At 42.1% G+C, this 57,671-nt stretch carries 56 protein-coding genes, 2 pseudogenes and 1 other annotated feature (2 of these 59 only partly in view); of the genes and pseudogenes, 40 read left to right on the top strand and 18 right to left on the bottom strand.

Annotation, left to right across the window (positions count from 1 at the left end; all coding sequences use genetic code 11):
* Positions 1-1,373 carry the 5' portion of an ABC transporter ATP-binding protein gene (locus H538_RS0110225; RefSeq protein ID WP_026677513.1) on the bottom strand. The gene continues 352 nt to the left of window position 1, outside the view, so the window shows 1,373 of its 1,725 coding nt (coding positions 1-1,373); it begins with the start codon at positions 1,371-1,373; its stop codon lies off the left edge, out of view.
* Between the two features lie 152 nt (positions 1,374-1,525).
* Entirely contained in the window at positions 1,526-2,494 is a 969-nt protein-coding gene (locus H538_RS0110220; protein ID WP_026677512.1) for a helix-turn-helix transcriptional regulator, read from the bottom strand.
* 112 nt (positions 2,495-2,606) lie between these two features.
* Here H538_RS0110220 and H538_RS23545 point away from each other — a divergent pair, with 112 nt between their 5' ends.
* Positions 2,607-3,473, top strand: a complete 867-nt coding sequence (locus H538_RS23545) for an SDR family NAD(P)-dependent oxidoreductase (RefSeq protein ID WP_051291418.1) — start codon at positions 2,607-2,609, stop codon at positions 3,471-3,473.
* Positions 3,474-3,537: 64 nt separating this feature from the next.
* Here the strand turns inward: H538_RS23545 and H538_RS0110210 are convergent, their stop codons facing one another.
* The gene (locus H538_RS0110210) at positions 3,538-4,404 is read right to left on the bottom strand and encodes a LysR family transcriptional regulator (RefSeq protein ID WP_026677511.1); all 867 of its coding nucleotides are present in this window, start codon (positions 4,402-4,404) and stop codon (positions 3,538-3,540) included.
* A gap of 121 nt (positions 4,405-4,525) precedes the next feature.
* On the opposite strand from H538_RS0110210, the gene H538_RS23540 reads away from it, so the two are divergent.
* Positions 4,526-5,257, top strand: coding sequence for a DMT family transporter (locus tag H538_RS23540; protein ID WP_051291417.1), 732 nt, complete (start codon positions 4,526-4,528; stop codon positions 5,255-5,257).
* Between the two features lie 448 nt (positions 5,258-5,705).
* Positions 5,706-6,464, top strand: coding sequence for a TrmB family transcriptional regulator (locus H538_RS0110200; RefSeq protein WP_026677510.1), 759 nt, complete (start codon positions 5,706-5,708; stop codon positions 6,462-6,464).
* 29 nt (positions 6,465-6,493) lie between these two features.
* Here the strand turns inward: H538_RS0110200 and deoD are convergent, their stop codons facing one another.
* Positions 6,494-7,201, bottom strand: coding sequence for a purine-nucleoside phosphorylase (gene deoD / locus H538_RS0110195; RefSeq protein WP_026677509.1), 708 nt, complete (start codon positions 7,199-7,201; stop codon positions 6,494-6,496).
* 67 nt (positions 7,202-7,268) lie between these two features.
* Positions 7,269-8,453: an MFS transporter gene (locus H538_RS0110190; RefSeq protein WP_026677508.1), complete on the bottom strand. Its 1,185-nt coding sequence runs from the start codon at positions 8,451-8,453 to the stop codon at positions 7,269-7,271.
* Between the two features lie 440 nt (positions 8,454-8,893).
* Between H538_RS0110190 and H538_RS0110180 the strand changes: the two genes are divergently transcribed.
* Together H538_RS0110180 and fosM are read left to right on the top strand one after the other, a co-directional pair.
* Positions 8,894-9,382 carry a DinB family protein gene (locus tag H538_RS0110180; RefSeq protein WP_026677507.1) on the top strand — a complete coding sequence of 163 codons (489 nt, stop codon included), beginning with the start codon at positions 8,894-8,896 and terminating at the stop codon, positions 9,380-9,382.
* A 246-nt stretch (positions 9,383-9,628) separates the two neighbouring features.
* Positions 9,629-10,063, top strand: a complete 435-nt coding sequence (fosM, locus tag H538_RS0110175; protein ID WP_407636384.1) for a FosM family fosfomycin resistance protein — start codon at positions 9,629-9,631, stop codon at positions 10,061-10,063.
* A gap of 13 nt (positions 10,064-10,076) precedes the next feature.
* Here fosM and H538_RS0110170 read toward each other — a convergent pair whose 3' ends face one another.
* Positions 10,077-10,931 carry a helix-turn-helix transcriptional regulator gene (locus tag H538_RS0110170; protein ID WP_026677505.1) on the bottom strand — a complete coding sequence of 285 codons (855 nt, stop codon included), beginning with the start codon at positions 10,929-10,931 and terminating at the stop codon, positions 10,077-10,079.
* A 124-nt stretch (positions 10,932-11,055) separates the two neighbouring features.
* Here H538_RS0110170 and fabF point away from each other — a divergent pair, with 124 nt between their 5' ends.
* Positions 11,056-12,303: a beta-ketoacyl-ACP synthase II gene (gene fabF, locus H538_RS0110165; RefSeq protein WP_026677504.1), complete on the top strand. Its 1,248-nt coding sequence runs from the start codon at positions 11,056-11,058 to the stop codon at positions 12,301-12,303.
* 84 nt (positions 12,304-12,387) lie between these two features.
* Here fabF and H538_RS0110160 read toward each other — a convergent pair whose 3' ends face one another.
* Entirely contained in the window at positions 12,388-13,881 is a 1,494-nt protein-coding gene (locus H538_RS0110160; RefSeq protein ID WP_026677503.1) for a peptide MFS transporter, read from the bottom strand.
* 116 nt (positions 13,882-13,997) lie between these two features.
* Between H538_RS0110160 and H538_RS0110155 the strand changes: the two genes are divergently transcribed.
* From H538_RS0110155 to H538_RS0110140, 4 genes are read left to right on the top strand one after another with little or no spacing between them, the layout of a single operon-like run.
* Positions 13,998-14,966 (top strand): helix-turn-helix transcriptional regulator, encoded by a 969-nt coding sequence (locus H538_RS0110155; protein WP_026677502.1) that lies wholly within the window; start codon positions 13,998-14,000, stop codon positions 14,964-14,966.
* A 60-nt stretch (positions 14,967-15,026) separates the two neighbouring features.
* Entirely contained in the window at positions 15,027-15,482 is a 456-nt protein-coding gene (locus H538_RS0110150; protein ID WP_026677501.1) for a DinB family protein, read from the top strand.
* Positions 15,483-15,490: 8 nt separating this feature from the next.
* Positions 15,491-15,874, top strand: a complete 384-nt coding sequence (locus tag H538_RS0110145) for a VOC family protein (protein WP_026677500.1) — start codon at positions 15,491-15,493, stop codon at positions 15,872-15,874.
* Positions 15,875-15,902: 28 nt separating this feature from the next.
* On the top strand, positions 15,903-16,418 hold the full coding sequence (locus H538_RS0110140) for a DinB family protein (protein ID WP_026677499.1): 516 nt from the start codon (positions 15,903-15,905) through the stop codon (positions 16,416-16,418).
* A 45-nt stretch (positions 16,419-16,463) separates the two neighbouring features.
* Here the strand turns inward: H538_RS0110140 and H538_RS0110135 are convergent, their stop codons facing one another.
* The gene (locus H538_RS0110135) at positions 16,464-17,597 is read right to left on the bottom strand and encodes a zinc-dependent alcohol dehydrogenase (RefSeq protein WP_026677498.1); all 1,134 of its coding nucleotides are present in this window, start codon (positions 17,595-17,597) and stop codon (positions 16,464-16,466) included.
* Between the two features lie 119 nt (positions 17,598-17,716).
* Between H538_RS0110135 and H538_RS0110130 the strand changes: the two genes are divergently transcribed.
* From H538_RS0110130 to H538_RS0110060, 15 genes and pseudogenes are all read left to right on the top strand, one after another.
* Positions 17,717-18,571 (top strand): MBL fold metallo-hydrolase, encoded by an 855-nt coding sequence (locus tag H538_RS0110130; protein WP_026677497.1) that lies wholly within the window; start codon positions 17,717-17,719, stop codon positions 18,569-18,571.
* A 126-nt stretch (positions 18,572-18,697) separates the two neighbouring features.
* Positions 18,698-19,177: a GNAT family N-acetyltransferase gene (locus H538_RS0110125; RefSeq protein WP_026677496.1), complete on the top strand. Its 480-nt coding sequence runs from the start codon at positions 18,698-18,700 to the stop codon at positions 19,175-19,177.
* Positions 19,178-19,329: 152 nt separating this feature from the next.
* A complete protein-coding gene (locus H538_RS0110120; RefSeq protein WP_026677495.1) occupies positions 19,330-19,905 on the top strand; it encodes a bifunctional transcriptional activator/DNA repair enzyme AdaA in 576 nt (191 codons plus the stop codon).
* Positions 19,892-20,809, top strand: a complete 918-nt coding sequence (locus tag H538_RS0110115; protein ID WP_026677494.1) for a DNA-3-methyladenine glycosylase family protein — start codon at positions 19,892-19,894, stop codon at positions 20,807-20,809. The genes H538_RS0110120 and H538_RS0110115 overlap by 14 nt, the downstream gene beginning before the upstream one ends.
* A complete protein-coding gene (locus tag H538_RS0110110) occupies positions 20,793-21,260 on the top strand; it encodes a methylated-DNA--[protein]-cysteine S-methyltransferase (RefSeq protein WP_026677493.1) in 468 nt (155 codons plus the stop codon). Before H538_RS0110115 ends, H538_RS0110110 begins: the two co-directional genes overlap by 17 nt.
* A 279-nt stretch (positions 21,261-21,539) precedes the next feature.
* Positions 21,540-22,267: pseudogene (locus tag H538_RS23535) on the top strand (MBL fold metallo-hydrolase).
* A 2-nt stretch (positions 22,268-22,269) separates the two neighbouring features.
* Positions 22,270-22,860 carry a TetR/AcrR family transcriptional regulator gene (locus H538_RS0110100; protein WP_026677492.1) on the top strand — a complete coding sequence of 197 codons (591 nt, stop codon included), beginning with the start codon at positions 22,270-22,272 and terminating at the stop codon, positions 22,858-22,860.
* Positions 22,861-23,158: 298 nt separating this feature from the next.
* The gene (locus H538_RS0110095) at positions 23,159-24,406 is read left to right on the top strand and encodes an MFS transporter (protein WP_026677491.1); all 1,248 of its coding nucleotides are present in this window, start codon (positions 23,159-23,161) and stop codon (positions 24,404-24,406) included.
* Positions 24,407-24,814: 408 nt separating this feature from the next.
* Positions 24,815-25,081, top strand: a complete 267-nt coding sequence (locus H538_RS0110090) for an alpha/beta hydrolase (RefSeq protein WP_026677490.1) — start codon at positions 24,815-24,817, stop codon at positions 25,079-25,081.
* A gap of 113 nt (positions 25,082-25,194) precedes the next feature.
* Positions 25,195-25,341, top strand: coding sequence for a lmo0937 family membrane protein (locus tag H538_RS26080; RefSeq protein ID WP_154657945.1), 147 nt, complete (start codon positions 25,195-25,197; stop codon positions 25,339-25,341).
* A gap of 156 nt (positions 25,342-25,497) precedes the next feature.
* Positions 25,498-26,808, top strand: a complete 1,311-nt coding sequence (locus tag H538_RS0110080) for a lysine N(6)-hydroxylase/L-ornithine N(5)-oxygenase family protein (RefSeq protein WP_026677489.1) — start codon at positions 25,498-25,500, stop codon at positions 26,806-26,808.
* 230 nt (positions 26,809-27,038) lie between these two features.
* Positions 27,039-27,917 (top strand): SDR family oxidoreductase, encoded by an 879-nt coding sequence (locus tag H538_RS0110075; protein ID WP_026677488.1) that lies wholly within the window; start codon positions 27,039-27,041, stop codon positions 27,915-27,917.
* Between the two features lie 620 nt (positions 27,918-28,537).
* A complete protein-coding gene (locus H538_RS27105) occupies positions 28,538-28,621 on the top strand; it encodes an aspartyl-phosphate phosphatase Spo0E family protein (protein WP_081412621.1) in 84 nt (27 codons plus the stop codon).
* Between the two features lie 199 nt (positions 28,622-28,820).
* Positions 28,821-31,571, top strand: coding sequence for a CHASE3 domain-containing protein (locus H538_RS0110065; protein WP_026677487.1), 2,751 nt, complete (start codon positions 28,821-28,823; stop codon positions 31,569-31,571).
* Positions 31,572-31,587: 16 nt separating this feature from the next.
* Positions 31,588-32,442 carry a CheR family methyltransferase gene (locus H538_RS0110060; RefSeq protein WP_026677486.1) on the top strand — a complete coding sequence of 285 codons (855 nt, stop codon included), beginning with the start codon at positions 31,588-31,590 and terminating at the stop codon, positions 32,440-32,442.
* 38 nt (positions 32,443-32,480) lie between these two features.
* Here H538_RS0110060 and H538_RS0110055 read toward each other — a convergent pair whose 3' ends face one another.
* Entirely contained in the window at positions 32,481-33,626 is a 1,146-nt protein-coding gene (locus H538_RS0110055) for a SpoIIE family protein phosphatase (RefSeq protein ID WP_026677485.1), read from the bottom strand.
* 183 nt (positions 33,627-33,809) lie between these two features.
* Positions 33,810-34,014: a binding site (T-box leader), on the top strand.
* A gap of 186 nt (positions 34,015-34,200) precedes the next feature.
* Here H538_RS0110055 and proS point away from each other — a divergent pair.
* Positions 34,201-35,637, top strand: a complete 1,437-nt coding sequence (gene proS, locus H538_RS0110040) for a proline--tRNA ligase (RefSeq protein ID WP_026677483.1) — start codon at positions 34,201-34,203, stop codon at positions 35,635-35,637.
* A 318-nt stretch (positions 35,638-35,955) separates the two neighbouring features.
* On the opposite strand, the gene H538_RS0110035 is transcribed toward proS, so the two are convergent.
* Together H538_RS0110035 and H538_RS0110030 are read right to left on the bottom strand one after the other, a co-directional pair.
* Positions 35,956-37,137: a styrene monooxygenase/indole monooxygenase family protein gene (locus tag H538_RS0110035; RefSeq protein WP_026677482.1), complete on the bottom strand. Its 1,182-nt coding sequence runs from the start codon at positions 37,135-37,137 to the stop codon at positions 35,956-35,958.
* A gap of 154 nt (positions 37,138-37,291) precedes the next feature.
* Positions 37,292-37,870: a GNAT family N-acetyltransferase gene (locus tag H538_RS0110030; protein WP_026677481.1), complete on the bottom strand. Its 579-nt coding sequence runs from the start codon at positions 37,868-37,870 to the stop codon at positions 37,292-37,294.
* A 327-nt stretch (positions 37,871-38,197) separates the two neighbouring features.
* Between H538_RS0110030 and folE the strand changes: the two genes are divergently transcribed.
* From folE to H538_RS23530, 4 genes are all read left to right on the top strand, one after another.
* Positions 38,198-38,830 carry a GTP cyclohydrolase I FolE gene (gene folE, locus H538_RS0110025; protein ID WP_026677480.1) on the top strand — a complete coding sequence of 211 codons (633 nt, stop codon included), beginning with the start codon at positions 38,198-38,200 and terminating at the stop codon, positions 38,828-38,830.
* A gap of 19 nt (positions 38,831-38,849) precedes the next feature.
* Positions 38,850-39,644 carry an SDR family oxidoreductase gene (locus H538_RS0110020; protein ID WP_169729202.1) on the top strand — a complete coding sequence of 265 codons (795 nt, stop codon included), beginning with the start codon at positions 38,850-38,852 and terminating at the stop codon, positions 39,642-39,644.
* Between the two features lie 19 nt (positions 39,645-39,663).
* Positions 39,664-39,891 carry a DUF3951 domain-containing protein gene (locus H538_RS0110015; protein ID WP_035350511.1) on the top strand — a complete coding sequence of 76 codons (228 nt, stop codon included), beginning with the start codon at positions 39,664-39,666 and terminating at the stop codon, positions 39,889-39,891.
* 470 nt (positions 39,892-40,361) lie between these two features.
* Entirely contained in the window at positions 40,362-40,787 is a 426-nt protein-coding gene (locus H538_RS23530; protein ID WP_245595218.1) for an avidin-fold protein, read from the top strand.
* Positions 40,788-40,812: 25 nt separating this feature from the next.
* On the opposite strand, the gene H538_RS23525 is transcribed toward H538_RS23530, so the two are convergent.
* A complete protein-coding gene (locus H538_RS23525) occupies positions 40,813-41,337 on the bottom strand; it encodes a DMT family transporter (protein WP_161627200.1) in 525 nt (174 codons plus the stop codon).
* Between H538_RS23525 and H538_RS26370 the strand changes: the two genes are divergently transcribed.
* From H538_RS26370 to H538_RS0109990, 4 genes are all read left to right on the top strand, one after another.
* Positions 41,324-41,461, top strand: coding sequence for a hypothetical protein (locus H538_RS26370; RefSeq protein WP_161627199.1), 138 nt, complete (start codon positions 41,324-41,326; stop codon positions 41,459-41,461). The genes H538_RS23525 and H538_RS26370 overlap by 14 nt on opposite strands.
* 75 nt (positions 41,462-41,536) lie before the next feature.
* Complete coding sequence (locus H538_RS0110000) at positions 41,537-42,805, top strand: MFS transporter (RefSeq protein ID WP_026677477.1); 1,269 nt, start codon at positions 41,537-41,539, stop codon at positions 42,803-42,805.
* Positions 42,806-42,918: 113 nt separating this feature from the next.
* Positions 42,919-43,044, top strand: a complete 126-nt coding sequence (locus H538_RS26945; RefSeq protein ID WP_281172182.1) for an RAxF-45 family protein — start codon at positions 42,919-42,921, stop codon at positions 43,042-43,044.
* 130 nt (positions 43,045-43,174) lie between these two features.
* Positions 43,175-44,485 (top strand): MDR family MFS transporter, encoded by a 1,311-nt coding sequence (locus tag H538_RS0109990; RefSeq protein WP_026677476.1) that lies wholly within the window; start codon positions 43,175-43,177, stop codon positions 44,483-44,485.
* A 53-nt stretch (positions 44,486-44,538) separates the two neighbouring features.
* On the opposite strand, the gene gnd is transcribed toward H538_RS0109990, so the two are convergent.
* The 4 genes from gnd to H538_RS0109970 are packed head-to-tail and all read right to left on the bottom strand — an operon-like array spanning position 44,539 to position 49,595.
* A complete protein-coding gene (gene gnd, locus H538_RS0109985) occupies positions 44,539-45,942 on the bottom strand; it encodes a decarboxylating NADP(+)-dependent phosphogluconate dehydrogenase (RefSeq protein WP_026677475.1) in 1,404 nt (467 codons plus the stop codon).
* A 15-nt stretch (positions 45,943-45,957) separates the two neighbouring features.
* Positions 45,958-47,304, bottom strand: a complete 1,347-nt coding sequence (locus tag H538_RS0109980; protein ID WP_026677474.1) for a GntP family permease — start codon at positions 47,302-47,304, stop codon at positions 45,958-45,960.
* A 25-nt stretch (positions 47,305-47,329) separates the two neighbouring features.
* Complete coding sequence (gene gntK / locus H538_RS0109975) at positions 47,330-48,871, bottom strand: gluconokinase (RefSeq protein ID WP_026677473.1); 1,542 nt, start codon at positions 48,869-48,871, stop codon at positions 47,330-47,332.
* Positions 48,864-49,595 (bottom strand): GntR family transcriptional regulator, encoded by a 732-nt coding sequence (locus tag H538_RS0109970; RefSeq protein WP_026677472.1) that lies wholly within the window; start codon positions 49,593-49,595, stop codon positions 48,864-48,866. Before H538_RS0109970 ends, gntK begins: the two co-directional genes overlap by 8 nt.
* A 201-nt stretch (positions 49,596-49,796) precedes the next feature.
* Between H538_RS0109970 and H538_RS0109965 the strand changes: the two genes are divergently transcribed.
* Both H538_RS0109965 and H538_RS23520 read left to right on the top strand, forming a co-directional pair.
* Positions 49,797-50,648 carry a decaprenyl-phosphate phosphoribosyltransferase gene (locus H538_RS0109965; protein ID WP_026677471.1) on the top strand — a complete coding sequence of 284 codons (852 nt, stop codon included), beginning with the start codon at positions 49,797-49,799 and terminating at the stop codon, positions 50,646-50,648.
* A 15-nt stretch (positions 50,649-50,663) separates the two neighbouring features.
* A pseudogene (locus tag H538_RS23520) lies at positions 50,664-51,577 on the top strand (helix-turn-helix transcriptional regulator).
* A 47-nt stretch (positions 51,578-51,624) separates the two neighbouring features.
* Here the strand turns inward: H538_RS23520 and H538_RS0109955 are convergent.
* A complete protein-coding gene (locus H538_RS0109955) occupies positions 51,625-52,362 on the bottom strand; it encodes a class I SAM-dependent methyltransferase (RefSeq protein WP_035350509.1) in 738 nt (245 codons plus the stop codon).
* Positions 52,363-52,529: 167 nt separating this feature from the next.
* On the opposite strand from H538_RS0109955, the gene H538_RS0109950 reads away from it, so the two are divergent.
* Entirely contained in the window at positions 52,530-54,062 is a 1,533-nt protein-coding gene (locus H538_RS0109950) for an MDR family MFS transporter (RefSeq protein WP_051291415.1), read from the top strand.
* Between the two features lie 4 nt (positions 54,063-54,066).
* Positions 54,067-54,630 carry a PadR family transcriptional regulator gene (locus H538_RS0109945; RefSeq protein ID WP_035350508.1) on the top strand — a complete coding sequence of 188 codons (564 nt, stop codon included), beginning with the start codon at positions 54,067-54,069 and terminating at the stop codon, positions 54,628-54,630.
* Positions 54,631-54,786: 156 nt separating this feature from the next.
* Here the strand turns inward: H538_RS0109945 and H538_RS0109940 are convergent, their stop codons facing one another.
* Positions 54,787-55,686, bottom strand: a complete 900-nt coding sequence (locus tag H538_RS0109940) for an alpha/beta fold hydrolase (RefSeq protein ID WP_154657943.1) — start codon at positions 55,684-55,686, stop codon at positions 54,787-54,789.
* A 310-nt stretch (positions 55,687-55,996) separates the two neighbouring features.
* Between H538_RS0109940 and H538_RS0109935 the strand changes: the two genes are divergently transcribed.
* Together H538_RS0109935 and H538_RS0109930 are read left to right on the top strand one after the other, a co-directional pair.
* Positions 55,997-56,821 carry a M55 family metallopeptidase gene (locus tag H538_RS0109935; RefSeq protein ID WP_026677466.1) on the top strand — a complete coding sequence of 275 codons (825 nt, stop codon included), beginning with the start codon at positions 55,997-55,999 and terminating at the stop codon, positions 56,819-56,821.
* A gap of 87 nt (positions 56,822-56,908) precedes the next feature.
* Positions 56,909-57,671, top strand: the 5' portion of a protein-coding gene (locus tag H538_RS0109930) for an ABC transporter permease (protein WP_026677465.1). The gene runs 170 nt beyond the window's last position; the window shows 763 of its 933 coding nt (coding positions 1-763); the start codon lies at positions 56,909-56,911; the stop codon falls past the right edge of the window.

Raw genomic sequence — 57,671 nt, 5'->3', positions numbered from 1 at the left:
CCGTCCGGCAAAGAGTGGATGAACGATTCGAGATGGGCCCGTTTAGCAGCAATTTTAATTTCTTCATCCGTTGCATCCAATTTTCCATACGCGATATTTTCGCGGATCGTTCCAGTAAATAAAAAGACGTCTTGTTGAACAATCCCAATTTGGCTGCGCAACGACTGTTTTGTCATATCGCGAATATCGATTCCGTCAATGGTAATGCTGCCCTCCTGGACATCATAAAAGCGCGGGATCAGGGAACAAATCGTTGTTTTCCCTGCACCAGACGGGCCAACGAAAGCTACGGTTTCTCCGGCTTTGATGGCCAGGTCAATTCCTGAAAGTACAGGCTGATTGGCTTCATAGCCGAAGTGGACATCTTGAAATTGAATATTTCCTTTTAAAGAGGGAACTTCAATCGCATCTTCACAGTCCTGTACATCTGGCTCCTGATCGATCAAGTCGGTGAAACGCTTAAAGCCCGCCATTCCTTTCGGGTACAATTCCATGAGTGCGCTAATTTTATCGACTGGCTTCATTAATACGTTGACATACAGAACGAAACTGACAAGTTCCCCGTAGCTTAATTGATTGTGGAAACTTAGCCATGCGCCAAACACCAGGACGATGAGAGTAATAAATCGGGTCATCATGTAAACGCTTGAGGTTGTGGAGGCCATTACTTTATAAGCGACTAGCTTCGCTTTTCTGAACTTTCCGTTGTCCTCGTCAAATCGTTTCATTTCATAAGCTTCATTCGTAAACGATTGAACGACGCGAACGCCGGATACACTGTCTTCCACCCGGGCGTTAATGTCTCCAATTTTTGTATACATGTTTTTCCACGCATTGTTCATTCGAATATTACAGAACGTTATGACCCAGACGAGGAACGGAACGACTAAAATCGTCACGAGCGCCAGCTTCACATTGATCGTCATCATAATCCAAAAGGCGCCGAAAAAGGTCATAATCGCAATGAAAAAGTCTTCAGGTCCATGGTGGGCAAGCTCACCGATATCAAATAAATCGTTGGTAATGCGGCTCATAATATGTCCCGTTTTCGTGTTATCGAAGAAGCGAAACGACTGTCTTTGGACATGGTGAAACAGCTCCTGGCGCATGTCGGTTTCAATATTGATTCCCAGCTTGTGTCCGAGGAAACTGACAATATATTGTAAAAATGTACTTAATAAATAAACGGCAAGCAGCAAAAAGCTGACCGTAAGTATCATCGACCAATTTCCGCCCGGCAATAGGCGGTCGATAAACCATTGCACGGCAACAGGGAAGGCCAATTCAAGGACAGCAACAATGACCGCACTTGTAAAATCAATGATAAATAATCGTTTATGAGGCCTGTAATAAGTGAAAAAACGGCGAATCATAGGCAAAACCCCTTCTTTTTAAAAACATACTAGGATTATACGGGAGGAAAGGAATTTTTAACAAGGGAGATGCTCGTATTTTCTGAAAAAGTGTTTTTAAAAATTGGGAGTCGGTTGATCGCTAAAGAACGAGATAGGATGGTAGGCAGAAATTATTCCCCGTCCCTATAAAACGCAAGAACTGCTCTGGCCATATTAAGAATTTTATTTTGCAATTCTTTTGGTTTAACTACTCTTATTTGATTTGCAAATCCCAGTATGTATCCTTTCGCCTCGTCTTCTGTATCGAACAAGAGCTTAACCGGGACCCAGCCTTCTTTTCTTTGATCGCCAATCGATGCGATTTGGACAAAACGATCGGTAAATTTAAGCCTTGAAACGATCGAAGGAGAAACTTCAGCCCATACTTCGAATCTCGGCAAACTCTCAATAAAAGCTTTCGTTGACGAAGCCCAATATCGGGCAAGATCAAAGTCTTTTGGCCTTTTAAATGTCTCCGCAGTAGGGACCGCGGATACAATGCGCGATGCCCGGTAATTCCTGATTTCTCCATTATCTTTGGAGGCGATGAAATACCAGCGGCTTCCTTTGGCGACAAGTCCGAGCGGCTCTACGACGCGGTCGATGATTTCTCCATCAGCCCGTTCATATGTAATTTTTAGTTTATTTTGTGTCCATATTGCATTTTTAAGAACATCAAATGAGTTGATTTTCTCTTTTCGGTTTCGCCATGTGCTCGTGTCAACATGAATGCGATTCCAGGCTTCTTTTGCATGTTCCTGGTACATTTCAGGGAGGGAAGCTATTAATTTGTTCCTGGCCTCTTCCGATGTACGCGCCAGGCCGAGATCCTCAAGTAACTGGGAAGAGGGAGGCACAAATAACGCACGGATCTCGGATTCTTTTAAACCGGTTAATGTTGTTCGGTAGTTTTCTAACAGAGACCAGCCGCCGTTTTTGCCCCGTTCTGCAACAACCGGGATGCCGGATCTGCTTAACGCTTCCATATCCCGATAAATCGTCCGTTCGGAAACCTCTAACTTCTCCGCCAATTCTTTCGCCGTTATTTGTCTATGCGCTTGTAACAATAGAAGAATAGATACTAATCGATCCCCTCTCATCAAATACCCTCCGTCATTAAATGATGCAATAAATTTATAAAAATATGACATAGGATGTCAAGAATACAATTGTATGATAAAGATATCTTAAATTTGGAAAGGGATGGGATGCATGAAACGATTAAAAGGGAAGGTCGCTCTCGTAACTGGAGGGAGCAGGGGGGCAGGCCGTGGCATTGCTGTTGAGTTAGGAAAAGCCGGTGCAACGGTTTATGTTACTGGAAGAAGTGTCGATGGAGGATCAACGAACAATTGGCCGGGAACCATCCATGAGACGGTTTCGCAAATTGAAGCTTCCGGCGGCAAAGGAATCGCTGTCCGTTGTGACCATACAAACGATTCAGATACAAAGTCGGTCATCGATCGCATTCGTAAAGAAGAAGGGAAATTAGATATACTTATCAATAATGTATGGGGCGGGAACGAGTTATCGATTGAAGAACGGCCGTTTTGGGAACTGCCTATCGAACATTGGGATACGATGTTTACTGCCGGCGTTCGTGCCCAGATCGCTACCAATCATTTTGCCATTCCATTATTGCGTGAAACTAAACATGGACTTATCCTACACACGACTTTTTGGGATGAATATAAGTATACTGGCAACTTTTATTATGATTTAGCAAAACATGCATTGACGAGAATGGCGTATGGATTGTCGATTGAGTTAAAGCGGGAGCATATTGCCGTAATCGCCCTTTCACCGGGCTTTATGAGAACGGAGCTTGTTTTGAAAGCATTTCAGACGGATGAAGATCATTGGCATGAAGTCAAGGAATTAACACAAACAGAAACCCCTCATTATATCGGCCGTGCAGTTGTAGCATTGGCAAGTGATCCACAAGTAATGAAGAGAAGCGGGCAAGTGCTAAGGGTTGGCGATTTAGCAAAGGAGTATCAGTTTACCGATATTGACGGCAAATATCACCCGGCTTTCACGATATCAAGACAGGAGGGGAACGAGAATAAGAGCCATTAATGCGATAGTACGTATAGCCGATTCCTTATTAAGGGAATCGGCTTAAATGATGTTGAATATTTTATTACTTAATTCTAGTCTCGTTTTTTAAACAATCAATAAATTTTTGAAAAGCATTCGTAAGGAACAGGTCACGGCGGTAGATGAAAAGAACGTTCGTTGTCCGATACGCTTCGGGAATGCGGTAAGATCGTATTCTTCCGCTCTGTTCCATGTCCAGCACAGTAGATTTGGGAAGAAGAGAGACCCCCAGACCGGCGGACACTCCTCTTAAAATGGCCTCTATCGTTCCGAACTCCATAATGTTATTTTCGCTAATGCCTTCTTCCCTGAGCAAGCGTTCCAATCTGGTCCGGTGAGAGCAGCCTGTACCGCAAAACAACAGTGGTTTTTTCAACAATTCTTTCAAAGTACATTCACATGGCTCAGAAATGAGGACGAGTTCTTCCTCAAATGCGGGAAGCTGATGAATATCGGGATGATCGATTGGCCCGGTAATGAAGGCGCCGTCCAGATCATATCGAAGCACTTTTTGAACGAGGTCGTTCGTAAACCCTGTAATAAGCGACAGCTTCACTTCCGGAAAACGCTGATGATAAGTAGCCAGCAGATTGGGAAGGTGAGTGGCGGCGGTCGTTTCTAATGCCCCAAGCCGAAGAGGCCCCTTTGGCTCATCCGCGAATTGAGCCGATTTCTTCGCCTCATCCAATAAATGAAGAATCCGTTCAGCATAATTTAATAAGTTTTCACCTGCGGCTGTTAACGTCATCCCTCGATTCGTTCGATAAAAAAGAGTGGTGTTTAATTCGGATTCAAGCTGCTGAATCCGGTTCGTGACATTCGATTGAACATAATTTAAAGCTTGCGCTGCCTTAGTAATGCTTCCTTCGCGTGCCACGGCTTGAAATATCCGTAAATCCCCGCTTTCCAAACTGAATCGCCCCCTCTGATATTATTTTAAATGATACCTAAATTCATTTTTGATCATTTTACATGATGTTAGAAGGCGAGTAAAATCAAATGCAATCATCTACTGAAAAGAGGGGATCACCTTGACGAAAGCACGATTTATCATTTTTATTTTAATAACGACTATAATTGGCGGTTTAAATTTCCCGATGGGCAAATTAGGATTGGAATTTTCCTCGCCGCTTTTATTGATGGCGGTCCGGTTTATTGGAGCCGGGCTAATTATGCTGCCGTTTATTTTAAAACGGCCCCATCCTAAAACATGGCACGGATGGCTGCAAATCGCCATCATCGGGTTATTTCAATCCGCTTTTGTAATGGGCGGCATTATATTAAGCATGAAGACGATCACATCCAGCAGTTCATCCATTCTATCCTCAACCAATCCGATTTGGTCGATTGTCATTGGATCTATATGTTTTGGATTACGCTATCACAAGTATCAATGGCTGGGCGTGTTCATTGGGTTTGTCGGCGTATTTATCACGTTAGGGTTTCATTTTCAGCTTCAAATCGGAACGGTGTACGGATTATTGGCCGGAGTAGCATGGGGACTTGCCACATTGTTGTCGGGTCGCTGGGGAAAAGCGCTTGATGTGTGGGTGATGACAGCCTATCAAATGGTTTTCGGCGGACTCGTTCTTTTGCTGGCAAGCCTTTTGATGGAACATCCGTATTTTTCATTTGAGCATGTTTCAGTTGCAAAAGCAGTTTTTGTTTTGCTCTGGCTCATTTTTGTAAGTTCTATCGCAATGTTCGCAATATGGTTTTATGTGCTGCAGCACTACGATCCTCAAAAGGCGAGTTCCTATTAGTTTTTAATTCCTTTTTTCGGAGTTGTTTCGAGCTACCTTATCCTGGGAGAATCCATACAATGGTATGTTCTTGTAGGAGGGGGAATGATTGCTTTGGGAATTTATCTTGTTAACCGCTCGAAACCGGCAAAATCGCCGGACCGAAAGCCTGGGCTGAAAACAAAATGCCAACGGGTCGCCCCCATGGTTAAATGCGAAGAAAGATAAAACAAAACGCACCTGAACGAAGAGAAGCTTCTTTCAGGTACGTCATCAATTTATTAATTCACTCGAACATTACACGTTGCCTTTTTGCTGCTGTCTATGGTTTTCACCGGTCGCTTTTTTTGTTGGGTAACAGAATCGAGAGAAGGATGGCCTGAACAATGGCAATTGGAATTGTTTTCATTTTTCATTTATGATGGATTTAATAGAAAATAGTTTATGTTTGGGTTAATAGGAGGAACGTATGTTACAAAAATTTGGTTTTTCACAATATGAAAGCAAAGTTTATGAAGTGTTAGTGGCCAGTGAAGAACCAATGGATGCCACAACGATAGTTAAATATTCGGGCGTTCCGAAAGCGAAAATATACGAAGTGATCTCACGCATGGTTGAAAAAGGCATGGTCATGGAAGCCATCCCGGAAAAGAAAAAGCTATATACAGCTTTGCCTTTGCCTCTTGCGATCGAAAAGCTGTCGGCAGAGTTTCAGGAAAGCATCAAGGAATTAAAGGAAAGCACACATAAAAAGACATTTGCTGATGATCGCGTCTGGAGTTTAAAAGTGGATTCGTCCATTCGGGCCCAAAGCATCCAACTGATTCAAGAAGCGAAAGAATCAATTCGGCTTTCTGCCTGGAAGGATGACTTTATCGAATACTTGCCGTTATTAGAAAAGAAAGAAAAGGACGGTGTAGCGGTAGAAGGCCTTGTCATTGGAGAATTACAAACGGGATTGTCCCATATCCATACGTTGATCCCCGCACAGGAGCATGAAGCGCTGGAAAAGTCCCGGTTGATTATTATTGATGGCGAGATCGTTCTATTTGCTGGAGTAGAAAATGAATCATGGCAAGCGATTAAGACGATGTCCCGGCCATTTGTGAAGGTGTTTACGGAATTTTTCTATCATGATGCCGCGCTGGCTAAAATTAATGAAAAGCACTACGATCTATTAATGGGCGATGAAGAGATCAGAACGATCCTTATGAGACTTCGATATTAAAAAAGGAATCTGCCTTATAAGGCGGATTCCTATTTAGCCGTAATGGTCTCTAACGCCATGATAATCATATCGTTAAATGTTGTTTGCCGTTCTTCGGCGGTCGTTTCTTCACCAGTGAAGATGTGGTCGCTGACAGTTAATATGAAGAGCGCATTAACGCCATATTTCGCCGCCAGCGTATAGAGGGCGGCTGTCTCCATCTCAACGGCAAGAACACCGTAATCGGCCAATTTTTTCACCGGTTCCATACTTTCGCGATAAAAAACGTCGGACGTTAAAACATTGCCGGCGCGAACGTTCAAGCCTTTTTCAATGCCTGTTTCATATGCTTTCTTAAAGAGATCGAAATTGGCACAAGGGGCAAAATCAAATCCCGGAAACGTTTGCCGATTCATGTTCGAGTCAGTACAAGCCGTCATGGCGATTATACAATCACGAACGTTTACCTCGTTTTGGATCGCACCGCATGTGCCGACACGAATTAAGTTTTTCACACCATATTCACGGATCAATTCATTCACATAAATTGAAATTGAAGGGACTCCCATTCCGGTTCCTTGCACAGAAACACGCTGTCCATGATAGGTACCTGTAAATCCTAACATTCCACGAACGTTGTTATAACATGTGACATTTTCCAAATATGTTTCGGCAATATGTTTGGCCCGAAGCGGATCTCCCGGCAAAAGAATATTTTCTGCAATTTCACCTTGTTTCGCTTGAATATGAACACTCATAGAATTCACCGTTACAAAAGAAGACTGTAGTCTAAAGTAACGATGTTCACCTCCCTTTAACGTTTGATTAAATCGCTTGTTTTGTTTCCGTTTGCTCTGAAACAATAGATGGAGCGGCAGGCCGCGTAATGGAGTAAACGGCACATAAAAAGGAGACAAGAACAAAAATTCCGCCAACCCATGCATTGTAAAGGACGGAATAACCTTCGATCACCATTCCTCCAATTGCTGACCCAAGCGCAATCCCGATATGCAAAGCGGATGTATTTAAGCTTTGTTGTATCTCATAAGATTCTGGTGCTGTTTCAATCAAGTAATTTTGCTGTGCCGGGGTAATGGCCCAGCTCAACATACTCCAAATAACCATCACGGCTAAAAATAAATAAAAGGAAAACGTCACAGAAGGCAGCAAGAATATGGCGACCGCAAATAAAACAATAATCGCTAAAATGCTTTTGACCGAACCCCATTTATCGGCTATCCATCCTCCAACACCTCCGCCCATCACGGCAGATATGCCAAAGACAAAATAAACAAAGCTAACCCAGGAAGCATTTAAATGCAATGCTGTTTTTAAAAAGGGGGTAAAGTATGCATACAGTGTCAAATGTCCAGTTAACATAAACATTGTTGTTAATTGGGCGCTGACAATTTTAGGCGTTTTTAACGTCAATAATTGTTTAGCTAGCGGAATTGCAGGCCTGGCCTCTATTTTCGGCATCAAAGCGTAAATGCCGATCATGGCGACAACGGTTAAAAGAGAAATCAAAATAAACGGCGCTCGCCAGCCGAAATGGTTGCCAATGACAAGACCAAGCGGAACTCCTAATACTAATGATCCACTGATTCCCATGAAAATCGTGCCGATGGCTCTTGCCCGGTATTCTTCTTTAACGATAGAGGAAGCGATCGTAATCGATAAAACAATAATAAGCGAACCGCTGGACGCTGATAAAATTCTCGACAGCATTAATATGGAATAATTGGGACTCAAGGATGCGATGACATTCCCGATGAAAAAAATAAATAAAGTCCACAAGTATAGCGTTTTTCGCTCGATTTTGGACGTCACCGTTAAAAGGATAGGTGCAGAAATAGCAAAAACAATGGAAAACATCGTGATCAGCCATCCCGCAGCGCCAATCGAAACGCGCAAGTCGTCCGCCACTACATCCAATATGCCTCCAACAATGAGTTCAACAGTACCCACCACAAAGGAAGCTACAGCTAAAATATAAACTCTCCAATTCACTTTTTACACAACCTCCTTTTGTTTTTATATGGTTACTACTAAAAGGGTAACCTAATTGATTGTAAATAACAAGTTTATTTTTGTGGTGCTGACAAAAATAAATAAGCGTTTATGTTAAATAGAGTTGAAATTTTGTTCTGAGGATCCGGTTTCAAAGACAAAACCGCGACCTGTCAGGAGGTGAAAATTTGTCTGACAGAACGGTTCTCAAGGACAAAAAAGCGGTCAAGAGATAAAAACATGTCCGATAGAACCGGTCTCAAGGACAAAAAAGCGGCAGGAGATGAAAATTTGTCCGATAGAACCGGTCTCAAGGACAAAACCGCGGCCAAGAGACTTATTTTCTCCGATAGACAGATATAAATCCCATTTAGAAAAAAGGTTTTAAAGCTTCCCTATTGAATACCCATGAGAAGAAAAAATTAATGGGGAGGCGTTTTATGAACCGAAAAGAGATTTTCCTGGAGCAATTCACCGTTTGTTATAATGAAAATAGCTGGTTTGTCGCTTTGAAAAACGCCCTGGAAGGACTAACAGCCGAGCAGGCATCGTGGAAGGAAACAGATGGAACGAATTCTATCCGGGAAATTGTGAACCATCTCGTGTTTTACCATGAACGATGGTTAAATCGCTTTAAAGGAATCGAGGTTCCGCCAGCGGAAGGAATCAACGATATGACGTTTGAGAATGCGGACGAAGAATGCTGGGAGTCAACCGTAAAACGATTGAATGCCAACCTGTCCGAGTGGTACAAAATGCTCGAAGAAAGTGATGAGAGTAAGTTCGGCCAGCCAGCCTATAAAGAAGCGGATACCCCATGGTGGTCGGTGCTCATTAACCTCACCACTCACATGGCCTACCATACCGGCCAAATTATTCATATCAGGAAACAACAAGGAATCTGGGACCCGAAGCAAGGGGTGCATTAAAAAAGAAACTCACACGCATGGTGGAATAGAGTCTATCTCACTTCCATCATGCTTTTTTTATGCTGAACAGCAGTGGTGCTGGAAAAGTAGTACTTATCTGGTGGAAGATCCTCCGATAAAATAAGCAGTATCAATTTCCGGATGAATAAGGAAGAGGGGAGGTTGTTCTGTTGCTTTTGCTATTAGTCGGCCATACCATATAATCCGTATAGCAACTTTTAGCTTTTAAGAAGGGAGAAGATAAGCATGGAAGAAAAAATAAAAATCAAAGGAGTCAACCATTTCCTGTTCTCAGTTTCAGATTTAGGGCGATCGATCCAATTCTATCAAAATGTTTTCGGAGCCAAACTGCTAGTAAAAGGCAGGAGTACGGCCTATTTTGACTTGAATGGAATATGGCTAGCGCTTAATGAAGAAAAGGACATTCCAAGAAGCGAGATCCATCAATCTTATACACATATTGCATTGACTATTGATGAGCAGGATTTCGACCATATGCATCAAAGACTGAAGGATCTTAATGTAACGATACTTCCGGGACGTTCAAGAGACGAAAGGGATAAAAAATCGATTTACTTTATCGATCCAGACGGGCATAAATTTGAATTTCACACGGGAACTCTTCAGGACAGGCTAAATTATTACAAACAGGAAAAGTCCCATATGACGTTTTATGGCTAATGCCATCCGGGCATTAGCCGGATAACGATGATTGCCGCTCCATCAGCCGTTTCAATTTCACTTCTGTAGAGGACTCCGGGGCGGGGGTGTAGACGCTGCACCGCAAATCGGCGTCACCTTGCACTTGTAGGGAGGTAAGATGGAACAACATTTTTCCCGCTTTGGCATGGCGAAATTCGATCAAGACTTCCGGAGCAGAACTGACCCGGCTATGTTCCCATAATGGCTGGAATTCAGGATCGATTCCTTTCATTTCCTCAAGGAATTGATTATACCATTCATCATCTACGTATTGTCCATAGTAAGCGCGGAAGATCGCGAGAAACCCGCTGGCAAAATGTTCCCAGTTCACCGCCAATCTCCTGAATTCTTTTCTTGTAAATAATAAGCGGATCAGATTTCGCTCTTCGATAGGGATTTGGTTAAAGTCTAAAAAGACATGGGATGCCGCTTCATTCCAGCCGACGATATAGCACCTGCGATCGGAGATGATGGTAGGGCAGTATCGCAGCTCTTGAAGAATTCTTTCTAACGACGGACTGATCTGGGGTTCTTCTTCTTTTATAAGATTGGACCCCGATCCGGTATCCAATGCTAACGAATAGAGGTACTTCCGTTCATCCAGCGTTAACTGCAGGGCGGTTGCGATACAGTCTAAAACGGATGAAGAGACTTTAATGTCCCGTCCTTGTTCAAGCCAGGTGTACCAGGTTGTGCTAATTCCCGCCAATTGGGCGACTTCCTCTCTTCTTAACCCCGGCGTTCTTCTGCGGATGCCAGCAGGCAAACCGACGGACTCCGGCGAAATTTTGGCACGTTGCGATTTTAAAAACGATGATAGTGCCTGCAGTCTTGTTTGATTGTTCATCGAACATCCCACCTTCATTACTTTATCGTAGTATTTATTATACTAGGATAAACGACAACTTGTAATAGGATAAATCGTATGCCAAGATAAATCCATAAGTAATTTCCAAAGGGGGAAGATTGAAATGGAACGAGTAGTCATCACAGGGATGGGTGTCATTTCACCGCTTGGCAATGATGTTGAGACATTTTGGAATCGTTTGGTTCAAGGCGAGTCAGGAATTACCCTTATGGATACGCTGGATGCCTCAAAATTAAAAGCGAAAATTGCAGGAATCGTCCGCGACTTTGACGCAGATAGCCAGTTTGGTAAAAGAGAAGCACGACGGATGGATCGATTTTGCCAATTTGCGCTGGCAGCAGCCAGTCAGGCATTGGAAGACTCGGGCATTTCACTTGATCAAGTGGATCGGGAACGCTTTGGTGTATATGTTGGTTCGGGAATAGGGGGCATTCAGACGCTTCTCGAGCAAAACGCTCTGTTAGATAAACGAGGACCCGACCGGGTAAGCCCGACATTAGTTCCGATGATGATCTCGAATATGGCAGCGGCGATGATCAGTATTGAATTTGGGGCGATTGGCCCGACCTTATCGCCTGTGACTGCCTGTTCCATTGGGAATACAGCGATTGGTGAAGCAGCAAGGTTGATTCGGTCAGGCGGCGCCGATATCATCATTGCCGGAGGGGCGGAAGCGGCAATTACTGAACTATCGCTGGCGAGCTTCGGCAATGCAAAAGCGTTATCAACCCGAAATAAAGAACCGCAAAGAGCTAGCCGTCCGTTTGATGCGGAAAGAGACGGGTTCGTCATGGCGGAAGGAGCGGGTATTTTAGTGCTGGAATCCCTCTCACATGCATTAAAGAGAAACGTCCGGATTTATGCGGAAGTGATCGGCTATGGGGCTAGCTCCGACGCCTATCATATGGTTGCCACCCATCCAGAAGGAATTGGTGCCTACCAGGCGATGAAATCAGCGCTTCTGGATGCAGGCATTTGTCCTGATGAAGTCGATGTCATCAGCGCCCATGCAACAAGCACCGAGATCGGGGATAAATCAGAAACGGCAGCGATCAAAAAGCTTTTTGAAAAAAGCGCTTATGAGATTCCAGTTACAGCGAACAAGTCGATGATCGGACACATGTTAGGGGCTGCAGGCGGAGTAGAAGCGATTGCTCTGGCAAAAAGCCTGCAAGAGGGAATCATCCCGCCGACCATCAATTACGAACACCAAGACCCTGATTGCGATTTAGACTATGTGCCAAATACGGCCCGCAAGAAGAATCTTAAGATTGGAATATCCAACTCATTTGGTTTCGGTGGGCACAATGCCGTTATTGTTTTAAAAGCATATGAAGATAACAGGCGATAGACTAAGAGCAAGCGGAAAGCGTTATGCTCTGTGCCTGTTTTTCTAGTAGAGCCTGTTCCAAATGTATGGGACAGGCTCAAGAAATTACCGGACACCTTTCATAAACCTTTGAATTTTAGGTGAGATCAGAAAGAGGATAACTCCGAGAAGGACAGAGATCATGCCGATTGTGCCAAAGTAAGTTTTTTCCGTATCCGCACTGTACAGTCCGACAATTTGGGCGTTGATCGCCTGGGCGGATGCGTTGGATAAAAACCATAAACTCATCGTTTGGGCTGAAAATGCAGCCGGCGCCAATTTCGTTGTTGCGGATAGTCCAACAGGTGACAGGCATAATTCTCCTATAACAACTAAGAAAAAGCTAAGTACCAGCCAGAGAGGATTGGCCAGGGACTCTTTTCCGTTTATAAATGCCGGGAACAGCATAGTTAGAAAAGATAATCCGGCAAAAAGTAATCCAAAAGAAAATTTTCTCGAAGTGGAAGGCTGGCGGTTTCCGAGCTTCACCCAGATCCATGCAAATACAGGTGCGAAAATAACGATAAATAAAGGGTTCAACGATTGAAACCAGGACGATTGGATTTTCATCCCGGCAAATGACAACTGCGTGCGCTGGTCCGCATATTGAGCTAAAATGATGGATCCTTGCTCTTGAATGGCCCAAAACATAATCGCTGCAATAAATAGCGGAATATAGGCAAGGAGACGTGAACGCTCCACATCTGTCGTTTTCCGGCTGCGATACATAACGATAAAATAACAAGTGGGAATGATGATGCCTAAAATACTAACAAGCATTGTAAACCGTTTGATCGTTAAAATTCCAGTTGGAATCGTTACTGCGGCTAGAATGATGATGACGATTAAACCAATTGCAAACCGGACGAACACTTTCTTTTTCTCATCTGGAGAAAGTGGGTTGGGCACTTGTGTACCGGCCAATCCAAGGTTTTTCTTTTTTGTCATAATAAACATGACGAGTCCTAAAAACATTCCGACCGCGGCAAGACTGAACCCAAGGTGGAAATTGTAGGTTTGGCCGATTGTTCCAACAACTAATGGAGCTACAAGCCCGCCCAGGTTAATCCCCATATAAAAAATACTGAATCCAGCATCCCGGCGATTGTCTTCTTCGCTATACATGTCCCCGACAATATTCGAAACATTCGGCTTTAATAAGCCTGTCCCAAGTACGATCAAGACCATAGAAATAAATAAAGCGCTTATGCTTCCCGGAAAGGAAAGCACAATGTGGCCGAACATGATCAAAATGCCGCCGTAAAAAACGGTTCGGCTCGCCCCTAAGATGCGGTCCGCAATCCAGCCCCCAATAATTCCCGACATATAAACGAGCGATCCGTAAATCGCCATAATGGAAGCAGCCGTACCTTGATCGATTCCCAACCCGCCTTTAGAAACTTCATAGTACATATAAAAAATAAGAATGGCCCTCATTCCGTAGTATGAAAAACGCTCCCAAAACTCCGTGAAAAATAGGGTGAATAAACCTTTAGGATGTCCGAAAAAGCCCTTTTGTGGAACACTTTGCACAATCTCTTCTTTATTTTTAGCCGACATTAGTTTCTACCTCCTTAATCACTCGCTGAAGCTTGTCGAAAAGTCAAAAAAGGAATACTTCAATGGTTAGAGAATAAGTAATCGTCCATACAAAAACAAGAAAGGGTTATCGATTAATGGCTAAAGCAGATAATATGCTTTCTATTTTGTGGCTGCTTCAAACTAGAAAACGAATGACTGCAAAAGATATAGCTGAAGCGTTAGAAATCAACATACGAACCGTTTATCGCTATATCGATTCATTATGCGCAAGTGGTGTTCCCATTATTGCTGATTCCGGACATAATGGCGGGTATAGCCTATTGGAAACTTTTTCGGAAACTCCGCTATTGTTTGATTTGAATGAACAAAAGGCTCTCATTCACGCCGCTTTATTTGCTCAAGAAGCAGGATACCCTTTTCGCGATGTCTTGAAACATGCCATTTTAAAATTAAAGCGTCATGCGAACAAAGAGCAATTACATACAATTAACAAGCATATGATGGGGTTTGATGTCATCCCCCCGCCGTCTAATTCTGCTTTGGAAACGACCCTGCAAGAGTTAGAGAAAGCTGTCGCAAACAGCCGAACGCTCTTAATGGAGTACGATAAGGGTGACTCTCCAAAAACAAGGCATATTGATCCTTATGGGCTAATTTATTGGAAAGGGAAATGGTATATTGTCGCGTATTGCCATCTCCGCTCAGAAATTCGAAGTTTTCGTGCTGACCGAATTCGCACGCTATCATCTACCGGCTCTTTTTTTCAACGGCCATCCGGGTTTTCCGCCCGCCGCTTTTTCCTGCGAAATCTGCTGCCAGACTTAGAAAAGAAAGAACAACTAATATCCGTCCGTATTGAGGGCAAGGAGCAAGCCCTTAACGAATTATGTGAACATTGGCTTTTTAGCCATGCTTTAATCGAACGGTCATCCAATCAAGCGCATTTTATGCTGGATGAAGGCGTGATTTATTCGTATGTTCCTTACTTTCTCATGCCTTATGGAAAGTCCATTAAAATCGTAGAACCTTCTTTATTAAAAAAAAGAATGGTAGCTGTGATGACAGAATTGCTGAATTACTATGAATCGATGCAACTCCACTGACTGTAACTGTCAGGGAAGTTTGTTTATACTAGTTACATAAAAAACGAGGAGGAATGAACCATGGATCAAGTTAAGCAATTCATGGATAACTGGCTCAGGCATCGGAACGTGCTTGAAAAACTAATTGAAACCATTGGCGATGAGCATGTCAGCTTTAAACCGTGGGATGGTGCGATGGCGCTTGGCGAGCTCGTTTTGCATACCGTCTATTGGAATGACACATTTATCTCTTTGCTAAAGACGGGACAATTTGAGGCACCGGAGATAAGCGATTGCCAAACGATGAAGGAAGTCCGGCAAAAGGTCAGCGAGCTTACGGAAAAGACGAAAGATTCTTTTGCATCACTGAATGACGAGGTGCTTGAGGCTGAATTTACGTTTTTAAATTTCCCAGGCACTGGGAGGACATTCCTCACGATGATGTACGACCATGAAATCCATCATAAAGGCCAACTTTTTGTTTATGCCCGGTTGATCGGCGTGAAAGATTTGCCGTTTTTCCGCGATTATAAATGACCTTTTTTATGAAGCTGTTGCAACTCAGGCTGTTGGTCAAGGATTTTAAGAAAAGCGCCGAATTTTATAGGGATGTATTGGAACTGCCGGTTGGGTGGTATGAAGAAAGCATGGAATATGCCATTTTCAATAATGGAGAAACGAAAATCGAGCTTTTGTCCCGTAACGCGATGGCTCAAGTGATAGGGGAGGAAAATGGTTCTGAAGAAGCAGTGCCTTTTCACTTTTTGCTTCAGTTTAATGTAGAAGATGTGGATTCGGTCTATCAACACTTGCAAGAAAAGGGAGTTAACTTTTTGACAGAGCCGCACGATCGTAAAGAATGGGGAGCCCGTATTGCGCATTTCCGTGATCCTGAGGGCAACTTGATTGAAATTTATAAAATGCTGTAACTATTTTATCCAGAGGAGGAATGTTCAAGTGAAAGACAAGGCATTGAAATTGTACAATTACCACGTTTGGGCAAATAAAAAAGTTTTTCAACATTTAAAAGAGCTGCCAGGGGATCTTGTAACGAAGGAAATCCAGAGCGTGTTTCCATCTATTTTTGAAGCGTTGACCCATGTTTATGTGGCCGATAATGTTTGGCTTGGGGTAATGGCTGAAGAAAGCTTTGATGAAATCAGGATGAAAGCCGACCAATTAACGGAAGAAGCGAAAGGGAAAAGTATTGAGGAACTTGAGCAGCTTTTTGAAGAATGTTCCGAGCGCTATCGATCATTTTTAGAAAGCCAGGACGATTTCGACAGGATCATTTCACCTGAACACCCTCGATTTGGAAAATTGGATACAAAGCTTTTCGAATTGATCCAGCATGTCGTCAACCATGGAACGTATCATCGCGGAAACATTGCGGCGATGCTCCGGCAAATGGGCCACCCTGGCATTCCGACTGATTATATTTTTTATTTAATGGCTACCAATGCAAACGTTTAATCAATGGAAAAGCTGTTTGCTTACTTTCGGCAAACAGCTTTTTTCTCATGGCTTGAGCACGACTTTAACGCAATTGTCTTCACGGTTGTTAAAGATTCGGTACCCATGGCCTGCTTCTTCTAACGGCAATTGATGCGTAATTATCTCTTTCGGGTTGAATTCATTATTCATAATTTTTTCAAACAGTTCAGGCATAAAGTGAATAACCGGTGCCTGTCCCATTTTCAATGTAATATTTCTTGTAAAAAAAGCTCCTAATGGAAAAAGGTTATAATTACCTCCATAAACCCCTGTTAATTGAACGGTTCCGCATTTTCTCACCGCTTTAGTTGAAATTTGGATCGGTCCGAGGGTCCCGCCCTGCAATTTTAACTTTTGTTCGAGATATTCAAGTGGGGACTTTTTTCCGTCCATTCCGACACAATCGATGACAACATCCGCACCGCCGTGCGTAATTTCCTTTAAGTGCTCGCCCATGTCAGGAAATTTGGTAAACTCAAAAACCTCCACGTTGTTTATCTTTTTGGCGTAATTTAATCGGTAGTCTAAATAATCAACCGCAATTACACGTTTCGCACCTTTCATCCAGGCAAATTTTTGCGCCATCAAGCCTACGGGGCCGCAGCCAAGCACAATGACAGTATCCCCTGGCTTTACTCCGCTATTAACCACACTCCAGTAAGCAGTAGGAAGAACATCAGATAAAAAAAGAAGAGATTCATCTTCCAGTTCACATGATTCTGGAATGACAAAAGGTGTGAAATTCCCAAAAGGCACTTTCAAATATTCGGCCTGGCCGCCTGGATGATTGCCGAACTTTTCTGTATAGCCAAAATATCCACCAGAATCATAATGGGGATTTGAATGGTCACATTGGCTTTCCATCTCATGTTTACAATAAAAGCAATGGCCGCACGCCACGGTAAATGGAATAACCACCCGGTCTCCTTTTTTTACTTTTGTGACTTCAGAACCTACTTCTTCCACAATCCCCATCGGTTCGTGGCCAATAATATAACCATCGCGCAATGGGAAATTCCCTTGATAAATATGCAAATCTGACCCGCAAATCGCTGTTGAAGTAATTTTGACAATAATGTCATCCTTTTTTTCGATTTTTGGATCATCTACCTTGCTAACTTCTACATGTTGTGGTCCTTGATAAGTGACTGCTTTCATCGTACACACTCCAATCTGCTAAAGTACCTTTTTAGTATTTATTAAGAGAGATGAAACATACTAATTGGCAAAAGAAACAGGAAAGAGTGATTAAGATCGAAACGAACAAAAATAACGGAATGGAAGATACAATGGAAAATAAATGGATCCCGATGACATCCATTACAAGCGGAAAAGGGCAGGAGGTAAGGCGGGACATTTACTGTCTCCCCATTCAAATCGTGAACGTTTGTTTTATCGGGGATGTTGACCGCCCAAACGAATGGGTGTTGGTCGATACCGGAATGCCAGGATGTGCTGATAAAATAATAGAAGCGGCCAACGATCGGTTTGGCGAAAACAATCAACCGAAAGCAATTATTTTGACCCACGGTCATTTTGATCACGTTGGGGCAGTAGTTGATTTAGTAGAAAGATGGAAGGTGCCCGTTTACGCTCACGAGCTGGAACTTCCTTTTTTAACCGGAAAATTGAACTATCCCGAACCAGATGGAACGGTTGAAGGGGGACTTGTGGCAAAAATGTCTCCGATGTTTCCGAATGAATCGGTGAATCTAGGAAACCATGTAGCACCTCTTCCTTCTGAGGGTACGATTCCTGAAATGCCGGGTTGGCGGTGGGTTCATACTCCTGGTCACACACCTGGACATGTTTCATTCTTCCGGGATGAAGACCGGTCCCTCATTGTCGGTGATGCTTTTGTCACGGTCAGACAGGATTCCCTTTATGAAGTGCTCACGCAAAAACAGGAGATCAATGGACCACCAAGATATTTTACGACGGACTGGCAGGAAGCATGGGATTCAGTGAAAAAGCTGGAAGCGTTAAAGCCAGTAGCTGCGGTAACCGGTCACGGATTGCCCATGATGGGAGAAGAACTGGCAAGGGATTTGCGAAAACTGTCTGCAGAATTTGACCGGCTGGCGATTCCTGATTATGGCCGTTATGTTGACGGGGAGCAGTCTAAACAATAGTAGAAATACCTGAAAAGCCATGCCTATGTGCGTGGTTTTTGTTTTTTGCTGCGTTTTGCTTCAAATGTTAAAATGGAAATATATTGAATGAATACTCATTCTATTCTTTCTAAAGGGGAAGTTGAAATGATCCAAATAAAAGAGATTACCGACAACCAAAAAGAGGAAATAAAAAATCTAATGATCAAAAACTGGGGAAGCACGAAGATGGTTTCTAGAGGGATCATTCATGACCTTTCGCAATTGCCGGGTTATGTGGCGGCTGAAAGAGATGAAATTCAAGGGATCATTACTTATCATATATACCAGGATGAGTGTGAAATTGTATCGCTAGATAGTTTTCAAGAAAACCGCGGGATTGGAAGCCGGTTGCTTGATGCGGTTATTGAAAAGGCAAAACGTACAGGATGCGGCCGCGTCTGGCTAATTACGACGAATGATAATTTGCATGCGATGGGGTTTTATCAAAAAAGGCATTTTTCGATGAAGGCATTGCATTTAAACGCGGTCAATGATGCGAGGAAGCTAAAGCCAGAAATCCCTCTTTATAGTGAAGAGGGAATCCCTATTATGCATGAAATAGAATTCGAACGGTTATTCATTTAACATCGAAAGAGGAGCAACAATCAGCTCCTTTTTATTTTTTTAGACCATAAGAGCAAGAAAAAGGACGAATAGTGTTCAAGTTCTTGTTAAACTAAGGAAAACAAATGAAAATACGATGATCATCACTCAGGCTAAAAGGTGAGGGGTATGACATGGCGAACTTAAATCTGACATTTGATGAGATGTGGGACATTATTATTGCTTGTGACCGCGCATATGACGGGTTATTTTTTACAGCAGTGAAAACGACAAAAATTTATTGTCGCCCTTCCTGTCGGTCAAGAAAACCGAAGAAAGTGAATGTAGAGTTTTATGGTGATCTCCAGGAGGTGGAAAATGCCGGTTATCGCGCATGCAAAAGGTGCCAGCCCGAAGTAGGCCATTCTCCGCAAGTCGAACTTGTCAAACGTATTACAGCCTTCATCGTACAACATTATAAGGAAAAACTGGTGCTTCAGGACATGGCGGATCATGTGGGCATCAGCCCTTTTTATCTTGAACGAATGTTTAAACAGGAAACATCGCAAACGCCGCGGGAGTATTTAGAGAAAATAAGGGTGGATAAGGCGGCACATCTTTTAAAAAACACGGAACTGACGAATCTTGAGATTTGTTATGAAGTTGGATTTCAAAGCCCTTCTAATTTTTATAAAGTGTTTCGTCGGTTGAAAAAATGTTCTCCAGGTGAATACCGAAGTGAAAAGGAGCAGTTGTATGGATTGGATTGACCGTGGCACATCGATTGAGATTATTCCGCCTTCGGAGTTTGATTTTAAGGAATGCCTCGTTTACCTGGAAAGGTCGGACCGTGAAGTGATGCATCAAGTTCGAAACGGATTTCTATATAAGCTGATAAAAGCGAATCAAGAGCCGGTCCTTTTAAAAATAGGAAAAAGCAGCGATGCCATTCATGTTGAGTTTCCGGCCAATTATCCATCAAGCAAAAGCCGCCGGGAAATAGCAGCTTATGTATGGGAACTGTTTGATTTAGAGCGGGATTTAACCCCCTTTTATGAAATGGCCAGCCGAGATAAAGTATTGCATACACTTATTGACAAGTACCACGGTTTGCGGATTATTCGCATCCCGGATCTGTTCGAAGCATTGGCATGGGCCATTATCGGCCAGCAAATCAATCTAGCCTTCGCGTATACGTTGAAAAAGCGGTTTGTTGAGCAGTACGGAGAAAAACTTGCATATAAAGGTTTCGATTTTTGGTTATTTCCTGACGCTCAAACGATTGCGTCCTTAGAGACGGATGACTTAAAGGGTCTGCAGTTTTCAGCCAGGAAAGCAGAATATATGATTGGCGTGGCAAAAGAGATGGCGAGCGGCAAGTTATCAAAAGAAAGCTTGCTTCAAAAAAATGATCTGGGTGAAATGCAAAAAGCGCTTATTGCCATAAGAGGGATAGGAGCATGGACGGCTGACTATTGCATTATGAAATGCCTCAATTCTACAGCCGCTTTTCCGATTAGCGATGTTGGGCTTCATAATGCTTTAAAGATGCAGTTAGGTATGAATCGCAAACCGGCCATTGAAGAAATCAAGGAAATCGCGGCCAATTGGAAAGGCTGGGAAGCATACGCCACCTTTTATTTATGGAGGTCACTTTATGATGAAGGTCTATAAGCATTATTATGATTCACCTATTGGTTCAATTGAGATAAAAGGCACAAATGAGGCGATTTGTTCGATCATGTTCTGTGACAAGAGCGAATCCGATATTGCCGGGACGCCACATGTGCTAATGGATTGCCGTAATCAGCTTGATGAATATTTCAAAGGCAATCGCCGTGAATTTACGTTTCCTTATGTTTTAGTGGGTACGGAATTCCAACGAACGGTATGGAACGCACTAACAAAAGTTACATATGGCACTATAGGAACCTATAAAAATATTGCAGAAGCTATCGGAAATCCGAGGGCCATCAGGGCGGTAGGAAGTGCCAATGGAAAAAACAAATTGAGCATCGTTGTTCCATGTCATCGGATCATCGGTTCCAATGGGGCTTTGACAGGATATGCCGGAGGCCTGTGGAGAAAAGAGTGGCTTCTTCAGCATGAGAAAACGTTTCAATGAGAAGAATGCTCTAAATCCTTAAGAGCATTCTTCTAGTGGGATGAACGATGTGATTAACAACAGCAAAACAATTTTAATGGCAGAATTCCGCGGGCAGATAAGACGAGTTAGCCAGGCACCTGGATGGTTGTGGGAAGATACTCTCCATTGTTGGAAAGGAACGGTTTGGCCGGGTTCAAAAAAATAATTTTGAGTCATTATAGAAATGGCACTTGCATAAACTAATACCATTAGTTTATATTAAAACTAATGGTATTAGTTTTGGGGAGGAGTAGGGATATGAGAATCACTCGAAAAGAAACCGTTTATCAATTGACGTTTTTGCCGCATTTTTCCCTGTGAACTGCTATTTGGTGGAGGAAGACCACGATTTAACGCTTGTTGATGCGGCACTTCCGTATAGTCTGAAGGGAATTTTACGTGCGGCTGAAACCATTGGAAAACCAATTAAACGAATCGTATTGACTCATGCGCATGACGATCACGTCGGGTCACTTGATGCTCTCAAACAAACACTTTCGGATGTCGCGGTTTACATTTCGCGTCGCGATGCAAGATTAATGGAAGGAGACCGAAGCTTAGATGAAATAGAGCCGAACTCCCCAATCCGAGGCGGAGTCCCGAAAGCATTAAAGACGCGTGCGGACGTATTGCTTCAAGAAGGCGATCGGGTTGGTTCGCTTCTTACTATAGCTTCACCAGGCCACACTCCGGGTTCATGTGCATTTTTTGATACGCGGAATAAGGCACTTATTACAGGTGATGCTTTTCAAACGAGAGGCGGGATTGCTGTATCAGGACAATTCCGCTTCTGGTTTCCGTTTCCTGCATTCGCTACTTGGAATAAGGAAATGGCCTTAGAGAGCGCGTACAAATTACGGGATTTTCATCCGTCCTTACTTGCCACTGGCCATGGGCGGATGTTGGAACAACCAGCTTTAGCCATTGACCGGGCCATTGCCTGCGCCGAACGAAATTTAGAAAAATATGGAACAAAGGAGCAATGAACATGTCCCCAAGAATCGGTCTTGATTTAAATACGATCTTGAAAGCGGCTACGGAAATTGCCGACGCGCATGGCATAGAAGAAGTGACATTAGCTTCATTAGCAAAAAAACTGAATGTTCGATCACCTTCACTATATAATCATATCGATGGATTGCCTGGCTTGCGAAAAAAACTCGCAGTCTATGGTCTTGAACTGCTTTACAGTCAATGGAAGAGGGCGGCTGCGGGACGCTCCGGAGAAGATGCCGTGCACGAAATAGCGAAAGCGTATATAGCATTTGCCCGAACTCATCCCGGGTTGTATGAAGCCACGCTACTTGCGCCGGATAGCTGGGATCATGACGTTCAACGGGCCGGAGGTAAAATGGTTGATTTGGCTCTCGGCGTCCTTAAGGATTTTGAATTAGAAGGCGAGCCTGCTATCCATGCAGTCAGAGGACTGCGCAGTATATTGCATGGGTTCGCTTCACTCGAACAAAAAGGGGGATTTGGACTTCCGCTTGATCTTGATGTAAGCGTTAGACTGATAATCGATACGTTTCTTGCTGGAATACATGCGATAAAGCAAAACGAAAAAAAGTATGCGAAATGAATGTATCGCATTCACACCCAGGGGATGATAGAAAAATTAGGCCTTGATTTAAAAGCGGCCATGATGTACTATGTAACTAACAATTAATGGAAGGGTGACCGAAAGCCAATGATCTACTAATCCTATTTCTTAGAAAACATTCGTTAATCAAACGTTAATTTTTTCTGGATAGGATTAGTATGGGCTTTTTTTATAGGACACAGAGATGTTAGTAGTTCAGTAATACGGGTTTGTTGTGTCTATTTGTCCCTAAATGCCCTAAACTCCTATTCAGTCAAGTGGATAAGGAGGTTTTTTTATGTTGAAAGAAGATAGGGCACCATCTTCAAAAATGTCCGATTTGTTTCGTAATCGGTTTGTTCAGGCCATCCTCATTTCGGGAGTGTTTTTGCAAATCGGCATTTGGATTCGCAATTTTTCCGTCCTGCTATTTGTAACGGAGAAAACAGGCGGTGATCCGTTTGCAATTTCGATGATATATGTTGCCGAATTCGCTCCGATTTTTATTTTTTCATTTATCGGGGGCGCGTTTGCCGATCGCTGGCGTCCGAAACGGACCATGGTCTGGTGCGATATTTTAAGCGCTGTGTCGGTGTTTGCCGTTCTAGCCACATTGATGTTTAGTACGTGGAAAGTCGTGTTCTTTGTAACACTTATTTCGGCCATTTTGTCGCAGTTTTCCCAGCCGTCGGGCATGAAACTGTTTAAACTTCATTTATCAGCGGAACAGATGCAGGCAGGGATGTCGATATATCAAACGATTTTTGCTGTTTTCATGATTCTCGGACCGATGATTGGAACATTAGTGTTTCAGACGTTTGGAATTAATGTAGCCATTGCATTAACAGGCATCGCTTTTCTGTTTTCTGCTGCCTCATTAACTTTTCTGCCGGCGGATCCGAACATCGATAAAGACAAGCCAAAAACGACACTGGTGGAAGAAATGGCTAGTGGGATTCGTTATGTTTTATCAAAGAAAGAGCTTGTTCTTCTGGGCATATGCTTTATCGCAGCCGGGTTAGGAATCGGGCTCATTCAACCGCTGAACATTTTGCTTATAATTGAACGGTTAGGCTTGCATAAGGAAAATTTGCAATGGCTGATGACGGTCAATGGAGCCGGAATGATTTTGGGCGGCGCGTTTGCTATGATGTTTGCGAAAACGGTCGCTCCGCAGAAGCTGTTGGCCCTCGGGATGCTTGTCAATGCAATCGGCATCAGTATTTCCGGTCTATCGACGATCTTATGGCTGACTTTAGTTGCCCAATTTTTCAGCGGGTTGATGCTTCCTTGCATCCAGATTGGAATTAATACGATGATCTTGCAAAATACAGAAAGTGAGTTCGTCGGACGCGTCAACGGTATTTTAAGCCCATTGTTCACAGGCTCAATGGTCGTCACAATGAGCTTGGCAGGCAAATTGAAACAGGACTTCTCACTTGTTGCGATGTATGAAGTGTCAGGCATATTGTTCATTATTGGCATGCTTTTCATATTGCCGTTATTCCGCATGACAGCACAGAAAAAAACGGAAGAGGCAAGTTAGTATAATTAATGAAAAAAGCTGACCTAAAAAGCCATATCAATGTCCAATAGACCGCGTCTCAAGGACAAAAATAAGTGGCGAAGGTAAAATTTTGTCCGTTTGAGCTGTCGGGAATTCTATTTAGTATTGGCAACCTTTTCATAATCTCGTTATTCCGCATGACAGCCTAGAAAAAAATCGAAGAGGTAATTCGCAATTAACAAGAAGCAGATAAGCTTGATATAGCTTATCTGCTTTCTTTTATAGAAGGAAGATTGGTTTGAATTATTCACCAGCGCATTCTATAAAAGAAAAGGATATTAACTTAATTGTTAGAAGAAATAAAAGAATAAACAATCGGGTATAAAAACGGGGGAATTAAAGTGTGTGAAATATTGAATATACAAGTAATACGTAACGAAAATTCTATTGTTCCGTACAATTCCAGCGATTAAAGATATTTCATCTTTTGAAAATCTGCTAAAAGAAAATCATAATCCAAACTTAAAAGGTTGCATCATAACAGGGGATAAAGATCCTTATTATTTGAAGGTACTTGAGTTAATGCCGGTTTTTGAAGCGAATCCTATTCCTTGCAAACTAGTAGTAGAACCAGGACTCGGGCATTTCTTCCCTGAACATTTTCCTGCTTTGCTCCAAACGGCGATAAGTTATTTGGAGAAAACGCCAGAATAAAGCCAATCATCGGGTTGAAAAAATATTAGTTTCGAATACTTATCTTTCGGGTAATTTCAGATTAAATCCATTTCGGAATGAATTGATAAAAAAATTACGAAAGGAAGATAACGATGCTTTGGACCATTTTAGTACTTTTAATTATTCTCTGGTTGCTCGGTTTCTCTTTTCATATTGGGGGAGGATTAATTCACCTTCTTCTTGTCATTGCTCTGATCGTACTTATTGTTCGCCTTGTCCAGGGAACGGGACGAAGATGAATGAATGCCCTAGCTAATAGGATAAAGAGGAGTGCCCTGGAAAAGATTTTTCTTTCTTAGGCACTCCTTATTTGTCAAAACGAGCATAATAACCTTTTAATCCGGGTGTTTTAGTAACAAATAGAAATTCGATGTACGAAAGAAAGGAAGAGGGAAATGGCAACTAATCATAAAATCTATGACCTCATTGGTATAGGTATTGGGCCGTTTAATCTTAGCCTGGCAGCACTGACTGATACTGTTCCAGAAATGAACGCTTTATTTTTTGAACAAAATAAGGAATTTGAATGGCACCCTGGTATGTTGCTAGAAGGCACTGATTTACAATCACCTTTTATAGCGGATTTAGTGACATTTGCCGATCCAACAAGCCAACATACTTTTTTAAATTATTTACATAAACATCATCGCCTCTACCAATTTTACTTTTTTAACCGGTTTGAGATACCGAGGAGAGAATACAACGACTATTGCCAATGGGTAGCATCGAATTTGAAACATTGCCATTTCGGGCATCAAGTTGTTGATATCATTGATCATGATACAGTAGATGAACCTCATTATGAAGTAATGGTTTTAAATAAAGAAACAGATAAGGAAGAGCATTACTTTTCACGTCACCTTGTTTTAGGAACGGGTAGCGTACCACTTATACCAGAGGGAATGCAAGGGCATTCTCAAAAGGATATTCTCCATACGAGCCAGTATCTTTATCGGGAAGAAAATGTGAAAAAAGCAAGTTCCGTAACAGTTGTAGGATCCGGGCAAAGTGCCTCAGAAGTATTTTATGATTTGCTTTTTGACCAAAGAAAACACGGATATCATTTAACCTGGTTCACCCGTTCACCGGGATTTTTCCAAAAAGAAGCGGCGAAGCTTGGAAGGGAAATTTTTTCTCCAGAGTACGTGGAATATTTCCATCGGCAATCGTTTGATGAACGAATGCATGCGCTTGATGAACTGGATCAGTTACGAAATGGAGTGGATCCAGAAACGCTTAAAAAAATCTATCATCTTCTTTATCACCGTTCAATTGATGAGGAATTGGCGGTGACCATTCAACCGCAAACGGAAGTGAATAAAATTGAAAGAAGCAACAAGGGGTATAAGTTGATTTGTCGGGAATCTCGGGAAGATCAAAGTTTTACGTATGAATCGGATAAAGTCATTTTAGCTACCGGTTATAAACCTTTCATCCCGGAATGGCTTGATCGATTTCGCGATAAAATAGAGTGGGAGGATGAAAACAGGTTTAAAGTAACAAAAGATTATCGGATTGTTTTTAAACAAGAACGCCCTTATCATTTGTACACATTAACGAACATAGAGCATTCTCATGGAGCCAGCGCGACTAACCTTGGTCTTTCCGTATTGCGCAATCAAACCATTATTAATTCGGTTGCTGGAAGGGAAGTCTATCCTACTCCTAAGAAAACTGTCTTCCAACAATTCCCGATCGTGAAGTGAGCGCTGAATTTCATGGTCAATACGGGGGATAACAACATAGCTGTCACTTATCGTAATTAAAAGTTACGACTCACCTATTTACAGGAACTTTTTCGGTTCTTAGTACGTTCTATAACAGCTTCGGTGTAATTTCTCCTATAAAATGATTTATTAAAATAGTAAATTATCCGTTTTAAATTAAATTTCAATGGGAAAGGGGATTATAGTAGCTTATAAAAAGGAGAGATAAAATGGAAAACGCCGATCGTCAAGAATGGAAAACACAAAAACCGCAATATAATTACTTGATACCTGATATTCAATCAGAAATGAACCCTCATCCTGAGATAGAAAATGACAATTATATAGGCAGCGGGAAATTAAAAGGGAAAGTCGCTATTATAACGGGCGGCGATAGTGGCATCGGTCAGGCGGTAGCCCTGGCTTATGCTAAAGAAGGAGCAGATGTCGCTATTGTTTATTATGAGGCCCATGGTGATGCGGAAAAAACGAAACGTCTCGTTGAAGAACAAGATCAAAAATGTTTAGCCTTTGCCGGAGATGTAGGTGATGAATATTTCTGTCAACAAGTCGTTAAACAAACAGTGAATCACTTTGGGCGTCTAGATATTCTTGTAAATAATGCAGGAGAGCAACATGTCTGTGAGAAAATTGGAGAGATTACCGCAGAGCAACTTGATCGGACCTTTAGGACAAATGTTTATTCGATGTTTTATTTGACAAAGGCATCAATGAAGCACTTAGGAGAGGGAAGTGCAATCATTAATACAACTTCCATTACCGCTTATCAAGGAAACCCTATCCTTTTAGATTATTCATCGACAAAAGGGGCAATTGTTTCCTTTACCCGGGCATTGTCTCAAAATCAAGAGATTTTAGAAAAAGGTATTCGAGTAAACGGAGTTGCGCCAGGCCCGATATGGACACCTTTAATTCCGGCAACTTTTCCAGAAGACAAGCTGGAAAATTGGGGACAAAACACTCCGATGAAACGCCCGGGGCAACCGAAAGAGCTGGCTCCTGCCTACGTTTTTTTAGCATCGGAAGATTCATCTTATATGTCAGGACAAGTTCTTCACATAAACGGCGGACAAGTCATCAATGGATAGTTTAAGTTAATTATAGCAACGGAGAGGGTGCCTAAAAAGTGATGTTTTTAGGCACTCTCTTTATTCATCAATTTTTTCGCTCATAATGGTCATCCTCATTTCTTTAGTTTCTACAGTTACATCCCCGCCGATAGTATGCTCTTAAACTTTTATTAAATGTTGCCGTAGAAAGGGAAATCTACCTTTGACCTTAAAGATAAAAACTTTTCTACATCTTTTTCCAACCTTCGTATTTTGTCCCCATCAACTAACAAAAGCCGACAAAAGAACGAAGAAAAGATTGGGGGTTTCTGTTACTTTTTAATGGAATTTGTAAAAAACTTTTCGGAATAAAAAAGTTTTATAGGTAAACAATGCGGTAATACAAATAATAGATATTGTCTATTTTTGCTAGAAAGGGGCGGGCGGTTAAAAATGAAGTATAAAGTCAAAGACTGGCTACGACTCACTCCTCGTGAGCGTTACCTTTTATTATTTGCCGTTGCCGTACTTCAAAAAGAGCGACATCGACATCTTCTATCAAATCAATAGTAAGGAGATCAATAAGTGAGCAAAGAAGTGACTAATCTTTCAGAGCAGATTGATAAAGTACGACAAGAAATGTACGAAAGCGCGAAACTATGGCCCTTTCTGATCCCAAACTTATTTCCATAAGCAAGAACCTGGACAATCTCTTAAATGAGTATCATAAATGTATGAAATAAAAAACTTGCGAAAGACCTTCCAGGCAATATCGCAAGTTTTTTGTTGTTCTTATCGGGGTATGGATTCTGGTAGTAAAAGGGTGCTGACAGGCATAAACCGTCTTTTTTAACCCGATTGGAAATCCATTTTCTTCTATCCAAACCCGATAGATGCGGTTATAATTATGGCAGAAGCTTTTAATGAAGGTAGGGTACTAAAATGCTAAAGAACAAAAGGTTCAGTATCCGTTCGAAAATCGTCTTTGGTAATTTAATTGTTGTTCTTTGTTTAGTCATTTCGATTATTGCTGTCAACAACCAGATGGCGTCATTGCAGCGAGAGCGGAATTATATTATACATCATGATCTTACCGTCTATGATTTGACGAGTCGAATTGAAAAACGGTTATTAGATATGGAAACCGGTCAACGGGGGTTTATTATTACGGGCAATAAGGATTACCTTGTGCCTTATAACACGGCAGCATCCAAATGGAAAGATGAATACAGCCAATTATACGATTTGCTGTCGGATAACCCGGGCCAACAAAAAAAATTAGAAGAAATTAAATCAACGATTGAACATTGGATCAATACGTCTGGCGAGCCTACCATACAACTAAAAAAAGCGAATCATACGGAAGAACTGAATCGTTTTTTTAAGACGGATATTGGCCGAAGAGACATGGATCAAATGCGGTCACAATTTGATACGTTCAGAAGCAAGGAAAAGGCGCTGACAAAAGCCCGGGCAGACCGGTTAGACCATCAAAATCTCCTTTTGAAATTTGGCTTATTTGGCTTGCTTCTCCTTCTTTCTATTATATCCATCGCCATTGCTGTCGTCGTTTCCGGCTCGATTGTGAAAACAATTAATGAGGTTGTTCGTACGATTAAACAGATGACTACTTCTAGAGGAAACATTGAAGGTCGCATTCAAGTGAAAACGAAGGATGAAATAAGAGATCTTGGGGAAGCAACCAATGCATTAGTGGAGGTGCTTGCCCAGCGGAATTGGCTGCAGACGAATATTGCTGAAACGATCGCAATGTATCAGGGCATTTCTTCACTAGATGCACTTACGGAAAGATTCGTTACCGGAATTACAAAGGTGACGAATGCTTCATTCGGGGCCCTTTATCTTCGGGAAGAAAAAGGAGAAACGATACGTTATGTAAAAAAAGCCGCTTATGCAGATTCTTTGAACGATGTCGGGAGAGAAAGTTTCATTTTAGGCCAGGGGATGATCGGCCAATGTGCGTTGGAACAGCAAATGCACGTGATAAATGACATCCCCGGCGAGTATCGGTTAATTACATCTGGTTTAGGTGAGATCAGGCCGAGAAACCTATTAATTGCCCCGATCCTTTTGGAAGGAGAGACAATAGCGGTTATTGAAATGGCAAGTCTTCACGAATTTACCGCCCTTGAACAGAGTCTAGTGAGAGAAGTGCTTGATTCATTCGGTCTTGCCATGAACAGTGTGATCGGACGAATGGAAATCGAAAGGCTGTTGAAAGAATCACAGGCGATGACAGAAGAGCTTCAAGCGCAGTCGGAAGAGTTGCAAACGCAATCTGAAGAATTAAATATGCAATCCGAAGAACTGCGCATGATCAACGAACAGCTGGAAGAAAGAACAGAAGAAGCAGAAGAGCGATCACTGGAGCTCGAGAAAGCAAAGGAAGAGCTCGAAGAAAAAGCGAGACAGCTTACACTTAGCTCAAAGTACAAATCCGAATTTATGGCGAACATGTCGCATGAATTGCGCACCCCGCTTAATAGCATTCTAATTCTTTCCGAAATGCTTGCGGAAAATACGAGCGGCAGTCTGACAGAGGAAGAGGCGGAATTTGCCCGCGTCATTCATTCATCTGGCAAAGACCTTCTTTCATTAATTAATGATATTCTTGATTTATCGAAGGTGGAAGCCGGAAAGCTCGACATGATGTTCAACGAAATGAACATGAGCGAGCTGCCAGTGCAACTCGAACGCAATTTTTCCCATATCGCAAAGCAAAAAGGCCTGGAATTTAGCATTATGAAAGATTCGAACGTGCCGGATATTTTCCATACCGACGAAAAAAGGTTCCAGCAAATTATGAAAAACTTATTGTCGAATGCCTTTAAATTTACCGAATCCGGTTCCGTTTCTGTGACCATTCGCCAGGCGGAAGAATCTCACGTTGACAGGTGGCTAACGACAAAAGGTGCTGAATACTGGCTGGAAATTGCGGTAAAAGACACCGGGATCGGCATCCCAAAGGATAAGCAAGGATTGGTTTTTGAAGCATTCCAGCAGGCGGATGGTGCAACGGTTAGGAAATATGGCGGAACGGGTCTTGGTTTATCGATTTGTCGTGAGTTTGTTCATTTGCTTGGGGGACGAATTATTCTACAAAGCGAAGAAGGAAAAGGAAGTACATTCATCCTTTATCTCCCGAGCCTTCCAAATGGCATGGCGCACAGGGATGAACCTGTTGAAACTGCGGTCGAAGTTGCGGCAGCGGAATTGTCCGAAATGGAAATGAGAGAAGTAGGGGCAAGTATTTTTAATGATGAAACTTCATTTGCTCTGCCAGCTGAAAGCAGTGTCTTTAAAGGTAAAAATGTTTTGATCGTAGATGATGATAACCGGAATATTTTTGCTTTAAAGACGGCACTTCAAAATGAAGGCATGAATATTGTTATTGCGAATAACGGAATCGAATGTCTTAATATTATTAAAGAAAAACAAGACTTTGATATCATTTTAATGGATATTATGATGCCAGTTATGGACGGTTATGAAACGATGCGGAAAATTCGCGGGAATCCATCATTTGAAGATTTACCTATTATCGCTTTAACAGCAAAAGCAATGAGAAATGACAGAGAAAAGTGTCTTGAAGCAGGTGCGTCAGATTATATTAGTAAGCCATTAGAATTAGAGCAGCTTTTTTCTGTGATGCGTGTATGGCTAACAAGATAGGTGGTATTGACGTAAAATGGATGATAAATATTGGGGAATTGAAGATGAAGTCGAAGACAATCTTACAAAAAGCATAGAAATTGAATTGTTGCTAGAGGGGATCTATCGTTTATCGGGCTTTGATTTCCGGCAATATATGCGTTCTTCCATTTGGCGTCGAATCCAGAACCGGATGAGGCTGGATAAAATCCCGACCGTCACCCGTTTACTAGAAAAGGCTGTTCATGAGCCGGGCTATATTGATGTGTTATTGAATGATTTTTCGATCAATGTAACGGAAATGTTTCGGGACCCGCATTTTTTCTATTCGTTTCGGAAAAAAGTCGTTCCGCATTTGCGGGATCTTCCAGAAATACGCATCTGGCACGCGGGCTGCGCAACAGGCGAAGAAGTATTTTCGATGGCGATTTTAATGGAAGAAGAGGGATTAAGCCATAAGACAAAAATATATGCAACCGATATGAATGAAAACGTTTTGGAAAAAGCGAAGCGCGGTATATTTCCATTAAGCAAAATGCAGACGTACACGAAAAATTATATGCAAGCCGGCGGGACGCATGCGTTTTCCGAATACTATACAACGGATTTTAAAAACGCCTATTTTAACTCGTCCCTCAAGGACAATATCATCTTTTTTCAACATAATCTTGTGACAGATCAATCGTTTAACGAATTTCATGTCATCATTTGCCGGAATGTATTAATCTATTTTACAGCCGTTTTGCAGAATCAAGTCCATGAATTGTTTTATGAAAGTTTGTGTCCGGGCGGCTTTCTTGGATTAGGGGACAAGGAGTCGATCCGCTTTGCCGAACGTACAGGCTCTTATTCAGAGTTTAACGGAGCAGAACGGATCTATAGAAAGATTTAAACAAGAAGAGGGTAGTAGTTTTTAAAGGCTATTACCCTCTATTTTGTTACCTGGGCTTTAATCATAACGATGCACATATCATCAGGTTGATTCGCATGCTGATCTTCGGGGAGGACTAGATGGATGGGGGAGTCGATCGCTTCCCATTTTTGCGCTGCGAGGGTCCGGAGTCTATCCAGCATCTGTTCTTCCTCAGTTCCATTTGCTTCAATGACGCCATCAGTAAAGAGAAGCAGCTGGATTTCGTTTTCATAATGAATGACTGATTTATGAACATCGATTTGCTCAAAGAAGCCGACGGCGGAGCTGCCACGTTCAAGTGATAGCAATGTTTTTCCGTCGACGAAAACATAACCAGGCGGATGGCCGGCATTTACATATTCAACAGTTTTCTTTTCCGTATCAATGACTAAGTAAATGGCTGTAAAATAGTAATTCGTAAAGTTTTTTGGATTGTAAAGAAGCGTCATATAACGATTCAATTCTTTAATGACAAGCACTGGATCGACATGCCGCTTTATTGATTCTCTTAAAACGGAAGAAATAAACATGCAAACGAGCGAAGAGGAAAGGCCGTGCCCCATCATATCAAACAATATAACCGCATAACGGTGATCATCTATCTTATTCCAGTAATACATATCCCCGGCCAGTTTAAACGACGGCAAATGAGAAACCTGTATTTGGATATTTTTTTCTTTTAAAGGGGGATTAAGCAAGCTTCTTTGTACTTGTGTGGCTAAATCCAGTTCAGTCCGGAGTTTTTCTTCTTGTTGATCGTGCCAATCTTTTTCATACTTTAAGCGGAGTGCTACCCGGATGCGGGCGAGCAGCTCTATTTTATTAATCGGCTTGGTGATGTAATCCATTCCGCCTACATCAAGCGCTTCAGCCAGTATATTCATATCTTCCAGAGCGGTTATGAAAATGACTGGAACGTCTTTCAGCCGCTCTACCTGTTGAATCCTCCGGCATGCTTCGATACCGTCGATTTCAGGCATCATAATATCAAGCAAGATGAGATCAACAGGAACGTAGTTCGGATCACTGGAATCAAGTTGAAGATAATCAAAAAGTTCAACCGCCGACTTGAGCGGCACACAGTTTGAATAACCTGCGTTTCTTAATATTTTTTCTATAACAAAAAGATTGACGGGATTATCGTCAACTAGAAGAATAGACATATAATTGGTTTCTCCTTTTAACATACCTTGTTCTATTATTATACTAAATATGTAGAAAAAATGGTATTTGTTTGAATCTTAAGCATGTTTAAGATTCAAAAAGGTGGATAAAATGAAAACTATAAAAAGACATCTTGACATTTTTCCAACAAATGAATATATTATGCTTAAATCAATATATGAAGAAAAACGTTGAAGAGGATTAGTAAAATGCCTCCGTCTCTTTCAGAGAGGAAATTGGGTGCTGAGAGATTTCCAGAGACCGCATTTGAACCTGCCTTGGAGTTCGGTATCGAAAAAGATACTAGCGGAATTGCTCCGTTATCAAAAAAGAGTGTACGGCGATTGCTGTAAACAAGGGTGGTACCACCAGACCTCGGTCCCTTATTGGGGATGGGGTCTTTTTTGTTTTAAGAAACAATTAGCTCTTAAAAATGCGGGTAACTGGAATCGGAAATTCGCCGATTTCGACTACACGGGAATCCTTGCCTCTGGCCTGTGGACAAAGTTGCCAGCAATATTGTTCGTTTAAACAGTTAATCTCCCGCTACAAGAAAAAGAAAGGATGAGATCCATGTCAAAAGAAAAGAAATTTGTTGAAGAAATAACGGCAATGGAAGACGATTTTGCCCAGTGGTATACCGATGTCGTGAAAAAAGCAGATCTTGTTGATTATGCTTCCGTCCGCGGCTCGATGATTATCCGCCCGTACGGGTATGCGATCTGGGAAAATATTCGTGATGTACTTGATCAAAAAATTAAAGAAACGGGTCATGAAAATGTCTATATGCCGCTCTTTATCCCTGAGAGCTTATTGCAAAAAGAAAAGGATCATATTGAAGGTTTTGCGCCGGAAGTAGCCTGGGTGACCCATGGCGGCTCTGAGGAATTGGCTGAACGTCTTTGTGTCCGTCCTACGTCTGAAGTGTTGTTCTGTGAGCACTATGCTGACATTATTCATTCCTATCGTGATTTGCCTAAGCTTTATAACCAATGGAGCAACGTTGTTCGCTGGGAGAAAACGACAAGGCCGTTTTTACGCTCTCTTGAATTCCTCTGGCAAGAAGGCCATACGTGTCATGCGACGGAAGAAGATGCAAGCGAAGAAACAGAGCGCATGCTTGAAGTATATGCAACGGTCTGTGAAGAGTATTTAGCGATTCCTGTTATACGCGGGAAAAAGACGGAGAAAGAAAAGTTTGCCGGCGCGAATTTCACGCTTACAATCGAAAGCTTAATGCATGATGGAAAAGCGTTGCAAAGCGGCACGTCCCATTATTTAGGTACAGGCTTTGCCGAAGCGTTCGGCATTCAATATACGGACAAAAACGGCAAGCTTCAGTATGTTCACCAGACGTCATGGGGGATTACGACAAGATTAATCGGTGCCTTAATTATGGTTCATGGCGACAACCGCGGCCTTGTCCTTCCGCCAAAAATTGCGCCGACACAGGTGATGATCGTTCCGATTGCCCAGCATAAAGAAGGGGTTCTTGATAAAGCATATGAATTAAAAGATCAACTTAAAAAGCTTGCAAGAGTAGGAATTGACGCGAGTGACAAAACGCCAGGCTGGAAGTTCAGTGAATCCGAAATGAAAGGAATCCCGCTTCGGTTAGAAATTGGTCCAAAAGATATCGAGAAAGGACAAGTTGTTCTCGTTCGCCGGGATACCAATGAAAAAACGATGGTCGCAATGAGCGAGCTAGAAGCGAAGATCCCTGCCATTCTCGAAGACATTCAGGCGAAGTTATTTGAAAAGGCGAAAAGCCATCGTGAAAAGAAAACGAGCGTGGCGAAAAACATGGACGAATTCAAAAGCCGTTTAGCCGACAATCCGGGCTTCATCAAAGCAATGTGGTGCGGAGACTTAGCTTGCGAGAACTACATTAAGGATGAAACAGCAGCCACTTCACGTTGTATTCCATTTGAACAAGAAAAAGTAGCCGACACCTGCGTTTGTTGCGAAAAAGAAGCAAAGCATTTAGTCTATTGGGCGAAAGCATACTAAAAAATCGTTCAATCAAACGTTTGATTAACGCATTTGTTTGTAAGAAAGGACCATCCATAAGTCAATTCGCTTATGGATGGTCCTTTGGCATTTATTCAAATGTTTGCGGTTAGTCAGTGATTTTTAATAAAACATCAAAATTATGTTAAATTTATACAATCGGAACTAGAGGAAAGAAAAGTAATGGCCGCAAGATAAGAGATTGTCCGGTTAAACTTCAAAAAATTGAACAGGAATTTAATATATCATCGCAAGCAGCGAAGTGGCACAAAAAGATTGGCTTTTGTCAAAAAAGATGACAAAAGCCTTCTTTTACAATTAAAGGATCGTTGCGGTTGGAAAGAATGTTGCATGTGCTTTATCCGGACTTTCAAACCATTCAGCTATTTTATCCGCAAGCTCCTGGTCGTTCGCTCCTTGAAGTAGTTGTCCTACTACATGTTCGGGGAGGGGCTTCGTCATCGCGTTTGTCCATTCCGTCACTTCTTTTACGAATGGCCTCGCTCGTTTCCAATAATCTTCACCCAGCTGTTCGTTCCAGGCTGAATGTTTATAATCGATAATGGTTTCGTATAATTGTTCTGCGCAATAGGATGATAGATTGCACCCTTGACCGGTTATCGGGTCATTTAAAAATACGCTATCACCGCATCCTATGACTGGCTTGTTGTGAACGGTCAGGTAAGGTTTTCGTATCGTCGGTGTAATCGCAATTTGGAGAAAGCCGTTTTTATCACATAAAGTGAACTGATCTTCGATAATCCGATTATAAATCGCCGGGAAGAACGTTTTCACTGTACGTTTCATTTGCTCCGTAAACGCTTCTGCACTCTTTATGCCTTTAAATTCATCCAACTCGCCGTCTGGAACGGCCATAATAAATAAAATGGCGACAGGGCCGTGTTCAGTTTTTGCAGGTATTTCAAACATTTCCCCTTTTCCCGGAAGAACCGTCACGTTGACACCAGGAGGGTTTAAAGGCTCTACTCCTAAAAAGTACCCGACAATACACTTTCGCTGGGGAGCGTTAAATGGTGATAGCTCCTCATCAATTGGAAATGGGAAAAGCGGACCTGATTTTCCCGTACAATCGATTAAAAGGTCAAAATCGCGGACTAAAGCTTCGGCCTGGTCTTTAGACACCTTTTCTTGCCGGAAAGAGACGCCATTTTTCATAAGATCATTCATGCAATCGGAGTAATACAAACGCTGGTCCACAGATAAGGCGGGCTCTTTCAGCATTCCTGTAAAAAGCTTTTGCTCGCCTATGGTAATATGGATGCTCTTAAGAAGATTCTTTTCATCCCATTTTGGCATGTGGAAGCGTTTTTCACGCTCTCTCGTTGGGCCGAAATGTACCTGGGTGGACATGACTCGCCCGTTTCGAATTTCATCCGCTGATCGCTGATGAATCATTGTAACATTAAAGTGTTCTTTTAATGCATAAGCCAAAATCAGGCCTGCTGTACCGCTTCCAACTATTCCAATACGCTTCTTCATTGAATCGCCCCTTTAGTCTCCCCGATGTAGAGGGGAACAGATAGTGAATAAACAATTTTCAGTTTATTTTGTAAGTGAAGCCTTGTAAATAGTGCTTTAGGAGGAGAAATAGAAAAGGACTTGTGCCGATTGACACAAGCCTTTAAATCTTTTTTTACCGCCAATATGTGGAGTTTTTCTCCATTTCTGCCCATTCATCCTGCAAAATGCTCATCATGATTCGATCAAATTGTTGGCCATCACGCAAAACGGCGCTTCTCATTCGCCCTTCCTCTTTGAACCCCACTTTCTTGTACGCTTCGATCGCGGAATGGTTGTAAGAAATGACATCAAGACCGACCCGGTTGAGATTTAATTCGTAAAAGGCATAACGAAGGATGAGCCTTAACGCATCTGTCCCATAGCCTTTTCCCCTGTTATTCGGCTCCCCTATCCCAATAGCGAGCTTACCGGCTCGATTGTTCCATTCAATGCCAAAGAGGGCGACAAAGCCGATCAGGCGGTCATCTTCAAGGGACCTTAGTTTGAATTCAATTGATGAAGAACCCTGGACTCTTGCCCGTTCATGTTCCCGCAATGTATCCACTGATTGAGGGATGGAAAAATCAGTATCCATTCTTCTTAAGTAATCACCGTCTTCTTGCCATTTGGCCATCTCTTCTACATCCGTAGGCCTCGTTGCAGATAATTTAACGAAATTGCCTTTAAATAGATCCTTTATTTTTAAATTCATTTTATAAGCCCCTTTTGTAAAGTTTTGCAAGGGGAGCGTTTAATCCATTGAATTACCATCCCCTTATTTCAAGGCAGGAAACAATAGTGGACTAACTGCAATCAACATAGGCGCATCTCCTTTTTTTGGAATATATCCACTATATAATAGTCGCTAAATTCAGTCAAATAATTTTAAAACGATACAATTCTGTTAAAAGAATGAGTGCTTTACAGTCTTTTTTCTGTCTAAAACATGGTAAACTATCAATAATAGATTTTAATTGATATTCATTATAAAAAAAGTCTAAAAGAGTGAGACTTTTAAATAAAAGAGAGGTCAGGAAAAATGATTGAACAATACACATCGATAAACAAAAAGCTAGATGAATTATTTAATGGCCATCCGGCAGCGGATGAAAAACTTCGCCAGGCGAGCAAGTTTATGGACGCGGTTAAGGAATTGATCGAATTGTGCGGGGATGACCCTTATCGTGATGGGCTTCAGGAGACCCCTTATCGGGTACTTAAGGCATTTTTAGAATATACTGAAGGGTATCGGGAAGATCCGAAAGCGCATTTGGAAAAAACGTTTGAAGTCGACCATCGTGAATTAGTGCTGGTAAAAAACATTGAGTTCCACTCTCTCTGTGAGCACCACTTTGCTCCTTTTTATGGAGTGGCGCATGTCGGTTATATTCCAAACGAAAAAATTACCGGGTTATCCAAAATCGCCCGAATGGTTGAAGGATATGCAAAACGTTTCCAGGTGCAAGAACGCCTTACAACGCAAATTGCAGAAGCCGTCGAAGAAATCCTTGAACCAAAAGGGACGATGGTCGTTATCGAAGCAAAGCATATGTGCATGTGCGGTCGAGGGGTTAAAAAATCAAATGCAATGACAACAACGTCATCTGTACGTGGACTATTCTCTGACCGGTCCGACTTAAGAAGCGAGTTTTTATCCCTTTTACAGCGATAGTACGCCGTTACTTTTAGTAATGAACTATAAATCTCTATTTAGAGGTGATAACGTGAGACATGCCATTATAACTGCTGGTACAAAAGGGCTCGGCAAGATGGTCACGAAACGGTTGCTGGAAAAAGGCTGCTCTGTTACAGTGAATTATCGCAGTGATCTTGAAGCCGTCAGCCGTGTAAAAGAAGAATGGAGCCTTTATGAAGAACGTTTGCACTTTGTTCAAGGGGATGTGACGAAAAAAGAAGATGTCATAAAGATCGTTCAAAAAGCTATGGAACGGTTCGGGCGAATTGATTATCTCATAACGAACGCCGGCCCTTTTGTCTTTGAGCGAAAAAAATTAATCGACTATGAGGACAAAGAATGGTATGAGATGATCGAAGGGAACTTAAGCTCCGTTTTCCATTTCTTTAAATCGGCCATTCCGATTATGAGAAAACAGAAATTCGGCAGAGTGGTTACTTACGGTTTCCAGGATGCGGACAATGCCCCGGGGTGGATGTATCGCTCAGCGTTCAGTGCAGCGAAGGTAGGGCTCGTCTCCCTTACAAGAACGGTTGCACTGGAAGAAGCCGAGCACGGAATAACCGTCAACATGGTATGTCCTGGAGATATCCGCGGACAGATGAAAGAAGCAAGCATTAAAGAAGCGAAACAAAAGAAAGAGAATGTAACTCCAATTGGGCGTTCGGGGACCGGGGAAGACATCGCCAGAGTCATTGCCTTTTTATGCGAAGATGATTCTGATATGATTACCGGCAGCGTCATTCCGGTGACAGGAGGTCTCGATGTGATCAACCGGCATCGAAATTAATTATGATTGGGGGATGTAAATGCAATTCATAAATTGGTTTTATATCGCGTTATTTTTCTTAATGGCCGCGGCAATTGTACTTATCCTGTACAATCGTGTCATAAAGAAAAAGAACATCTCGAACGTTTACACTCCTTTCGATTATATAACTGGACAAAGTAAGGTTGAATTTCATGAGGAAAAGGACGAGCGAGGAGCGTATAATGACGCTGGTGATGATAAGGATAAGAACAAAAGGAAGGCATGAGTTTTCTCTGCTTTTTCAAGGCTTGAAGCAAGTGAATATGTCTTCTACCCGAGCCGTTTTCAGCAAAAAGTGAAAAAAATTACGCCTGGAGCATAGTTTCCAGGCGTTTTTGCTCTTTTTAAAAATGCTTATTGTCCGATTCTAGTGTTTTATTGTCCGAATGAAACGATTTGTTTTCCAATTCCCGCTGTTTATTTTCCAAACTTGTGAACTTATTGTCTGAATGAAGAAATTTATTGTCTAAACGGTAAATCAAAAAAGAGTATGCAATTTCAAATGAAATAACTAAATTTTATATGCAACTAAATTCGTGAGAAACACTGATATTTCTATGCGCTCATGAATAACTATGTAGCAACGAATAAGAATAACTCCAGAGCTTCCTTTGTCAGCCCTTAGTGACTTGATTTTAGGTTGGAACGTATCTTGCATTGTTATTGAGGAATAAAGGGTAAATTGGAGGAAAACGAATGAGCGTCGAACAAATGAGTCAAGCGGAAAAGAATGATGGACACAAGTCTTGCCCCATTGATTATAATCGTCGAGTTTTTAAGCCGGTAAAAAATGGTGGGCGATCTGCGGAAACGGTCTTTTTCTACAGACAAGAAGGCCCTGTTGTGTATGCCTCCTATAACGGAGGAGATATTTTGCATGGTACATTAGTCGGGATCGTTAACGCAGATGGCTCGCTTCAATTTCGGTATCATCACATTAACCAGCGGTTTCAGCTTCGGAGCGGAACGTGTACATCGACTTTTCAAATGCTGCGTGATGGCCGGCTTCGCCTATACGAAAAATGGAACTGGCTTGATGAAGATAGGGCTGAGGGCGAGTCGATATTGGAAGAAGTGAAGCATACTAGTTTATCGCCCTATGTCTCTAAAGCATATGTATAAGTTTAAAAAGGAAGCACTAAACGGGTTAACCTGTGCGAGTGCTTCCTTTTTCTATTTCTTCAATTATCGTTTTCTCCTTATTTTTTCTTAAAAATAAATAGAGTCCAAAAATAACAATAAGCCCGCCGATGATTTGAAAAACTGTCATTCTTTCATTCAACAAAAGAAACGCCAATAGGCTTGCCCCGATCGGTTCGCCAAGTATGCTCATCGATATCGTTGTAGCGCCCGTATATTGCAGAAGCCAGTTGAACAGAAGGTGGCCGAACACCGTTGGAACGACGGTAAGCAAGGCGAAAATCCCCCATTCCCGCAAAGGATAATTCACCATCGTAATCCCCATGGCTAAATTATAGATGGCAAACACAATCGCTGCTGCTAAAAACACAAGCAGACTATACAAATATGACGGAAGTTGAAGAAGCAAGCGCTGGCTCATTAACATATGGATGGAAATCGCAATGGTGCCTAAAATTAAGAGAATGTCCCCGATCATATGGCGATCGGATAAACCAATATCCCCCCAGCCGACGAGAATGGAACCGATCATAGCAATGCCCATCCCGGCTTTTGCCGGAGTGCTTGTTCTCTCTTTAAAAAAAACAAAGGTGCCGGCCATGACAAAAACCGGCTGCAATGCCATAAGAATGGTAGAGCTGGCGACGGTTGTGTAGTTTAATCTTTACTTTGTAAAAACTTGTAGTTTATGGTAATTTTGTTTAAAAGGATTAAACAAGAGGGGTGTCACTATGAATATTCTCACTCAAAATCAAGGGAAAGTAAACTTAACGATATTTTCTATTAGTAAATTTCTTTCAGCACTTGGAGGAAATATTTATGCATTTGGGATGGGACTCTATATATTAAGTTTAACAGGATCTGCAGGTAACTTTGCTATTGGAATGGCGTGTTCAGCAGTGCCGCGCATTTTAGTTGGGCCAGTTGCCGGTGCATGGGCAGATCGCTTTTCACGGAAAAAAATAATTATACTAACACAACTTATTGAAGTTTTAACCCTGGGGGGCTTTTTTGTAATTAGTTTTTTAATAGAAATTTCCCTTCCTCTTATTTACGGGACAACTGCAATTTTATCAGTATGTAGTACATTTTCTAGTATCACATTTTCGTCTTCAATACCTGATTTGGTTAATGAAGGTCAAATACAAAAAGCTACATCCTTAAATCAATCTGCTATTTCACTAGCAACAATTGGTGCTCCAATCATAGGAGGACTTCTCTACGGCGTATTATCTATACAAACATTTATTGCGATTAATGCAGTTGCCTATTTATTTTCAGCAGCTCTTGATTCATTCCTAAAATTCGAAAAGCCTGATTTAGGGGACAATTTAAACTCCGAACAAACACGTAATATTTGGGTGGAAATAAAAGAGGGCTTCACCTATGTACAAAGCAATTACCTTCTATATAAAGTAATACTTCCGGTAGGTTTATGGGTGAATTTTTTTGGTGTCTCAATGCAAGTCGGGTTACCATACATCGTAGTTCAGCGTCTCAAATTAATATCTTATCAATTTGGTTTAATTGAAGCATCATTGGCTATAGGGATGCTGTTAATGTCTATATTTTTATCAACCAGGGAAGAAACCAGGAAACCGCTTATTACTATGAGGATTAGTTTAATTATTCTTTCCTTTTTATTAGGAATGATGGCTATCCCGCTCTTATTGCCTGCTAGTAGTTCTTTCAATTTTGTATACTATTTAGGCTTATTATTGGCTTTTGGTTTAACAATTGTATTTTTAAACACACCTTTATATGTTCTGGTACAAAAAACAACTCCCGAACAATATCGGGGCCGGGTTTTCGGCCTGGTCGAAACCGTGGCAAACGTCATTGCTCCTATCAGTATGATTTTTTATGGATTTCTATTTGATTACTTAAACCCTGTATGGATTTTATTTGCTTCCGGTTTAGTTTTATTCTTGATAACGATATACAAAATGAGAGTATCAAAGATTCAGAAGTCCTCATCAGAAATTAGCAGCGCACTATGACTTTTTAAATTTTGCTTATTGAAGGAATTTTTTCACAAGTCCTATTGATTTACGTTTGATCATATTGTATGATTATGTTAATTATGAAATTTTAGGAATGGAGGTGTAAGGATATGCTTAACGGTTTTTTACGTTGTGTAGTTAATTGGTTTGTGGAAATTCGTTCCATTACGTATGCAGTTTTGTCTAACGGGATCAGTGTGCCCTTTTTTAACTATACAACGATGGAACAACCGTAAGTTTTCCTTACCCATTCTTTAGGTCGGATTGAAAGCCGTGGGCAGGTAGAACTTGCTCACGGCTTTTTTGTGCTTGAAAAAGGAAAAATTTTCATGTTAACAGATATGAATGAAGAAATGAGGGAAAGAAATGAAGATGACGTTACAATCGTATCGAAAAATGGACCGCAATATTTGGATTCGGTTTATTGGAGAATCGATCAATGGAATTGCAATGATGATGCTAATGCCGTTTTTCGCTTTATACATGAGCGATAAAGTCGCTCACTTCTGGCAAGTCGGTGTTGTAATGGCAATGGGGCCGGTCGCCGGTGTACTTGGATCGTTAATCGGCGGGAAACTTGCTGACCAGTACGGAAGGAAGCCGATTATGATCCTTTCCATGGTCGGGAACGGTCTCGTTATGATAGGCTTTGTCTTTTTCGATGGGTTCTACCCATTCCTGATTATGTCGAGCTTTTTTGGATTGTTTAATTCCCTGTTTCATCCAGCGGCTTCCGCGATGGTTGCCGATGTGACAGATGAAGAAGGGAGAACGGAAGCGTTTGGATTGCTCAGAATGGGCCATAACATTGGCGCGGCGGTCGGTCCGCTGCTCGGGGCATCTGTTGTATTCGTCTCAAAATCGGTAATCTTTATTATTGCGGCCGCTTCGGTATTTATTTACTCGATCTGTTTAGCATTATTGCTTGCGGAAACGCTGCCAAAGAACGTAAAGGCGAAAGAGCAAAAGGATTCCGTTTCGGCTAAAGAAAAGCTGCCGTCGATGTTTACAGTTCTCGTCAAAGATAAAATATTATTCTTATATATTATTACGGGGATCGTCATTTCGATGGGCTTCTCACAAACAGAAGGAATGCTGCCGCTTCATTTTAAACAACAATTGCCGGCGCTTTCCGATGCAGAAAACCCGTATCCTTATTTAATGGCATTCAACGGGGCATTAGTGGTTCTATTTCAATTTGCCATCTCAAAATGGGCAAGTACAAGACCGCTTGGAAGAGTAATGCTATATGGCGCGATTCTTTTTGGCTTTGGGCTGCTTGCGGTAGGCTGGCTGCCGCTCTGGTTTGCGAAGCTTCATTTCTCTTTCTGGAGCATCCTCGTCTTCTTGATCGTTATTTACGGAATTTATACGGTCGGGGAAATGCTATTGTCACCGGTACAGATGACATTTGTGGCAAACATTGCCCCTGAACACCTCCGGGGAACGTATATGGGAGCGGCAAGCCTCCAATGGATTGTCGGGAGTGCAGCCGGCCCGATTTTCGCAGGCTTTTTGCTCGATCGGCATCTCGGCCAAATTTTATTCTCGATTCTCGGAATCGGCTGTTTAATCGCGGGCGTCATTTATTTGTCACTCGATCAATGGGCGGCTGAAGCGAAGAAAAAGAACGAGACCTTGCATCGCACAGAAAAAGCAACGGTGAAAAGAGCGTAAATGGCGATCAAAAAAGCTGTTTAAGAAAACATTTCTTAAACAGCTTTTTTTAATTATTCCCACTCTGTATGGAAGACGCCTTCCATGTCAGTACGCTCATACGTATGGGCGCCGAAGTAATCGCGCTGAGCCTGGATCAGGTTGGCGTTTGAAGAACCCCTGCGGTAACTGTCGTAATAAGTGAGCGACGCGCTTAAGGCCGGGAACGGGATGCCAGAAAGAAGGCCTTCCGATAAAACATTTCGTAAGCTTGATTGATACGCTTTGATTTTTTCGGCAAAATAAGGCGCAATTAACAAATTGGCAAGGTCTGCTTGATTTTGGTAAGCTTCGCTAATGACATTTAAAAATTCTGCACGGATGATGCAGCCGCCGCGGAAAATCAGCGCAATATTTTTTAAAGGCAAATTCCAGTCATACAAATCTGAAGCCATTTTGTATTGTGCAAACCCCTGGGCATAGGCACAAACCTTTCCTAAATATAACGCCTGGCGCATCGATTCAATCCAATGTTCTTTATCTAATGCTTTGCCCTCATGTTCCGGTCCTTCTAAAATGCCTTCTGCAACGACCCGTTCATTTTTCAAAGATGATAAATAACGGGCAAATAACGACTCTGTAATAATCGAGAGTGGAATTCCGTTATCAACCGCTTGCAGGGATGTCCATTTCCCGGTCCCTTTTTGGCCTGCTTTATCAAGAATGACGTCGATCAGCGGCAATCCCGTCTTTTCATCAATCTTTCTTAAGATCTTTGCAGTGATTTCAATTAAATAGCTTTTCAACTCGCCTTCATTCCATGCTTCAAAAATGTCGGCGATTTCATTGACGGGCAAATTCAGTCTTTCTCTTAAAAATGTATAAGCTTCTGCAATGAGTTGCATATCCGCATATTCAATGCCATTATGCACCATTTTCACGAAGTGGCCAGCGCCTTTTGGGCCAATATAGACGCAGCAAGGATCATTATCAACTTGAGCGGCTATTTTCGTTAGAATCGGTGCGACTTTTTCATAGGCCTCTTTATCGCCTCCTGGCATAATCGACGGGCCTGTTAACGCTCCAACTTCACCGCCTGAAATGCCGATGCCTATATAATGAATTCCTTCTGTTTTCAGGTCGTCATATCTGCGAGCGGTATCTTCGTAATGAGAGTTGCCGCCGTCCATAATGATGTCGCCTTTATCAAGATAAGGGACTAAAGAGCGGATGACCGAATCGACAGCTTCACCGGCTGTGACCATGAGAAAGACCTTTCGAGGTTTTTGTAAAGACTGAACAAAGCTTTCAATATTGTAGTACGGAAAGATTGGTTCACCCTCTACTTTCTCAATCAGACGATCCGTTAAATCTCTCGTGTAATTATAGACAGCTACTTTTTCGCCTTTTCTCGCCATATTTAATGCGATATTGCTGCCCATTACTCCTAAACCAATGACGCCAATTGTATGCTCCATAAAATCTCATTCTCCTTATACGACTAAACTTAGTAATAGAATAAATGCTAATCCTGCTACCGAAATAATCGTTTCAAGCAACGTCCAGGTGGCAAATGTTTCTTTCATGCTTAAGCCAAAATATTCTTTAAACATCCAGAAACCGGCATCATTTACATGCGAAGCGATTAAACTGCCTGCCCCGGTTGCAAGCACGACTAAAGCAAGGTTCACATCGGTATGGCCTAACATAGGAGCAACCAGCCCGACTGTCGTTAAAGCCGAGACGGTCGCCGATCCTAAAGCGATTCGTAAAATGGCCGCGATGATCCATGCAAGCAAAATCGGTGACAACGAAGTTCCTTTAAATAACTCGGCGACATATTTACCGACACCGCCATCAATCAGCACTTGTTTAAAAGCGCCGCCGCCCCCGATGATCAATAGCATCATGCCGATCTGAGATATGGCAACGGTACAAGAATCCATTACGTCTTTGACTGGAATCTTTCTTGAAATTCCCATTGTAAAGAACGCCACGATTAATGAGATTAACATCGCGGTTGAGGCATTGCCAATAAATTCAATCACTTTGAAAAACGTATTGTTTTCTAATCCCGCCGTTTCTTGAATTAAAGAAATAATCGTAGCGATGGCCATTAAAATAACGGGAAGCACTGCTGTAAAAACACTAATGCCAAAGCCAGGCGTTTCTTCTATTTTAAATGTTTTTTGTTCTCCTAAAGATGCAATGCTCCCAGTTTTATTAAATGAATGGGGAACTATTTTTTTCGCAATTTTATTAAATACTGGCCCTGCGATGATAACCGTTGGGATGGCGCAAATCAAACCGTAAAGCAAGACTTGCCCGATATTGGCGCCATATTCTCCCGCGATGGCTGTCGGGCCGGGATGTGGCGGCAAGAAGCCGTGAGTTACCGATAAAGCGGCCACCATTGGAATGCCAAGATGTAAAATAGAAACTTTTAATTGTCTAGAAATAGTATATATAATTGGGATTAATAATACCAATCCGACTTCAAAAAACAAGGCGACCCCGATAATAAATGAAGCGATGACGATGGCCCACTGAATCTTCTTTTCGCCAAATTTGTTAATAAGGGTCATCGAAATGCGCTGAGCGCCGCCCGCATCTGCAAGCAGCTTTCCTAACATGGCGCCTAAACCAAAGATTAATGCCAAATGCCCGAGTGTTCCGCCTATACCGGCTTCAATGGATTTTACAACTCCATCAAGTGGCATTCCAAGTAAAAGCGCTACGCCAAACGATACGATGAGCAAAGAAACAAAGGTGTTTACTTTTAAGCCCATGATTAAAATAAGTAGTGCGATAATGCCACAAGCGACAATAAGTAATGGCATAATATGCCCCTCCCAAAAATCGTAATTAGTTGGTTAAATCTCTTTGATAGGTTGCTATTTGTGTGTAATTTTCTTCTAATACTCTCGATAGTTGAATAAAAATCGGTAACAGTTTTCGGTATTCAACTACTGCATCTCCATTTGGCGTGTGTTTGTAAGTGCTTCCAACCATTTCCGAAACGATATCGAATGATGCTGTTTTTCCCATGGCGTATAACCCTAATATGCAGGCACCAAGGCACGAACTTTCGTAGCTTTCTGGGACAACGACTTCCAGATCGAATATATCAGACATCATTTGGCGCCAGACAGCGGACTTGGCAAAGCCCCCGGTTGCCTGAATTCGGCTTACTGGTCCGTTCATGCATTCCATCAATGCCAAAAAGACAGTGTATAAATTGTAAATAACCCCTTCTAGAGCTGCCCGAATCATATGTTCTTTCTTATGAGCCATCGTTAATCCGAAAAATGAACCGCGTACGTCAGGATTCCATAACGGCGCACGTTCACCGGCGAGGTAGGGGTGGAAAAGCAGTCCATCAGCACCCGGCCTTATGCGTTCGGCAATTTTCGTTAACACTTCATATGGATCGATGCCGAGTCTTTTTGCTGTTTCTACTTCTGAAGAAGCGAATTCATCCCTGATCCATTGAAGAACCATCCCGCCATTATTGACGGGGCCGCCAATGACCCAATGGTTTTCAGTTAACGCATAACAAAACAATCGTCCTTTTTCATCGGTTTGCGGTTTATCAATAATCGTTCGAATGGCACCGCTTGTCCCGATTGTGACAGCGATTTCGCCTTTTCCGATAGCACCCACCCCGAGATTTGAGAGCACCCCGTCACTTGCCCCGATCACAACGGGTGTTTCTGGATCAATCCCAATCTGTCTTGCGATTTCCGGATTACAGTTGGTAAAAATTTCGGTCGTCGGCACGAGCCGCGATAATTGATCCCTCGTAATGCCTGCAATGATTAATGCTTCTTCATCCCAGTCGAGTTTTTTTAGATTCATCATACCCATGCTAGAAGCAAGCGAGTAATCGACCACGTAATCGCCAAAGAGCTTTTTGAAAATATATTCTTTAATTCCAATATATTTTTTCGTTTTCATGGCAATTTCGGGATGCTCGTTGACTAACCAGGCAATTTTACTTAAAGGCGACATCGGGTGAATGGGGGTTCCTGTCCGTTTGTAAACATCATGCCCGTTGAGTTCTTCTTTGATTTTTCGTGCCCACGCTTCGCTTCGATTATCCGCCCATGTGATGCATTTCGTCAGCGGCTCGTCATTTTTATCCATTGCAATGACGCTATGCATCGCACTGCTAAATGAAATGAGCGATAAGTTTTTCGGGGAGCGGTGGGAGTATTTCATGATCTTTGAAATGGCTTGCAAAACAGCTTGAAAAATCTCATCTGGATCTTGTTCGGCTGTAGAAATATCCGGTTTGTATAGGGGATAGCCAATATTCTCTTTTTGGATGACTTCGCCTTTTTCACTAAATAAAACAGCTTTTGTGCTCGTCGTTCCAATGTCTACCCCTAACATATAACTAGTCATTTTCTCTAACTTCTCCTTTTGATAACATCTGCTGCGACATCCAAAGGTCTTCTACTTTGCCTTGAACATCATCAAAGTTTTGATGCAATGATTGAATCATAATATTTCTATCTTTAGTAGAAATAGCTTCAATATACAGTTCATGATTGTTGATGATGCGGGTAAAATCATCGTACTTTTCCTTAAAACGCATGCGCATTGATAAAAGTATTAGCGCTTCCATAACGGGCTTTGCGTTATTCCAGATCATCATGATGTAGGAATGATCAATGGAACGGATGATCGTTTCATGAAATAAAACGTCCTGGTAGGAAAATTCATCGGCATCATTGTACTTGATGGCAATCTTCATCATTTCAAGTATTTTACTAAGCTCTCTTACTACTTCTTGTGTATCCGTTTTGACGAGCCGTTCAAATACGAATGTCTCAATCAGCAGGCGCACATCATAAATTTCTTCGATTTCCTTCTCGGTTAAACCGATAACAACCGCACCCATTCGTTCTAAGCGAATCATATTTTCTGATGCAAGTGTTTTTAACGCTTCTCGAATCGGTGACCGGCTTACTTCAAAATCGGCTGCTAATTTATTTTCTGATAAAACGGCCCCGCGTTTAATGATTCCTGAAATGATACGCATTCTAAGTTCGCAAGCGACACGTTCGCCAGTGGAAGCTTTCGACAGCCACTTTGTCGGGTATAACCATTCCTTTGAATCGGCCATATCACCACTTCCTTTTATCCAAGTATACTTGTATACAAGTAATTATAATACGGAATTGTGAAAATGCAAACGCTTTTATGGGATAGGATACAAATGGAAATCCACTTCAACTTATGTCACCCTTACTGAATAACGGTAATACGCTACTAATAATTACTTTATTTACTATGATCGTTAAACTGATATGGAAGTGAATATGTTATGAAATGGTTATGGATCGAAATACGGCCGAAACATTGGACAAAAAATGCCTTAGTCTTTGCCGCCTGGTTCTTTTCGCTGCCGTATGTGAGTACAGGGATGATTTTAAAAAGTGTTTTAGCTTTCTGTTGTTTCTCCTTTCTTTCAAGTGTTGTTTACATTTTGAATGATATCGCTGATGTCGAGGTCGACCGAAATCATCCGGTAAAGAGAAACAGGCCGATTGCTGCTGGAAAATTAAGTTTGAAAGCCGCGGTCATTTTTGGAGTTGTTTTGTGGATAGTTTCTTTCGCCGGCGCCATTTTTATCAATTTTCATTTTGCCGGGATCTTAATGCTGTATTTTTTGCTCAATGTCGTCTACTCCTTTTACTGGAAACATGTCCCATTGCTTGATGTTTTGCTTATTGCTTCGGGATACGTTTTCCGGGCAGTTGGCGGAGGAATGGCGAGCGGTATTAAGCTAACCCCGTGGTTTTTATTATGCACGATGTTCGTTGCGCTTTTTTTAGCGATCAGCAAGCGGAGGTCTGAAGTAAATGACCAGATCAACCAAAAAGGAAAAACGAGGAAAGTCCTCGAATATTATAATAAAGAATTGCTTGATCAGCTGAATACGATAGCAGCGTCATCAGTTGTAATGACCTATTCGTTGTTTTCATTTCAAAAAGGACTTTACTTTATGTGGACGATTCCGGTAGTTATTATGGGAATATTTCGCTATTTATATGTAATCCATATCGAGAATAAGGGAGACCAACCGGAAAAGGTTTTATGGGAGGATCAGTGGATAAGAACGATTGCGATGATTTATGGTGGGACGGTAGTTATTCTTTTAGTATTTTTTCAATAGGGAGGGGAGCAGCTGATGAACCGGACGGACCGCTTGCTGGCGATTGTACTCGAGTTGCAGCGTAAAAAAACATGCAGAGCGGAAGACCTGGCGAAAAAGTTTGAAACATGTAAACGTACGATTTACCGGGATATTCAGGCACTGAGCCAATCAGGTGTCCCGGTTGTTTCCATGCCAGGGCAAGGGTATTCATTAATGGAAGATTATTTTTTGCCACCGCTTCACTTAAATCCGGAAGAAGCGGTTACCCTTCTGCTCGGGGCCGATTATGTAGAACAAAACTTCGATGCTTCATTTCGTGTCCATGCCCGGGGATCGAAAGCAAAAATAGAGGCCATCTTACCACAAAAACAGAGAGTGGCGGTTCATGAACTCCGGGGAACGCTCCGATTGATGTCAGGTTCTTTTTTTCATAATGTTGTTGGACAAGATCCTATCGATCAACAGTTATTTCTTTTGCGGCAAGCGATTTCAGAACAAAACATCGTTTCTTTTGTGTACCGGAGAATAGATCAGACGGAAGCAGAAGCGGGGGAAAGACAGGTTCACCCATACGGATTAGTGAATATTGCCGGAGTCTGGTACCTTATTGCCTATTGTTTGCTAAGGGAAAAATCCGTCATTTTCGCTTAGATCGAATGAACAATCTAATGCAAGAAAAGATAAAATTTATGAAGCCAGCAGAATTCCATCTTCAAGACTATAAACCGATTGAGGATCGAACGGACACTGTCCATCTTTTGTTTGAGCCTTCTTGCCCGGAAAAAGTCCTGGAATCCCGTTACTTTTACATTGAAACATATGAAATGAGAGAGGACGGGTTTCATGTTTGGCTGAAAGTGAGAAAGCCCGATGAGGTTTTTTCATGGCTTCTTAGCTGGGGGAGGAAGGTAAAGATTTTGGAACCGTTTTCTCTTAAGATGAAGTAGTATGCCAACCGTATTTATGTAACTAGCCGCTTTAAACAACGTGAAGTCTATTCTCCAGGTTTTCTCCCAGCCACCATCCGAACGGGAGGGAACATGAGGTATTGGTTCGCGCTAAGCTTGACTTCAATCGCGCCGGATTCTTGAAGAACTTCGACATATTCCTTCGTTTTTGTGAAATCCAAAATGGCAAACTTACCCCCTGGTTTGAGAACCCTTAGAGCCTCATTAACTGCTTTTTTGCGCCCTTCTCTTTCCGGAATATTATGGAGCGCCAAACAGGAAATCAATGCATCGAAGGTATCGTTTTCGAAAGGGAGATGTCTCGCATCACCCGTCACAAGCTCAATTTTATCGGATACCCCTTCCGCTTTTGCATTGGCCAGTGTTACTTCCGGGCTATTTCCCGATTGGTCAATTGTTCGCCACAGGTCAACACCGACCGCTTTTCCCGTTGTTAAGCGTTTTGCGACTGCAATTAACACGAGGCCGCGGCCAGGCCCAATTTCAAGCACCTTTTCATCACCTTTAAGCTCCAATAAATCAATTAGTTTCGCACATTGTTTATATTTTCCGACTTTGCTGCTATAAATCATTAAAAATCCTTCGGCGAGACAAATGAAGGCCGCTATGAAAAAAAGACCGATGCAAAACGTAATGAAGACGGAATTGGAAAAAGAGAGTAAAGAGACCGCAAAAATAATGAAAAAACATCCGGTTATTAAAAAATTCCGGACAATTGAAGGGGCATCAATGCCGTAGTTTACCTTTGTTGTTCGCTTTCCCAATGGGTTCACCTCATTTGCACCGTTTGATCAACTTTATTGTAATGCCATCTTATCTATACTATTCACTTAAATTCTATGTAAAGGATGATTTTTACGTTTATTGGGAAAAACTATTGCAAATTAGTCAAATTTGACTATAATGAAGTTTGTAGTTTTAATTTCGAAACATGAAAGGAGCCTTTATGGAAAAAACAAAACCAAACACAGGATTTATTATAGCCGGGTTGCTCCTGGCCATTCTTGTTGGAGCAATGGATAATACGATTGTTGCAACTGCGATGCCAACGATTGTAAAAGAACTGGGCGGTTTTGATAAATTTGTCTGGGTCACATCCGCATACATGATAGCGACGGTTGCAGGCATGCCGATTTTTGGGAAATTATCAGATATGTATGGGAGAAAGCGTTTTTTCTTACTCGGGATTGTCCTCTTTATGATCGGTTCGATCCTTTGCGGGACGGCGCAATCGATTACCCAATTATCAGTATACCGTGCCATCCAGGGGCTTGGCGGCGGGGCCCTCATGCCAATTTCCTTTACCATTATTTTTGATATCTTTCCGGTTGAAAAACGAGGGAAGATAACGGGTTTATTTGGTGCCGTTTTTGGCATCTCGAGTATTTTTGGCCCGCTGGCAGGCAGCTACATTACGGATCAAATTGATTGGCGATGGGTGTTTTACATTAATATACCAGTAGGGATTTTATCGATCATTTTAATTATCCTTAACTACAAAGAATCGAAAGAACACCGAAAACAGCAAATTGACTGGGGCGGGGCAATTTCGCTTCTTGTTATGCTCGTCAGTCTCATGTTTGCCCTTGAACTTGGCGGAAAACAATACACCTGGGATTCCATCGTGATCATTGGATTATTTGTTTTATCAGCAGTATCTTTAATAATTTTTCTCTTCGTTGAACGGAAAGCCAGCGACCCGATTATTACGTTTTCTTTATTTAAGCGGCGTGTGTTTGCCGCTTCACAGGGCGTAGCATTTCTTTACGGATTTGTTTTTATTTCCGCAAGTGTATTCATTCCGATCTTTATTCAAGGGGTATTTGGCGGGAGCGCGACAAACTCGGGGCTAATTTTAATGCCGATGATGCTCGGTTCTGTCGTCGGGTCCCAATTAGGAGGATGGGGTCCGACGAAATTCAGCTTCCGGAACATCATGATTGTATCAGGGATATTTTTCATCAGCGGCGTTTATTTGCTTAGTACGATGGATACTGAGACCGCGCGTGGCATGATTACCCTGTATATGATTATTCTCGGGTTTGGCGTCGGATTCTCCTTCTCTTTATTAAATCTTGCATCTGTGAACAATGTTGCTTTTCAACAACGTGGTTCCGCCACCTCGATGATTTCAACTTTCCGAACAATTGGAATGACATTGGGAGTGACTATTTTCGGTACGATTCAATCGAGGGTTTTTAATAATAAAATGGCGGATGCTTTCCCGCATGGCGGAAATATGGCTCATCAGGCCGGTGCGGAAGCTTTTTCACCGGAAGCAGCTGCCAAAATGCCTCCGCAAGTATTGGAAGCTTTTCGCCATGCACTTTCAGATTCAGTTGATGCGGTATTCATGTGGGCTCTGATTCCAGCAATTCTCGCTTTTATCTTCATTTTGTTGATGGGGAATGAAAGAATGCCCTCAAGAGATCCAGATCGGGAAATGAAGCATAAGGCGGTTTGACGAGATGGCAAATGATACGAAGCTCCTCGTCCTCGGCATGTTGATGGGCGGGGAGTGCCATCCTTATGAAATTCAGCAAATCATCAAAAAACGGCAGATGCAATATTATGTGAAATTGGCTAAAGGCTCGTTATACTATTCCTTTCAACAATTAGAGGAAGCGGGAATGATTGAAGCGGTAGAAACCATTCGTGACACACCGAGACCCGATAAAACGATTTACCGGATTACTCCGCTTGGAAAAAAAGAGTTTCATCGATTATTCGAGAAACAAATAGCAAAGCCTTACGAAGATTTCCACCCGCTCTATACGGCCTTTTCCTTTATCCAGTATGCGGATCGAGATAAAGTGAGACGAGCGATACGTGAAAGAATAAATGAAATGAAAAAAAGAGTAGAAATCCTGGAGATGTTAGTTCAAGCGAAAAAAGCGTACGTTCCTTGCGCTATCATTCATTCCATTAGCGGTGCGCTCGCTCACTCAAAAACAGAATTAAGCTGGTTAGCGGAGCTGGAAAAAGACGCCGAAAGCGGTGCGTTGTTCTCCCCATCGCCAAAAACAGAGTAAAAACTCGCCTCTTATGGGGCGAGTTTTTTGTAAACAACGTGCCCAATAGAAGATATCAGCCGTTTTAAAGAATTTATCAGCCACTTTTCGTCGAATATCAGCTACTTTCGACAACATATCAGCCACTTTAGAGAAAATATCAGCCAATTTTAAATCCTATTTTTTAAGACGAAGAAACTTATGTACAATCTTCGCATAGTGCTCTGATTCCTCAATATCGGGAAAATGAGCACTCTTTTGAAAGATATAAAGCGACGAGTGTGGAATTCTCTTTGCCACTTCTTTACTAATGGAGACACCCGTATTACGGTCATGCTGTCCAACAAGGACTAATGTTTCTTGATAGATGTGATGAACCCGCTTCAACAAAGGGGTACTGTTTTTTTGTCGAAGGATGCACCGGGCAAGATCTCCCCGGTTCGTAAGTCCGCTTTCTTCCCATAGCCGCCGGTTAAGTTGTGCGAAATCTTGATTTTCAAACAAAAGGCGGTCTACCGTCTCTGTATCAACGATCTCCCATATTTCCTGTAACTTTTCAGTGGTCGATAGATTTTTACTGTTGATCTGCTCGATTTTTTCTTTCATCTTCCCGGTGGAAACGTGAAGAAAACTGTCCAGTTTTAATTGATCCATCCTTGCATGGTCATCAATACTCGGTGCTTGAACGATAAGCTTCTCGACTGAATGAGGATAGGCGAGCGTATATTCCAGTGCCAGCTCGCCGCCAAAAGAATAACCGAGCGGAATGAACACAGGAAGACGTAAAGATTTCCGCAGTTCTTCTAAATCATCGAGCAACAGCTGCCGTGAATAGGCGGTACGGTCGTCCGGCGGTTCAGTTCTCCCGCAGCCACGTTGCTCATAATAGATGATCGTTGTTAATGGTTCGAGAAGCGGTCCAATCGTACGTTCAAATGTGTAGTGATTTCCACCGGGGCCTCCGTGAATGACAACGATAGGAACGGTTCTAAGTTCAGCACCCTTTATTTTCACCCAATGTTGAATCCCATTTACTTTTAAAAAATGCTCCCCATTTTTTAGCACCGTATTTTCCACAACATACACCTCAAATTTAGAAGTTTTTCTAATCAACCATTCGACAGTTATGGAAAAAAATCCTTTTGCAGGTGTTTAACAGGCGGGTGACGAATGAAAAGGTTACAATCAGTTCTCTTACTCGCGATGATAGAATTCTGGAAAAATAAATTAACAAATAATTCATAGTATAATGAATTATCGATTGATTTCGATTTCAATAATTACTAATATAGTAAATAGATTGGTAGTATTTTAAAAAGCAATGATAGAAAGGAGGTTTTTTCACAGTCCATAGACTTATTCTACTATAAGAAGAGGAGGAAAAAAGTTGAAACTATACATATCAGTGGATATGGAAGGGATTACGGGTCTTGTCGATTCGACATTTGTTGATTCGAGTGATCGAAATTACAAACGAGGCCAGCAGATGATGACAGATGAAGTTAATCATGTTATCCATTCCGCATTTGAGAATGGGGCAACGGATATTATTGTCAATGACAGCCACTCAAAAATGAATAACCTTTTAGTGGAAAAAATTCATCCGGAAGCGAGGCTCATTTCTGGAGATGTGAAACCGTTTTCTATGGTCCAGGGACTGGATAACAGTTATTCAGGGGCTATCTTTGTCGGCTATCATGCCCGTGCATCGCAAAAAGGGGTGATGTCCCATTCGATGATTTTCGGCGTGAGAAATATGTACATTAATGACCATGAAGTTGGGGAAATGGGGTTAAATGCTTATGTCGCCGGCTACTACGGGGTACCTGTCATTATGGTTGCAGGCGATGATTATGCCGCAGAAGAAGCAAAGAAACTGATACCTGGTGTCACGACAGCGGCTGTCAAAGAAACGCTGTCACGGTCATCCGCTCTTTGTTTAAGCCCGCAAAAAAGCGGGGAACTGCTGCGTGAAAAAACGAAAGAAGCCCTGCTTACTATTGATCGGGTGAAGCCGCTCATTCCTCCGGAGCATCCTGTATTAGGCATTGAGTTTGCGAATTATGGACAGGCAGAATGGGCCCATTTAATGCCGGGTACGGAAATCGTCGAAGGCACAACGATCGTTCAATTCAAAGCAAAAGATATGCTTGAGGCTTATCAGGCCATGCTTGTGATGACGGAGCTCGCTATGCGGACGACGTTTTGTTAAAATTGCCACCAATTTAAGTGAAATCTGGCTCCTGGTGACGGGTTTCCGTTACCTTTGTTCCATAACTTGTAAAGGTGGGATCCAAAGATGCTAAAATATATCGGCAAACGCTTTATATCCATGATGATTACCATATGGGTCATCGTCACGCTTACGTTTTTCTTGATGCACGCCATACCGGGTTCACCGTTCAACCAGGAGAGAAACACGAATGACACGGTGAGAAAAAACCTGGAAGCCCACTACCATTTAGATGAAAATTTGTTCGTTCAGTACGGTATTTACTTAAAATCTCTTCTACAATTTGATTTCGGTCCTTCAATTAAACAAAGCTCCACATCAGTTAATGAATTATTGTCGCGCGGCTTTCCAATTTCGTTTGAGCTCGGTTCTGTAGCGCTCCTCTTTTCGATCGTTTCTGGAATTGCTTTAGGCATTTTTGCCGCCCTTCGCCATAATGGGGTTATCGATTATGGAGCGATGACATTGGCCGTCATCGGCATTTCCGTTCCGAACTTCATCATGGCAACCCTTCTCATTCAGGTTGTAGCGGTGGACTTGAAATTGCTTCCCGTTGCGACATGGGCGAGCTACAAGCACATGATTTTGCCTGCTCTCGCGCTTTCCATGAGCCCGCTTGCGATTATTGCCCGCTTGACAAGATCAAGCATGCTCGAAGTACTAACGCAAGACTATATTCGAACGGCACGGGCAAAAGGCTTATCGCCATTTAAAATTGTCGTCAAACATGCGCTCCGAAATGCGCTTCTTCCCGTTATTACGATCTTAGGGACTTTAGTTGCCGCTGTATTAACCGGAAGTTTTGTCATTGAAAAGATTTTTGCCATCC

The sequence above is a fragment of the Fictibacillus gelatini DSM 15865 genome (assembly GCF_000430745.1).
Classification (GTDB): domain Bacteria; phylum Bacillota; class Bacilli; order Bacillales; family Fictibacillaceae; genus Fictibacillus_A; species Fictibacillus_A gelatini.
Note: the sequence above shows the minus strand (reverse complement) of the source record. Positions and strands in the feature narration are given on the sequence as shown.

Excerpts from the sequence above, each read along its gene's own strand:
- H538_RS0110135 (WP_026677498.1), bottom strand. The coding sequence starts at position 17,597 with ATGAAAGCAGTCACTTATCAAGGACCACAACATGTAGAAGTTAGCAAG.
- H538_RS0110150 (WP_026677501.1), top strand. The coding sequence starts at position 15,027 with ATGGATCAAGTTAAGCAATTCATGGATAACTGGCTCAGGCATCGGAAC.
- H538_RS23545 (WP_051291418.1), top strand. The coding sequence starts at position 2,607 with ATGAAACGATTAAAAGGGAAGGTCGCTCTCGTAACTGGAGGGAGCAGG.
- H538_RS0110060 (WP_026677486.1), top strand. The coding sequence starts at position 31,588 with ATGGATGATAAATATTGGGGAATTGAAGATGAAGTCGAAGACAATCTT.
- H538_RS0109965 (WP_026677471.1), top strand. The coding sequence starts at position 49,797 with ATGAAATGGTTATGGATCGAAATACGGCCGAAACATTGGACAAAAAAT.
- H538_RS0110000 (WP_026677477.1), top strand. The coding sequence starts at position 41,537 with ATGAATATTCTCACTCAAAATCAAGGGAAAGTAAACTTAACGATATTT.
- H538_RS0110180 (WP_026677507.1), top strand. The coding sequence starts at position 8,894 with ATGAACCGAAAAGAGATTTTCCTGGAGCAATTCACCGTTTGTTATAAT.
- gntK (WP_026677473.1), bottom strand. The coding sequence starts at position 48,871 with ATGACTAGTTATATGTTAGGGGTAGACATTGGAACGACGAGCACAAAA.
- H538_RS0110035 (WP_026677482.1), bottom strand. The coding sequence starts at position 37,137 with ATGAAGAAGCGTATTGGAATAGTTGGAAGCGGTACAGCAGGCCTGATT.
- H538_RS0110160 (WP_026677503.1), bottom strand. The coding sequence starts at position 13,881 with ATGTCGGCTAAAAATAAAGAAGAGATTGTGCAAAGTGTTCCACAAAAG.
- fosM (WP_407636384.1), top strand. The coding sequence starts at position 9,629 with ATGGAAGAAAAAATAAAAATCAAAGGAGTCAACCATTTCCTGTTCTCA.
- H538_RS26945 (WP_281172182.1), top strand. The coding sequence starts at position 42,919 with ATGCTTAACGGTTTTTTACGTTGTGTAGTTAATTGGTTTGTGGAAATT.
- H538_RS0110130 (WP_026677497.1), top strand. The coding sequence starts at position 17,717 with ATGGAAGATACAATGGAAAATAAATGGATCCCGATGACATCCATTACA.
- H538_RS0109945 (WP_035350508.1), top strand. The coding sequence starts at position 54,067 with ATGGCAAATGATACGAAGCTCCTCGTCCTCGGCATGTTGATGGGCGGG.
- H538_RS0110200 (WP_026677510.1), top strand. The coding sequence starts at position 5,706 with ATGTTACAAAAATTTGGTTTTTCACAATATGAAAGCAAAGTTTATGAA.
- H538_RS0110030 (WP_026677481.1), bottom strand. The coding sequence starts at position 37,870 with ATGAATTTAAAAATAAAGGATCTATTTAAAGGCAATTTCGTTAAATTA.
- deoD (WP_026677509.1), bottom strand. The coding sequence starts at position 7,201 with ATGAGTGTTCATATTCAAGCGAAACAAGGTGAAATTGCAGAAAATATT.
- proS (WP_026677483.1), top strand. The coding sequence starts at position 34,201 with ATGTCAAAAGAAAAGAAATTTGTTGAAGAAATAACGGCAATGGAAGAC.
- H538_RS0110170 (WP_026677505.1), bottom strand. The coding sequence starts at position 10,931 with ATGAACAATCAAACAAGACTGCAGGCACTATCATCGTTTTTAAAATCG.
- H538_RS23525 (WP_161627200.1), bottom strand. The coding sequence starts at position 41,337 with ATGATCGGTTCCATTCTCGTCGGCTGGGGGGATATTGGTTTATCCGAT.
- H538_RS0109970 (WP_026677472.1), bottom strand. The coding sequence starts at position 49,595 with ATGGCCGATTCAAAGGAATGGTTATACCCGACAAAGTGGCTGTCGAAA.
- H538_RS0110065 (WP_026677487.1), top strand. The coding sequence starts at position 28,821 with ATGCTAAAGAACAAAAGGTTCAGTATCCGTTCGAAAATCGTCTTTGGT.
- H538_RS0110120 (WP_026677495.1), top strand. The coding sequence starts at position 19,330 with ATGGCGAACTTAAATCTGACATTTGATGAGATGTGGGACATTATTATT.
- H538_RS0110095 (WP_026677491.1), top strand. The coding sequence starts at position 23,159 with ATGTTGAAAGAAGATAGGGCACCATCTTCAAAAATGTCCGATTTGTTT.
- H538_RS23530 (WP_245595218.1), top strand. The coding sequence starts at position 40,362 with ATGAGCGTCGAACAAATGAGTCAAGCGGAAAAGAATGATGGACACAAG.
- folE (WP_026677480.1), top strand. The coding sequence starts at position 38,198 with ATGATTGAACAATACACATCGATAAACAAAAAGCTAGATGAATTATTT.
- fabF (WP_026677504.1), top strand. The coding sequence starts at position 11,056 with ATGGAACGAGTAGTCATCACAGGGATGGGTGTCATTTCACCGCTTGGC.
- H538_RS26370 (WP_161627199.1), top strand. The coding sequence starts at position 41,324 with ATGGAACCGATCATAGCAATGCCCATCCCGGCTTTTGCCGGAGTGCTT.
- gnd (WP_026677475.1), bottom strand. The coding sequence starts at position 45,942 with ATGGAGCATACAATTGGCGTCATTGGTTTAGGAGTAATGGGCAGCAAT.
- H538_RS0109990 (WP_026677476.1), top strand. The coding sequence starts at position 43,175 with ATGAAGATGACGTTACAATCGTATCGAAAAATGGACCGCAATATTTGG.
- H538_RS0110110 (WP_026677493.1), top strand. The coding sequence starts at position 20,793 with ATGATGAAGGTCTATAAGCATTATTATGATTCACCTATTGGTTCAATT.
- H538_RS0110080 (WP_026677489.1), top strand. The coding sequence starts at position 25,498 with ATGGCAACTAATCATAAAATCTATGACCTCATTGGTATAGGTATTGGG.
- H538_RS0110155 (WP_026677502.1), top strand. The coding sequence starts at position 13,998 with ATGGCTAAAGCAGATAATATGCTTTCTATTTTGTGGCTGCTTCAAACT.
- H538_RS0110100 (WP_026677492.1), top strand. The coding sequence starts at position 22,270 with ATGTCCCCAAGAATCGGTCTTGATTTAAATACGATCTTGAAAGCGGCT.
- H538_RS26080 (WP_154657945.1), top strand. The coding sequence starts at position 25,195 with ATGCTTTGGACCATTTTAGTACTTTTAATTATTCTCTGGTTGCTCGGT.
- H538_RS0110220 (WP_026677512.1), bottom strand. The coding sequence starts at position 2,494 with ATGAGAGGGGATCGATTAGTATCTATTCTTCTATTGTTACAAGCGCAT.
- H538_RS0110075 (WP_026677488.1), top strand. The coding sequence starts at position 27,039 with ATGGAAAACGCCGATCGTCAAGAATGGAAAACACAAAAACCGCAATAT.
- H538_RS0109980 (WP_026677474.1), bottom strand. The coding sequence starts at position 47,304 with ATGCCATTACTTATTGTCGCTTGTGGCATTATCGCACTACTTATTTTA.
- H538_RS0110125 (WP_026677496.1), top strand. The coding sequence starts at position 18,698 with ATGATCCAAATAAAAGAGATTACCGACAACCAAAAAGAGGAAATAAAA.
- H538_RS0109950 (WP_051291415.1), top strand. The coding sequence starts at position 52,530 with ATGAAAGGAGCCTTTATGGAAAAAACAAAACCAAACACAGGATTTATT.
- H538_RS0110015 (WP_035350511.1), top strand. The coding sequence starts at position 39,664 with ATGCAATTCATAAATTGGTTTTATATCGCGTTATTTTTCTTAATGGCC.
- H538_RS0110020 (WP_169729202.1), top strand. The coding sequence starts at position 38,850 with ATGAACTATAAATCTCTATTTAGAGGTGATAACGTGAGACATGCCATT.
- H538_RS0110055 (WP_026677485.1), bottom strand. The coding sequence starts at position 33,626 with ATGTCTATTCTTCTAGTTGACGATAATCCCGTCAATCTTTTTGTTATA.
- H538_RS0110115 (WP_026677494.1), top strand. The coding sequence starts at position 19,892 with ATGGATTGGATTGACCGTGGCACATCGATTGAGATTATTCCGCCTTCG.
- H538_RS0110145 (WP_026677500.1), top strand. The coding sequence starts at position 15,491 with ATGAAGCTGTTGCAACTCAGGCTGTTGGTCAAGGATTTTAAGAAAAGC.
- H538_RS27105 (WP_081412621.1), top strand. The coding sequence starts at position 28,538 with ATGGCCCTTTCTGATCCCAAACTTATTTCCATAAGCAAGAACCTGGAC.